54 protein-coding genes and 2 tRNA genes (1 of these 56 running past the window's edge) are annotated in these 55,457 nt (G+C 70.0%); 24 read left to right on the top strand and 32 right to left on the bottom strand.

The features are described 5' to 3' along the window. Positions 1-94, bottom strand: partial view of a sigma-70 family RNA polymerase sigma factor gene (locus HNR00_RS06355; protein WP_183566655.1) — the start only. 425 nt of this gene lie to the left of the window's left edge; the window shows 94 of its 519 coding nt (coding positions 1-94); it begins with the start codon at positions 92-94; its stop codon lies off the left edge, out of view. Between the two features lie 215 nt (positions 95-309). Between HNR00_RS06355 and HNR00_RS06350 the strand changes: the two genes are divergently transcribed. Further along, positions 310-1,101 (top strand): GNAT family N-acetyltransferase, encoded by a 792-nt coding sequence (locus HNR00_RS06350; protein ID WP_183566652.1) that lies wholly within the window; start codon positions 310-312, stop codon positions 1,099-1,101. A 182-nt stretch (positions 1,102-1,283) separates the two neighbouring features. Here HNR00_RS06350 and HNR00_RS06345 read toward each other — a convergent pair whose 3' ends face one another. Then, entirely contained in the window at positions 1,284-2,561 is a 1,278-nt protein-coding gene (locus HNR00_RS06345; protein WP_183566649.1) for an NAD(P)/FAD-dependent oxidoreductase, read from the bottom strand. Between the two features lie 666 nt (positions 2,562-3,227). Between HNR00_RS06345 and HNR00_RS06340 the strand changes: the two genes are divergently transcribed. From HNR00_RS06340 to HNR00_RS06330, 3 genes are all read left to right on the top strand, one after another. Beyond that, positions 3,228-5,036, top strand: coding sequence for an acyl-CoA thioesterase (locus HNR00_RS06340; protein WP_183566646.1), 1,809 nt, complete (start codon positions 3,228-3,230; stop codon positions 5,034-5,036). Between the two features lie 61 nt (positions 5,037-5,097). Further along, the gene (locus HNR00_RS06335; RefSeq protein WP_183566643.1) at positions 5,098-6,300 is read left to right on the top strand and encodes a GSCFA domain-containing protein; all 1,203 of its coding nucleotides are present in this window, start codon (positions 5,098-5,100) and stop codon (positions 6,298-6,300) included. Beyond that, positions 6,201-7,118 carry a WcbI family polysaccharide biosynthesis putative acetyltransferase gene (locus tag HNR00_RS06330; protein WP_183566640.1) on the top strand — a complete coding sequence of 306 codons (918 nt, stop codon included), beginning with the start codon at positions 6,201-6,203 and terminating at the stop codon, positions 7,116-7,118. The genes HNR00_RS06335 and HNR00_RS06330 overlap by 100 nt, the downstream gene beginning before the upstream one ends. A 16-nt stretch (positions 7,119-7,134) precedes the next feature. On the opposite strand, the gene moaA is transcribed toward HNR00_RS06330, so the two are convergent. Further along, positions 7,135-8,121, bottom strand: a complete 987-nt coding sequence (gene moaA, locus HNR00_RS06325; RefSeq protein WP_183567344.1) for a GTP 3',8-cyclase MoaA — start codon at positions 8,119-8,121, stop codon at positions 7,135-7,137. A 179-nt stretch (positions 8,122-8,300) separates the two neighbouring features. On the opposite strand from moaA, the gene HNR00_RS06320 reads away from it, so the two are divergent. After that, positions 8,301-8,729: a gamma-butyrobetaine hydroxylase family protein gene (locus tag HNR00_RS06320; RefSeq protein WP_183566636.1), complete on the top strand. Its 429-nt coding sequence runs from the start codon at positions 8,301-8,303 to the stop codon at positions 8,727-8,729. A 37-nt stretch (positions 8,730-8,766) separates the two neighbouring features. Here HNR00_RS06320 and HNR00_RS06315 read toward each other — a convergent pair whose 3' ends face one another. Next, positions 8,767-9,009: a DUF2171 domain-containing protein gene (locus tag HNR00_RS06315; RefSeq protein WP_183566633.1), complete on the bottom strand. Its 243-nt coding sequence runs from the start codon at positions 9,007-9,009 to the stop codon at positions 8,767-8,769. Positions 9,010-9,122: 113 nt separating this feature from the next. On the opposite strand from HNR00_RS06315, the gene HNR00_RS06310 reads away from it, so the two are divergent. Next, positions 9,123-9,731 (top strand): Uma2 family endonuclease, encoded by a 609-nt coding sequence (locus tag HNR00_RS06310; RefSeq protein ID WP_183566630.1) that lies wholly within the window; start codon positions 9,123-9,125, stop codon positions 9,729-9,731. 71 nt (positions 9,732-9,802) lie between these two features. On the opposite strand, the gene HNR00_RS06305 is transcribed toward HNR00_RS06310, so the two are convergent. The 4 genes from HNR00_RS06305 to nadA all read right to left on the bottom strand — a co-directional run bounded on the left by HNR00_RS06305 (position 9,803) and on the right by nadA (position 14,487). After that, positions 9,803-10,465, bottom strand: a complete 663-nt coding sequence (locus HNR00_RS06305) for a L,D-transpeptidase (RefSeq protein WP_183566627.1) — start codon at positions 10,463-10,465, stop codon at positions 9,803-9,805. A gap of 551 nt (positions 10,466-11,016) precedes the next feature. Next, positions 11,017-11,889 carry a carboxylating nicotinate-nucleotide diphosphorylase gene (nadC, locus tag HNR00_RS06300; protein ID WP_183566624.1) on the bottom strand — a complete coding sequence of 291 codons (873 nt, stop codon included), beginning with the start codon at positions 11,887-11,889 and terminating at the stop codon, positions 11,017-11,019. After that, positions 11,882-13,405, bottom strand: a complete 1,524-nt coding sequence (locus tag HNR00_RS06295; RefSeq protein WP_183566621.1) for an L-aspartate oxidase — start codon at positions 13,403-13,405, stop codon at positions 11,882-11,884. Before HNR00_RS06295 ends, nadC begins: the two co-directional genes overlap by 8 nt. Continuing rightward, the gene (gene nadA / locus HNR00_RS06290; RefSeq protein WP_183566618.1) at positions 13,405-14,487 is read right to left on the bottom strand and encodes a quinolinate synthase NadA; all 1,083 of its coding nucleotides are present in this window, start codon (positions 14,485-14,487) and stop codon (positions 13,405-13,407) included. Before nadA ends, HNR00_RS06295 begins: the two co-directional genes overlap by 1 nt. A 357-nt stretch (positions 14,488-14,844) precedes the next feature. On the opposite strand from nadA, the gene HNR00_RS06285 reads away from it, so the two are divergent. After that, positions 14,845-16,218, top strand: a complete 1,374-nt coding sequence (locus tag HNR00_RS06285) for a methyl-accepting chemotaxis protein (RefSeq protein WP_183566615.1) — start codon at positions 14,845-14,847, stop codon at positions 16,216-16,218. A gap of 21 nt (positions 16,219-16,239) precedes the next feature. Here HNR00_RS06285 and HNR00_RS06280 read toward each other — a convergent pair whose 3' ends face one another. The 8 genes from HNR00_RS06280 to HNR00_RS06245 all read right to left on the bottom strand — a co-directional run bounded on the left by HNR00_RS06280 (position 16,240) and on the right by HNR00_RS06245 (position 23,077). Further along, a complete protein-coding gene (locus tag HNR00_RS06280; protein WP_183566612.1) occupies positions 16,240-16,551 on the bottom strand; it encodes a hypothetical protein in 312 nt (103 codons plus the stop codon). Between the two features lie 59 nt (positions 16,552-16,610). Further along, positions 16,611-16,922 (bottom strand): EthD family reductase, encoded by a 312-nt coding sequence (locus HNR00_RS06275; RefSeq protein ID WP_183566609.1) that lies wholly within the window; start codon positions 16,920-16,922, stop codon positions 16,611-16,613. 263 nt (positions 16,923-17,185) lie between these two features. After that, entirely contained in the window at positions 17,186-18,517 is a 1,332-nt protein-coding gene (locus HNR00_RS06270) for an NAD(P)/FAD-dependent oxidoreductase (protein WP_183566606.1), read from the bottom strand. 123 nt (positions 18,518-18,640) lie between these two features. Then, positions 18,641-19,288 carry a maleylacetoacetate isomerase gene (gene maiA, locus HNR00_RS06265; protein WP_183566603.1) on the bottom strand — a complete coding sequence of 216 codons (648 nt, stop codon included), beginning with the start codon at positions 19,286-19,288 and terminating at the stop codon, positions 18,641-18,643. Positions 19,289-19,311: 23 nt separating this feature from the next. Further along, positions 19,312-19,611, bottom strand: coding sequence for an antibiotic biosynthesis monooxygenase family protein (locus HNR00_RS06260; RefSeq protein ID WP_183566600.1), 300 nt, complete (start codon positions 19,609-19,611; stop codon positions 19,312-19,314). A gap of 108 nt (positions 19,612-19,719) precedes the next feature. Beyond that, entirely contained in the window at positions 19,720-19,905 is a 186-nt protein-coding gene (locus HNR00_RS06255; RefSeq protein WP_183566597.1) for a hypothetical protein, read from the bottom strand. A gap of 15 nt (positions 19,906-19,920) precedes the next feature. Continuing rightward, positions 19,921-22,620: an aconitate hydratase AcnA gene (gene acnA, locus HNR00_RS06250; RefSeq protein WP_183566594.1), complete on the bottom strand. Its 2,700-nt coding sequence runs from the start codon at positions 22,618-22,620 to the stop codon at positions 19,921-19,923. Positions 22,621-22,900: 280 nt separating this feature from the next. Further along, positions 22,901-23,077, bottom strand: a complete 177-nt coding sequence (locus HNR00_RS06245; RefSeq protein ID WP_183566591.1) for a hypothetical protein — start codon at positions 23,075-23,077, stop codon at positions 22,901-22,903. Positions 23,078-23,387: 310 nt separating this feature from the next. On the opposite strand from HNR00_RS06245, the gene ccmA reads away from it, so the two are divergent. From ccmA to HNR00_RS06225, 4 genes are all read left to right on the top strand, one after another. Then, entirely contained in the window at positions 23,388-24,032 is a 645-nt protein-coding gene (ccmA, locus tag HNR00_RS06240; protein WP_183566588.1) for a heme ABC exporter ATP-binding protein CcmA, read from the top strand. Beyond that, positions 24,029-24,697: a heme exporter protein CcmB gene (gene ccmB, locus HNR00_RS06235; protein ID WP_183566585.1), complete on the top strand. Its 669-nt coding sequence runs from the start codon at positions 24,029-24,031 to the stop codon at positions 24,695-24,697. The genes ccmA and ccmB overlap by 4 nt, the downstream gene beginning before the upstream one ends. Positions 24,698-24,906: 209 nt before the next feature. Next, positions 24,907-25,893 (top strand): MotA/TolQ/ExbB proton channel family protein, encoded by a 987-nt coding sequence (locus HNR00_RS06230; protein ID WP_183566581.1) that lies wholly within the window; start codon positions 24,907-24,909, stop codon positions 25,891-25,893. Then, the gene (locus tag HNR00_RS06225) at positions 25,893-26,906 is read left to right on the top strand and encodes a peptidoglycan -binding protein (RefSeq protein WP_183566578.1); all 1,014 of its coding nucleotides are present in this window, start codon (positions 25,893-25,895) and stop codon (positions 26,904-26,906) included. Before HNR00_RS06230 ends, HNR00_RS06225 begins: the two co-directional genes overlap by 1 nt. A gap of 208 nt (positions 26,907-27,114) precedes the next feature. On the opposite strand, the gene HNR00_RS06220 is transcribed toward HNR00_RS06225, so the two are convergent. Continuing rightward, the gene (locus HNR00_RS06220) at positions 27,115-27,552 is read right to left on the bottom strand and encodes a DUF2147 domain-containing protein (protein ID WP_183566575.1); all 438 of its coding nucleotides are present in this window, start codon (positions 27,550-27,552) and stop codon (positions 27,115-27,117) included. A gap of 190 nt (positions 27,553-27,742) precedes the next feature. Between HNR00_RS06220 and rfbC the strand changes: the two genes are divergently transcribed. From rfbC to rfbA, 4 genes are read left to right on the top strand one after another with little or no spacing between them, the layout of a single operon-like run. Further along, positions 27,743-28,294: a dTDP-4-dehydrorhamnose 3,5-epimerase gene (rfbC, locus tag HNR00_RS06215; RefSeq protein ID WP_183566572.1), complete on the top strand. Its 552-nt coding sequence runs from the start codon at positions 27,743-27,745 to the stop codon at positions 28,292-28,294. A 42-nt stretch (positions 28,295-28,336) separates the two neighbouring features. Further along, positions 28,337-29,386, top strand: a complete 1,050-nt coding sequence (gene rfbB, locus HNR00_RS06210) for a dTDP-glucose 4,6-dehydratase (protein WP_183566569.1) — start codon at positions 28,337-28,339, stop codon at positions 29,384-29,386. An 8-nt stretch (positions 29,387-29,394) separates the two neighbouring features. After that, complete coding sequence (rfbD, locus tag HNR00_RS06205; RefSeq protein ID WP_183566566.1) at positions 29,395-30,279, top strand: dTDP-4-dehydrorhamnose reductase; 885 nt, start codon at positions 29,395-29,397, stop codon at positions 30,277-30,279. Positions 30,280-30,295: 16 nt separating this feature from the next. Then, a complete protein-coding gene (gene rfbA / locus HNR00_RS06200; protein WP_183566563.1) occupies positions 30,296-31,186 on the top strand; it encodes a glucose-1-phosphate thymidylyltransferase RfbA in 891 nt (296 codons plus the stop codon). 48 nt (positions 31,187-31,234) lie between these two features. Here the strand turns inward: rfbA and HNR00_RS06195 are convergent, their stop codons facing one another. Next, complete coding sequence (locus tag HNR00_RS06195; protein ID WP_183567341.1) at positions 31,235-31,858, bottom strand: hypothetical protein; 624 nt, start codon at positions 31,856-31,858, stop codon at positions 31,235-31,237. 277 nt (positions 31,859-32,135) lie between these two features. Between HNR00_RS06195 and HNR00_RS26025 the strand changes: the two genes are divergently transcribed. Then, complete coding sequence (locus HNR00_RS26025) at positions 32,136-32,321, top strand: DUF6538 domain-containing protein (protein ID WP_376770358.1); 186 nt, start codon at positions 32,136-32,138, stop codon at positions 32,319-32,321. A 531-nt stretch (positions 32,322-32,852) separates the two neighbouring features. Then, positions 32,853-35,108 (top strand): methyl-accepting chemotaxis protein, encoded by a 2,256-nt coding sequence (locus tag HNR00_RS06190; RefSeq protein ID WP_183566560.1) that lies wholly within the window; start codon positions 32,853-32,855, stop codon positions 35,106-35,108. Between the two features lie 445 nt (positions 35,109-35,553). Here the strand turns inward: HNR00_RS06190 and HNR00_RS06185 are convergent. From HNR00_RS06185 to HNR00_RS06160, 6 genes are all read right to left on the bottom strand, one after another. Then, a tRNA-Ala gene (locus tag HNR00_RS06185) sits at positions 35,554-35,629 on the bottom strand. Positions 35,630-35,786: 157 nt separating this feature from the next. Further along, positions 35,787-36,530 carry a molybdopterin-dependent oxidoreductase gene (locus HNR00_RS06180; RefSeq protein WP_183566557.1) on the bottom strand — a complete coding sequence of 248 codons (744 nt, stop codon included), beginning with the start codon at positions 36,528-36,530 and terminating at the stop codon, positions 35,787-35,789. Then, positions 36,530-37,216 carry a cytochrome b/b6 domain-containing protein gene (locus tag HNR00_RS06175; RefSeq protein ID WP_183566554.1) on the bottom strand — a complete coding sequence of 229 codons (687 nt, stop codon included), beginning with the start codon at positions 37,214-37,216 and terminating at the stop codon, positions 36,530-36,532. The genes HNR00_RS06180 and HNR00_RS06175 overlap by 1 nt, the downstream gene beginning before the upstream one ends. Further along, the gene (locus HNR00_RS06170) at positions 37,203-37,802 is read right to left on the bottom strand and encodes a class I SAM-dependent DNA methyltransferase (protein WP_183566551.1); all 600 of its coding nucleotides are present in this window, start codon (positions 37,800-37,802) and stop codon (positions 37,203-37,205) included. The genes HNR00_RS06175 and HNR00_RS06170 overlap by 14 nt, the downstream gene beginning before the upstream one ends. A 3-nt stretch (positions 37,803-37,805) precedes the next feature. Beyond that, complete coding sequence (locus tag HNR00_RS06165) at positions 37,806-38,888, bottom strand: acyl-CoA dehydrogenase family protein (protein WP_210306335.1); 1,083 nt, start codon at positions 38,886-38,888, stop codon at positions 37,806-37,808. Between the two features lie 110 nt (positions 38,889-38,998). Further along, positions 38,999-40,477 carry a protein adenylyltransferase SelO gene (locus tag HNR00_RS06160; protein WP_183566549.1) on the bottom strand — a complete coding sequence of 493 codons (1,479 nt, stop codon included), beginning with the start codon at positions 40,475-40,477 and terminating at the stop codon, positions 38,999-39,001. 215 nt (positions 40,478-40,692) lie between these two features. Between HNR00_RS06160 and HNR00_RS06155 the strand changes: the two genes are divergently transcribed. Together HNR00_RS06155 and HNR00_RS06150 are read left to right on the top strand one after the other, a co-directional pair. Beyond that, a complete protein-coding gene (locus tag HNR00_RS06155) occupies positions 40,693-42,477 on the top strand; it encodes an ABC transporter ATP-binding protein (RefSeq protein ID WP_183566547.1) in 1,785 nt (594 codons plus the stop codon). Positions 42,478-42,528: 51 nt separating this feature from the next. Next, entirely contained in the window at positions 42,529-43,407 is an 879-nt protein-coding gene (locus HNR00_RS06150; RefSeq protein WP_183566544.1) for an aldose 1-epimerase family protein, read from the top strand. Positions 43,408-43,410: 3 nt separating this feature from the next. Here HNR00_RS06150 and HNR00_RS06145 read toward each other — a convergent pair whose 3' ends face one another. The 4 genes from HNR00_RS06145 to rplM form a co-directional block, all read right to left on the bottom strand. Then, positions 43,411-43,620: a TOBE domain-containing protein gene (locus HNR00_RS06145; RefSeq protein ID WP_183566541.1), complete on the bottom strand. Its 210-nt coding sequence runs from the start codon at positions 43,618-43,620 to the stop codon at positions 43,411-43,413. Between the two features lie 84 nt (positions 43,621-43,704). After that, complete coding sequence (locus HNR00_RS06140) at positions 43,705-44,058, bottom strand: DUF2293 domain-containing protein (RefSeq protein ID WP_183566538.1); 354 nt, start codon at positions 44,056-44,058, stop codon at positions 43,705-43,707. A 93-nt stretch (positions 44,059-44,151) separates the two neighbouring features. After that, positions 44,152-44,637, bottom strand: coding sequence for a 30S ribosomal protein S9 (rpsI, locus tag HNR00_RS06135; RefSeq protein WP_056245912.1), 486 nt, complete (start codon positions 44,635-44,637; stop codon positions 44,152-44,154). Positions 44,638-44,639: 2 nt separating this feature from the next. Further along, positions 44,640-45,101 carry a 50S ribosomal protein L13 gene (gene rplM / locus HNR00_RS06130; protein ID WP_056245909.1) on the bottom strand — a complete coding sequence of 154 codons (462 nt, stop codon included), beginning with the start codon at positions 45,099-45,101 and terminating at the stop codon, positions 44,640-44,642. Between the two features lie 958 nt (positions 45,102-46,059). On the opposite strand from rplM, the gene oxlT reads away from it, so the two are divergent. Beyond that, entirely contained in the window at positions 46,060-47,361 is a 1,302-nt protein-coding gene (gene oxlT, locus HNR00_RS06125; protein WP_183566535.1) for an oxalate/formate MFS antiporter, read from the top strand. 69 nt (positions 47,362-47,430) lie between these two features. On the opposite strand, the gene HNR00_RS06120 is transcribed toward oxlT, so the two are convergent. Beyond that, a complete protein-coding gene (locus HNR00_RS06120) occupies positions 47,431-47,589 on the bottom strand; it encodes a hypothetical protein (RefSeq protein WP_183566532.1) in 159 nt (52 codons plus the stop codon). Positions 47,590-47,948: 359 nt separating this feature from the next. Between HNR00_RS06120 and ada the strand changes: the two genes are divergently transcribed. Further along, positions 47,949-49,052 (top strand): bifunctional DNA-binding transcriptional regulator/O6-methylguanine-DNA methyltransferase Ada, encoded by a 1,104-nt coding sequence (ada, locus tag HNR00_RS06115; protein ID WP_183566530.1) that lies wholly within the window; start codon positions 47,949-47,951, stop codon positions 49,050-49,052. On the opposite strand, the gene HNR00_RS06110 is transcribed toward ada, so the two are convergent. Beyond that, positions 49,036-50,340 carry an ammonium transporter gene (locus tag HNR00_RS06110; RefSeq protein WP_183566526.1) on the bottom strand — a complete coding sequence of 435 codons (1,305 nt, stop codon included), beginning with the start codon at positions 50,338-50,340 and terminating at the stop codon, positions 49,036-49,038. The two genes, ada and HNR00_RS06110, sit on opposite strands and share 17 nt — an antisense overlap. Before the next feature lie 254 nt (positions 50,341-50,594). Further along, positions 50,595-50,669: transfer RNA gene (locus HNR00_RS06105), tRNA-Val, on the bottom strand. A gap of 208 nt (positions 50,670-50,877) precedes the next feature. On the opposite strand from HNR00_RS06105, the gene HNR00_RS06100 reads away from it, so the two are divergent. Together HNR00_RS06100 and HNR00_RS06095 are read left to right on the top strand one after the other, a co-directional pair. Continuing rightward, complete coding sequence (locus HNR00_RS06100; RefSeq protein ID WP_183566523.1) at positions 50,878-51,924, top strand: hypothetical protein; 1,047 nt, start codon at positions 50,878-50,880, stop codon at positions 51,922-51,924. A 2-nt stretch (positions 51,925-51,926) separates the two neighbouring features. Then, positions 51,927-54,092, top strand: coding sequence for a glycosyltransferase family 2 protein (locus HNR00_RS06095; RefSeq protein WP_312886007.1), 2,166 nt, complete (start codon positions 51,927-51,929; stop codon positions 54,090-54,092). Between the two features lie 109 nt (positions 54,093-54,201). Here the strand turns inward: HNR00_RS06095 and HNR00_RS06090 are convergent, their stop codons facing one another. Then, complete coding sequence (locus HNR00_RS06090; protein WP_183566520.1) at positions 54,202-55,137, bottom strand: class I SAM-dependent methyltransferase; 936 nt, start codon at positions 55,135-55,137, stop codon at positions 54,202-54,204. A 228-nt stretch (positions 55,138-55,365) separates the two neighbouring features. Between HNR00_RS06090 and HNR00_RS06085 the strand changes: the two genes are divergently transcribed. After that, on the top strand, positions 55,366-55,457 hold a 92-nt coding region (locus HNR00_RS06085), incomplete at its 3' end, for a hypothetical protein (protein WP_183566517.1).

Raw genomic sequence — 55,457 nt, 5'->3', positions numbered from 1 at the left:
CCACGCGGCGCGCCGTGTCCACCAGCTCGGCGCGACGGCTCAGCAGCACCGTCAGCAGCGCGCCGGGGGGCGCCTCCTTCGTTCTCGTCGGCATCGCATCCCTGCCGTTTCCGGGCGGCGACGAATCGAGTTCCGCCGTCGTCACGATGAATTGAATACGGGCCTCAGCGTATCGCCGGCGCCTATACTCATGGTCCTTAGCATCGACCTTCAGGGCCGACAACGAAGACTCTTCTAAGAGGTTGCAATGTGGAACGATTCCAGATCAATCTCTTCATTGGAACAGATGTAAACTTGCCAATAGACGACATGCCCACCAACGACTTGACTCCTCTGCAGCCGGCGCAGCGAGCGCCCGATCTGCGAACGCTGCTCGACAGCCATGCGCGGCTACAGGCAGGATTCTATATCTCAGGTTGCGATACCGCGCCGGATGGCGGCCACTGGCTGTGGTCGCGCCACATCGCCGAATTCGGGCTCAATGTGGGCATCGGCGTCCGCGACGGCGCGTGGCTTCGGGCGCAGGCCGAGCGGCGGAGCCGCGCCGCGGTGGCGCTGGCCGCCGACATGGCGCAGGCCCGCGACCTCTGCGTGGCGCTGAACGCCGCCCCGGTCGCCGCCATGGCCTGGATGTGGCGGGCCCTGACGCCGGCCGACGCGGGTGCCGCCGAGGCCGACATCGCGGTCTCGGATCGCCCGGCCGCGGACGAGGACTTCCTCGGCGTGATGGCGCGGCAATCGGCCAACCCGGCGGTGAACGCGGCGACGATGGAGGGCTACGGCCCGGCCCTGCGCGAGGCGGAAGGCCGCCCCGGGATCCACGTCCGCCACCTGACCCTGTGGGCCGGGGGCGAGCCGGTCGCCTGCGCCTCGATCCACGCCGAGGCCGGCCTCGCGGGCCTCTACAACGTCGCCGTCGCGGCCCCGCACCAGCGCCGCGGCCTCGGCCGCCGGATCACGATGCGCGCCATCCACGAGGCCGCCGGCCTCGGCTGCACCGGTCTGCTGCTCCAATGCGTGCCGGGCGGGCATGTCGAGCGGCTCTACGCCGCCCTGGGCTTTTCGCGGGTCGCGCGCCCGCTACTGCTCGCCCTGCGCTGATCTCCCCGCGTTGCGCGTCGTCGATCGAGCGTCGCCGGCGTGACCGCAACATCGTTTCGAGGCGTGGCGATCGCGGCTCGGCATGACGCACGACCTCGCGGCGGCCACCGGCCCCGTCGCCGAGGCGGCGGACCTGTTCTTCCGAATGGATGCGGGCCGTCGCGCCGTCGGCGCAGGCCCCCTCAGACCGCCTCGATCCGCGGGCCGAGTCGCCGTCGCCGGCCTGCGAGGCGGGTGCGGAGCACGGTGGCCGCGGCCCGCGCGAGCGCCGTCGGCGCCATGAATTCGGTGAGGCCGATGTTGCGCGACGCGTAGGCGAAGAGCCGGCCGGCGTGGTGCGGATCGAGGGCGGCGGCCTCGAACATAATCCGTTCGGGCAGCCACCACCGGCGCCCGCGCGCGTAGCTGGCGATGTGCCACGCATGGCCGGCGAGGGTCCGGCGGTGGCGGCGGGCATAGCTGCGCAGCGCGCGGTCGACCGGTCCCCGGGCCAGGAGCGCGTCCGCGGTCGCCGCGACGAGCCACTCGGCCGATCGCAGGGCGAAGGCGCAGCCGGTGCCCCAGACCGGATCGACCGAGAGCGCCGCGTCGCCGACGAGGGCGAGGCCCGGCACGGCAGCGGCCCGGCCCTGGTTCGGCATGTCGACGAAGCCCATCACCGGGCCGACGCGCTCGGCCGCCGTCAGGTTCGGCCCGTCCGGCAGCGCCGCGAGGGTGCGGGCGAGCGCGGCCTCCGGGTCGGCCTTGAAGTCCGGCAGCAGCGCCTTCGGCAGGGTCGTGGCCGCGATCGTGAGGCCGTCCTCGTTCGGAAAGGTGTAGCTGATGCCCGCCTCGCCCATCCACATCCGCGAGCGCCCGCCGTTCGGGTCGAGCCCGCGATAGGCGGCGTAGTAGAAGAAGCGGGCGTTCTCCGTCTGCCGGGCCTCGATCCCGGCGAGCCGCGCGACCGGCGAGGCGCGCCCGTCGGCACCGACATGGAGGCGCCCGCGCAAGGTCCGCTCGCTCCCCTGCCGGTCCCGCACGGACAGCCACGCGACCCGGCCCCCCTCGCGCCCGAGGCCGGTCGCCGTGTGGCCGGCGAGAAGCTCGATCCCGGGCGTGGTCGCGGCGCGGGCGCGCAGGAGCGGGTCGAGCCGGCTGCGGCGCAGGTTGTAGCCGTGGCCCGGATGGCCGGGCGCGGCCTCGCCCTCGCGGATCCAGCCCCAGCGCGTGTGCAGGTCGAGCCGGTTGCGCACGCCGCCGCAGGCCTCGATCGCCCGGTCGAGCCCGAGCCGCTCCAGTACCGGCAGCGCGCTCGACTGGATGTAATGGGTGCACAGGCGCTTGTAGGCCGCCGGATCGGGATCGCGCTCGACGAGCGCCACGGTGAGGCCGGAGCGGGCGAACAGGATCGCGGCGGCGCAGCCCGCCACGCTCGCGCCGACGACGACCACGTCGTGCGTGAATCCCTGTATGACCATGACCCGCCGACAGCCCCCGAGACCGGCCGGGATGCTGACGGCCACGCTCGCTCGAGGCAAGCGCCGGGACACGCCGCGACGCGGTCGCCCCGCCGGATTTGCATGGCTCGCCGGGCCGTGCGCGGCGGCCCGTCGGGCCGCCCGCCGTCGCCGGACAGGTCGGGCCACGTGGCTATATTGTCGAGCCGCGCTACCGCGCCGATCCCTCGGGTGTCCGGACCGTCGAGGCGAGGACGGCGTCTCGGGACGACTATTGACACGGATGTCGGCGTCCGGATCGAGCTTGGCCTTTTCAGACTATCCGATGGCGTCGGCGCGCTCGGTACAACCTGTATTGCACAACCCTGGGTGGATAGACCCTCGATCCGTCCGCGACCGGGGAAGCCGCAAGATGACGGCCGTCGTCGCGCCGCCGGGCTTGTGCCGCCACTTTCCGCCGATACTGCCTGATCCGGCAATCGATCCGCCTGAAACGCCGCTCGACTTGTCGAACGACCGTCAAGGTCGGCAGATGATTTGTGGTTAATCGAAATCCAATTCATAACGATTGCTCCAGGAGAATTCGGCAGAACTGCAAAAAAAATCTTGGGCACCGTGCCTTGGAATGCATACCGGAAGCTTTCGCCGTCCGTTAACCTTGGCGCCTCCCGGTCGCGGACTCGAATCATGCGCTCGCCGTTCTCCGAATCGCTCTCCTGGGCGCCGACCGTGGCGCTCTCCTGGTTGTGGGGGCTCGGGTTCTTCTACGCGATCCACGTGGTGCTGGCGCATGGATGGGTCGGCTTCGCCGCCTTCGCCGGGCCGAACGCCCTCGGGCTGTTCCTGTTCGGCTGGGTGCTGGGGGATCGGCGCCGCGATCCGGCGGCGATCCTGCGCAAGGCGGAGGGCGCCTATGCGGGCCTGTTCCTGCTGGCCCAGCTCTTCGCGGTGGCGATCACGGTCTTCGCCCTGTTCCGCCATGTCGGCCAGCCGCTGTTCGGCGACCGGGCGGCGGCGGGGATCGTCGGCCTCGTGCTGGTGGCGGCGACGCTGGGACACGCGGTGAGCCTGCGGCACCTGCGCTGGATCCATGCCGGGCTGCTCGCCGTCGGCATCGGCGCCGGACTGTCCGCCTGGAGCGGGCTCGGCGCGGTGCCGCCGGCCGCGCCGACGCCGTGGTGGGTGGCCGACGAGCGCTTCTTCGGCCTCGTCGTGCCGAGCCTCGTCGGCTTCCTGCTCGGGCCCTGGACCGACCTGCAGCACTGGCAGCGCGCGGTCGAGATCCGCCGCGGCGGCGGCTCGGTGCGGCTCGCCTACGGGGTCGGCGCGGTGCTGTTCCTCGGCCTGCTCACGCTGAACGCACTGATCGCCTCCGCCGCGGGCCCGGCCGGGGCGGTGACGACCGCCGACGGCCTGGCCGGGTTCCAGCCCGCGGTGGCGGCGGCCGTGCTGCGCGGCGGCCTCGACCAGGCCGGCACCGCCTTCGCGCTCTGGGCGGTCATCGCCGCGGTCTCGACCATCGACAGCGCCTACGCGGCCCTGCGCTGGTCGATGACGTCGGTCACCGCGCGCAGCACCTCCGTCCTCCTGACCTTCGTGCCGCCGAGCCTCGTCGCCTCGCCGCTCTGGATCCTCGTCGGCGCGGGCGGCCTCGCCGCGGCCGTAGCGGCGGCCGACCTGTCGATGGTCTACCTGATGCTGCCCTTCGCCACGCTGCTCGCGGGTGCCGCCGCCTGCCTCGTGCTGGAGGTGCTGGGCGTGAAGCGGGCCTACGACCCGGTGCTGTGCGCGCTCCTCGGCGCCACCGCGGCGCTGCTGGCGGTGGCGGGCTACGTCACCCCCAACGCTGCGCTCCTGACCATCGCCGCCCTGGTGCCCCTCGTCGGCGCCCTGCCGATGCTCGCCGAGTTCTTTGGGATGTCCGCGCCCGCTCCGGCCGCCGCGGCAGCCGAGCCCGAGCCGGTCGCGACGGTGATCCGCGTCGTCAACGACAACAATGCCGGCGCCGAGGGCTTCGAGGGCCGCGACTTCGTCATCCGTCTGACGCCGACCTACGACGACACCAACTCGGTCGGGAACGTCTACTTCGCCAACTACGTCCGCTGGGTCGGCAAGGCGCGGGAATTGTTCTTCAACCACTGCGTCCCGGGCTTCGACATCGCCTCGACCGAGTTCTACATCCTCACCAAGTCGTTCCAGCACGATTTCCGCCGCGAGGCGCGGGAGTTCGAGCCGCTGACGGTGCGCATCCGGGTCAAGCATTCGAACCGCAAGTTCGTCACGCTGGAGCACGAGATCCACAGCGCGACCCAGGGGCTGCTCGGGCGCGGCGAGCAGAGCCTGATGTTTGTCGACACCCGCACCTACCGCCCGCTCGACATCCCCCGCAGCATCGTCGAGGGCTTCCTGCCCTACGCCCCCGCGGGCGCCCCGCCGGCCCGCTGGCGCGACGAGGCGGCGGTGCCGCTGCAGCCGCCGCAGCCGCTGGCCTCCTAGCGATCGCCGCGGGCGGCCCGCATTGCCCGCCCCCACCCGCTCGGTTACGGTCCGCCCGCCGATGCAGGACCGCGCCCCTCCCAAGAACCCCTATGCGGGTCTTCCCGACCACGCCTTCTGGGACCGGTCGGTCGGTGGCCTTCCGCTGTTCGCCCTCGATCCGATGGCCGGGCCACCCGTCCCGGCCGGTTTCCGCCTCAGCCGGCAGACCCGGATCGCCACGGCGGGCAGTTGCTTCGCCCAGCACATCGCCCACCGGCTCCAGGCGAGCGGCTACCGCTACCTCGTCACCGAGGACGCGCCGGAGGGGACGGCGCCGAGCGAGGCGCGGGCGCGGGGCTTCCGCCTGTTCTCGGCCCGCTACGGCAACGTCTACACCGCGCGCCAGCTGCGCCAGCTGATCGAGCGGGCCTATGGCCGGTTCGTGCCCGCCGACATCGCCTGGACGCGGCCGGACGGGCGCTTTGCCGATCCGTTCCGCCCGCGCATCGAGCCGGAGGGATTCGCTTCGCCTGAAGACGTCGAAGCCGAGCGGCAGGTGCATTTCACCCACGTCCGGCGGCTGTTCGAGGAACTCGACGTGTTCGTCTTCACCCTCGGCCTCACCGAGGGCTGGCAGGCTGCCGGTGATGGTGCTGCCTTCCCCTTGAGTCCCGGCGTCGCGGCGGGCACCTTCGACCCCCAAAGGTACGTCTTAGCCAACCAGCCGGTCGAGGCGGTGATCGCCGATCTCACCGCCTTCGCCGACGCGCTGAAGGCGGTGAACCCGAACGCGCGGATCATCCTCACGGTCTCGCCCGTCCCCTTGGTCGCGACCTACGCGCCGCGCCACGTGCTGCAATCGACGGTGCACAGCAAGGCGGTGCTGCGGGTGGCGGCCCAGCGCCTCACGGACACCCGCGACGACACGCTCTATTTCCCCTCCTACGAGATCGTCACCTCGCCCGAGGGCGGCTTCCGCTATCTCGAGAGCGATCTCAGATCCGTCAGCAAGGACGGTGTCGACCATGTCATGCGGGTCTTCTTCCGCCATCTCACCGAGGGCGGCGACGCGGTCGCCCTCCCCGCTTCCTCCCGCAGCCTGCACGAGGCGCGGTCCGAATTCGCCGCGCAGGCCGCCTTGGTCTGCGACGAGGAACTCCTGGCCGCTGGGGGCGCGCGGCCGTGGCTAGGCGCATCCTCGTCGTCGGCAACAACTGCCAAGTCGCGGTCCTGGGCGGGTGCCTTCAGTTCCTTGCGCCGGATGCTGAGATCGCCGCGGTAGAGCCCGCCAATTTCGCGCGCTTCGATTCGAGCCCCGAGCGGCTGCTCGCGATGGCGGCGGATTTCGACCTCACCGTCAGCCTGCCGTTCGAGAAGGGGCCGCTGGGTTCGCTCACGCCCGCCCGGCTGCGCGACGCCGCGCGGATCCTCGTGCCTGTGCCGACCATCGTCTTCCCGGCCTTCCATCCGGACATCGTCTACATCGCGCACAAGGGCCGGCAATACGGCTCGCCGATGGGCGACTACCACTCGGCGTTGATCGTCTACGGCGTCGCGCAGGGTTTTTCGGCGGATGAGATCGTCTCGCTGTTCCGGGCCGAGGTGTTCTCCAGGATCGGCTATCTCGACGACTGGTTCGGCGCCCGCGACTCGCTCCTGCGCTCGGCCCGCGCACATGGCTGCGACCTCGACCGCCTGTTCGCCGGCTGGATGCGCCGCGGCTGCTTCATGCACACGGTCAACCACCCGAAGCTGTTCGTGATGGAGGATCTGGCCCGCATGGCGCTGGCGCGGTCCGGCATCCCGGCCCGTTCGGCCCGCTGCGAGGACGTGCTGCCCGATCCGCTGAGCAACAGCGTCTGGCCGGTCTATCCCGAGATCGCCGCGCGCTACGGCGTTCCCGGCAGCACCACCTTCAAGCCGCCCCGCGGCGGGTTCGACTTCCTCGCCGACGCCGTCCGCTGCCTCGATCTGCGGGCGATGGTGGAGGGCTCGCTGGCGCATTACGCACAGACGCCGAGGATCGCCGAACATTGCGACCGCGTCCGCGGCTGGCTCGGCAAGCGGGAGGTGCGGGAGACGCTGCGGCCGAAGGCGTGACGCGGCCGCGCAGGCGCTATCCCCCCGTCACGCTCATATGCCGCGGCACGGCGGCCGGGCGGGCGCGCTCGATGACGAAGTCGTGGCCCTTGGGCTTGCGCGAGATCGCCTCGATCACGGCGCGCGTCACGAGCGCGTCGTCGGGCGAGGCGCGCAGCGCCGCGCGCAGGTCCGCGGCGTCCTCCTGGCCGAGGCACATGTAGAGCTTGCCGGTGCAGGTGAGGCGCACGCGGTTGCAGCTCTCGCAGAAATTATGCGTCAGCGGGGTGATGAAGCCGAGCCGCCCGCCGGTCTCCTCGACGCGGACGTAGCGGGCCGGGCCGCCGGTGCGGTCGGGCAGCGGCGTCAGGGTGTAACGCTCGGCCAGGCGCTGCCGGGCGACCGAGAGCGGCAGGAACTGGTCGGTGCGGTCGCCGTCGATCTCGCCGAGCGGCATCACCTCGATCAGCGTCATGTCCATGCCACGCGCGTGCGCCCAGACCAGCATCGGCGCGATCTCGTCCTCGTTGACGCCCTTCAGCGCCACGGCGTTGATCTTCACCTTGATGCCGGCCGTCCGCGCCGCCTCGATTCCGGCGAGCACCACGCCGAGATCGCCCCGCCGGGTGATCTCCCGGAATTTCGTCGGGTCGAGCGTGTCGAGCGAGACGTTGATGCGGCGCACGCCGAGGTCGGCGAGTTCGGGAGCGAAGCGGGCGAGCTGCGAGCCGTTCGTCGTCAGCGTCAGCTCGTCGAGCGCGCCGCTCCCGAGGTGGCGCGACAGGCGGCGGAAGAGCTGCATGATATCGCGCCTCACCAGCGGCTCGCCGCCGGTGATGCGGAGTTTCCGCACGCCGCGATCCACGAACACGCCGCACAGCCGGTCGAGTTCTTCCAGCGTCAGCAGGTCGCGCTTGGGCAGGAACTGCATGTCCTCGGCCATGCAATAGGCACAGCGGAAGTCGCAGCGGTCGGTGACCGAGAGGCGCAGGTAGGTGATCGCCCGCTGGAACGGGTCGATCAGGGGCGCCGGTCTTCCCCGCCCCACCCCCTCGTCGCGGGCGGGCTCGCGAATGGCCTCGCGAGGGGCCTCGGCAGTGTTCGGCTTGTCGGCTGACAGATCCAACATCTTCGGCCATATGAGGGTTTGCGCGCCGGCCCACAACCGACCCCGGCGCGGATCAGATACGCGAGACTGGCCGAATGAGCGAGCGCTGGCCCACAGAAATCCGCCTGACCGGCGACAAGCGGACGCTGCGCGTGGCGTTCGAGGATGGCGGGCGGTTCGAATTGCCGGCGGAATACCTGCGGGTGTCGAGCCCGTCGGCCGAGGTGCAGGGCCATTCCCCGGCCGAGCGCAAGGTGATCGGCGGCAAGCGCGAGGTGGCAATCCTGTCGGTCGAGCCGATCGGCAATTATGCAGTAAAACTCCGTTTCGACGACATGCACGACACCGGCATCTACGGCTGGGGCTACCTGTACGATCTCGGCCGCGAATACCGGAACCGCTGGCAGACCTACCTCAAGGAACTCGACGAGCGCGGCCTCACCCGCGACCGCACGGCGAGCGCACCGGCCAAGAGCGGGCATGGCGGCGGAGGATGCGGTAGCGGAAGCTGCGGCTGTCACTGAAGCGGGGCGGCATCGCACCGCCCGGCATACAGAAAAATCAGGCGGCGCCGGAGGTGCTCCACTCGCGCTTCACCTCGTCGGCGGGCTTGTTGAGGCGCACCCGGTCGCCGTCGGCCGAATCGACGAAGTCGAGCGGGATGTAGTGGTGCAGGCCGCCCGCGTCCGAATCGGTCTTGGTCAGCTTGATCTCGCCCTTGTCGACATGATCGACGGTGCCGACATGGCCGCCGTCGGACCCGACGACGGTGGCGTGTTCGCGGATGTGGCTGGCATCGACCATGTGTTTCTCCCTGGTTGTCGCTGGCGCAACCGGGGGCAGAGGGGCAGAACGGCGATGTTCCTGGCTCGTGCAGCGTCAAGCGGTCCGGTAAGCTCGGGCGACGGGAGTACTCCATGGCCGGCTCCGCCCAGCAGCCTCATGCCCTGACCATCGCCGACTACGACCGGTTCGTGGCGGTGCAGGCCGACGACCGCGAGTGGGAACTCGTGGAGGGCGAGCTCGTGATGATGAGCAACCCGACCGAAAACCACGAGCAGATCGCGGGCAATATCGGCGCACCGCTCAAGCTTGCGATGGATGCGGCCGGGTGCCGGAGCTATCAGGGGGGCCTACGCGTCCAGCGCTCCGACGACAGCCGCGGCCGGGACAAGACCCGGCCCGACATCGTCGTCCGCTGCGGCCCGCGGCAGAACCGGACCTCCATCATCGACCCGCTCGTCGTGGTCGAGGTGCTGTCGCCTTCGACGATGGACCACGACCGCGGCGGGAAGCTGAAGTTCTACAAGTCGCTCCCGACGCTCCGGCACATCGCCCTGGTCTATCAGGATCAGATGCGGGTGGAGCATTTCGAGCGCACCGAGGAGGGCTGGCGCCTCGATGTGCTCACCGCGCCGGATCAGACGCTTCGGTTCGACGCGGTCGGCTTCGAGATCGAGGTCGAGCGCGTCTATTTCGACGTGCCCGTACTGCGGCCGGTCACGGATCGCGGCGAGGCGCGCTGAGTCCGCCCTCTCGACAAAGAAAAACGCCAGCCCATCGGGCCGGCGCTTTCCGAACTCGCCCTCGTTTCAGCTCAGCGCTGGACGATGACGCGGGTGCCCACCTTCACGCGGGTGTAGAGGTCGGCCACGTCCTCGTTGGTCATGCGGATGCAGCCCGAGGAGACGGCGGTGCCGATCGTCTCCGGCTCGTTGGAGCCGTGGATGCGGTAGATCGTGTTGCCGAGATACATCGCGCGGGAGCCGAGCGGGTTCTCGATGCCGCCCTTCATGTAGCGCGGCAGATCGGGGCGGCGGCGCAGCATCTCGGCCGGCGGGCGCCAATCCGGCCATTCGCGCTTCATCGTGACGGTCTGGGTGCCGCCCCAGGTGAAGCCGGGACGGCCGACGCCGACGCCGTAGCGCATCGCCTCGCCGCCGGGCAGGACGAGGTAGAGGCGCCGCTCGGCGGTGGAGACCACGATGGTGCCGGGGGTGTGCGGGCCGGTATAGGCCACGGTCTCGCGGCCGATGGCGGTGGCCTGCGGCACGGCCGCGGCGGCGGGGCTCTGCTGCAGCGGGTCGGCGGCCGGCAGGGCGGCGTTGGCGGTGGGCACCGCCTGCGCGCGCACGCGGACGGTGAGCACCTCGGAGAGCGGCTGGCGGGTGAGCGGGTCGATCTCGTAGGCGGCGACGGGGCCGGCCAGCGCGATCGTCGCGCAGGCAAGCCCGCTCAGGGCGGTGACGAAACGGCGCATCAGGTCCTCTCGGGACAGGCGAATTGTGCGGGAACGCGGCGAACTGTCAGCGCACGATGCCGTGCGGATCATCGCCAAGGCGTAAACGCTCGCGGCCCAAAGCCAAGCTTGATTTGCGGTGCGGCACCGGTTCGAGCAACGTCGTGACCGTGTGGCCACACTGTGGCAGCTTGACCGTACGATGGGAAGGAATCCGTGCCCGGCGCGTGTCGTCGGCGAGTTTGGTCGCCCGCCTCTTCGTCGAGGCGGGCGGCTAGAGCGATGCAATTGTTTTCGGACACAACGCCACCGCCACATCCCTCCCCCCCTGCGGGGGAGGGTGGCCCCCGAAGGGGGTCGGGAGCGGGGAACCCCGTTTCCGGAGATGATTGGACAACGGCGGCCAGGCGGCACCGTCGCGCTGCCCCTCTCCCGTCCGCTCCGCGGACACCCTCCCCCGCAGAGGGGGGAGGGATTTGCGTCGCCTTTTACGATCGCCGCTCTGTCGGGTCCTGGCGGCGGAGGAGATCGTGGAGCGAGGCGGCCGGCGCTTCCGGCGCACCCGGACGGGCTTACGCCGCGTCCAGCCCCAGATCGATGATCGCCGCGCTGTGGGTGATCCAGCCGACCGAGATCAGGTCCACGCCCGATGCGGCGACGGCGCCGACGGTGTCGCGGTTGATCCGGCCCGAAGCCTCGGTCAGCGCCCGGCCGTCGACCATGCCGACCGCCCGACGCAGGGTCTCCGGGCTCATGTTGTCGAGAAGCACGGCGTCGACGCCGACCGACAACGCCTGTTCGAGCTGGGCCAGGGTGTCGACCTCGACCTCGATCTTGACGAGGTGGCCGGCCCGCGCGCGGGCGCGCTCGATCGCCGGGACGATGCCGCCGGCGACCGCGACGTGGTTGTCCTTGATCAGCACGGCGTCGTCGAGGCCGAAACGGTGGTTCGAGCCGCCGCCCGCCCGCACCGCGTGCTTCTCCAGCGCCCGCAGGCCCGGCGTGGTCTTGCGGGTGCAGACGATGCTGGCACGTCCGTGCGGCCTGGCCGCCTCGACCAGCGAGGCCGTCGCGGTGGCGACCCCGCTGAGGCGGCAGAGCAGGTTGAGGGCGACGCGCTCGGCCGTCAGCACCGCGCGGGCGGGGCCGGACAGGCGGATCACCCCATCGCCCGGCGCGACACGGGCGCCGTCCGGCCGATCGACCGTGACGTTGAGGCTCGGATCGATCAGCTCGAAGGCGATCACCGCCGCGTCGGTGCCGGCGATCACCCCGTCCTGCCGCGAAGCGATCACCGCCTCCATCCGCTCGGAGGGCGGGACGATGGCGTCGGTGGTGATGTCGCCGGCCCGGCCGAGGTCCTCCAGGAGCGCCGCCCGCACCACCGGTTCGACCAGGATGCGCGGCAAGGGGAGCAACGTGGGCAGCAGCACGGTCTCAGGCATCGGAGAGTTCCTGCTTCGCCCGCATGTCGGCCGCTTCGGCCGGTGTCGTGACCGAGTGATGAGCCGGGAGCTGGCCCGGATAATCGCTGCGCCAGTGGGCGCCGCGGCTCTCGCGGCGGGCCAGCGCCGCGCGGGCGATCATCAGCCCGGTCTCGGCCGCCGGGCAGCCGGCGCGCCGCTCCAGACGGTCGATGGCCTTTGTCAGGCCGGCCTCGTCGCGGACCACGCCGACATGGCGCTCCATGATCGCGCGCACCGCCTCCGGCGCGCCCTCGCCGGTCGGGAACGATGCCGGCAGGGGCGTGGGCCGGATCGGAGCGGTGGCCGGCGCCGCGTCCCCGATCGCCGCGGCGATGCGGGGAGCGAAGGCGAGGGCTTCCAGCAGCGAGTTGCTGGCGAGGCGGTTGGCGCCGTGGAGGCCCGTCGAGGCGACCTCGCCGCAGGCCCATAGGCCCGGCACGGTGCTGCGGCCGAAGGCGTCCACGAGCACGCCGCCCATGTGGTAGTGGGCCGCCGGCCGCACCGGGATCGGCTGCACCGCCGGATCGATGCCGGCTTCCGCGCAGAGGGCTGCGACGGTGGGGAAGCGCGTCGGCATGGAGCGGCCGAGGGCGCCGCGGGTGTCGAGATAGACGGTGCGGCCGCGGGCCAGCGCCTGGAAGATGCCGCGGGCCACCACGTCGCGCGGGGCGAGGTCGCCGCCGGCCACGCCCGCCATCACGCGCTCGCCGTTCTCGTCGATCAGGGCCGCGCCCTCGCCGCGCAGGGCCTCGGTGGCGAGCGGCATCGGATCGCGCCCGGAGGCGATTGCCGTGGGGTGGAACTGCACGAATTCGAGGTCGCGCAGCGCCGCCCCGGCCCGCGAAGCGGCGAGCAGGCCGCGGCCGGTGGCGCCGCGCGGGTTGGTGGTCGAGGCGTAGAGCCCGCCGAGGCCGCCGGTGGCGAGCACCACGGCGCGGGCGGGCAGGCGGAAGGCGGCCCCGTCGCGGGCGCAGACCACGCCGCGGACCGTGCCGTCGTCGTCGCGGATCAGGTCGTGCAGGGTCGCGACCACGACCTCGACGGTCGGGCAGGCCCGCACCGCCCGCACCAATCCTTCGAGCACGGTCGCCCCGGTCGAGTCGCCCCGCGCCCGCACGATGCGGCGACGGCAATGGGCGGCCTCCAGGCCGAGCGCGAGCGCGCCGTCGGCCTCGCGGTCGAAGCCGATGCCGAGGTCGACGAGCCAGTCGATCAGGCCGGGGCCGGCCTGCGCCACACCGAGCGCGGTATCCGGCTCGGTCAGCCCGGCGCCCGCGCCTTCGGTGTCCGCGGCGTGGAGCGACGGCGCGTCGTCAAGGCCGATGGCGGCGGCGATGCCGCCCTGCGCCCAGCCGGTGGCGGTGCCGAGCCCGAGCGGCGCGGCGGTGATGAGGGTGACGGGACACGGGGCGAGCCGGAGCGCGGTCGCGAGGCCGGCCACGCCGCCGCCGACCACGACGACGCGGTCGGCGGGGCTGCGGGGGACGATGCTCATCAGGCGGCGGCCGAAGTGGGTGCAGGGATCGGCGCGGGCGAGACGGTCTGGGTCGGCTTGACGGCGAGCATCCGCTCGACCGCCGTCCGGGCGCGATCCGCGAGCGCCGGCTCGACCGTGACCTCGTGGGTCATCGTCTCGAGCGCGTGGCGGATGTTGCCGAGCGTGATCCGCTTCATGTGCGGGCACAGGTTGCAGGGCTTGATGAACTCGATGTCGGGGTTGGCGACCGCGATGTTGTCGGCCATCGAGCATTCGGTCACGAGCACGACCTGGGCGGGCCGCTTCTCGGTGACATAATTCATCATCATCGCCGTGGAGCCGGAGAAATCGGAAGCCTCGACGACCTCCGGCGGGCATTCCGGGTGGGCGATCACGGTGATGCCGGGATAGCTGTCGCGCACCTCGGCGATGTCGGCGGGGGTGAAGCGCTCGTGCACCTCGCAATGCCCGGCCCAGGTCAGCATCTCGACCTCGGGCACCTGTTGCTGGACGTTGCGGGCCAGGAACTCGTCGGGGATCATCAGCACCCGCGGGACGCCGAGCGCCCGGACCACGTCCGCCGCGTTGCCGGAGGTGCAGCAGACGTCGGACTCGGCCTTCACGGCCGCGGAGGTGTTGACGTAGGTCACCACCGGCACGCCCGGATACTTCGCCTTCAGGGCGCGCACGTCGGCGGCGGTGATCGAATCGGCGAGCGAGCAGCCGGCGCCCAGGTCCGGGATCAGCACGGTCTTGTTCGGGTTCAGGAGCTTCGCCGTCTCCGCCATGAAGTGGACGCCGGCCAGCACGATCACATCGGCGTCGACACGCGCCGCCTCGCGGGCGAGCGCGAGGCTGTCGCCGACGATGTCCGCCACCGTGTGGAAGATCTCCGGCGCCTGATAATTGTGGGCGAGCACGACCGCGTTGCGCTCGCGCTTGAGCCGCAGGATCGCCTCCACGTCGGGGGCGAGCGCCGGCCATTCCACCGCCGGGACGTGGCGGCTCACCCGCTCGTACAGCTCGGGCAGCGGGAACGCGTCGGAACGGTGGGAGGCCTGGCGACCATCCGCACGGGGGGCGGTTCCAGCCTGCAACATCGTGCACTCCTTTATGCTCAAAGTGAGCATTGCGCCGCCTAACTTAGGGGCCGCCCGCCGCCTTGTCCAGATATGCTGAGACTGAGCATAAAAATTTTGCGACGCACAAAGCTTGTCGCGGCGCCCTTCCGCCTTAGGCCATCCAGTCTAGTTTTCGCGAGTCGTCGCTGCAGCGCGAGGCAAGTCCGGCAAGTTGTTCCCAGAACATCGAATGAAATCAATTTTTAACGGGGCGGTGACATGGTCCCCCGGACACAAAGCGTAAGCAATTCCGGACGTATGGCCGGAGCGGTTTCGAGGCGAAGGACGGCACATCCGTTCCGAGTGCTCGAAGGCGAGGAGGTACCCAGGATCATCATGCTGCCTCTCAAGTTCCGTCGCGATGCGGGACCTTCGGTCCTGCCGGCCTCCGACAGCCGGACCGAGGGTCCGTCGGACGAGGCGCGCCTCGTCGCGGCGATCGAACGCTTGAGCAAGGGCGCGGGCCTGTCCGACGCGCCCGGGCTCGCCGGCACGCCGGTGGGCACCGCGCTCGGCGATCTCGGGCGGGCGCACAGCGCCGGCCTGCGGGCGGAGCGCGCCAAGCTCGCCGCCGTCGCCAAGGAGGCCTCCGAGGGCGCGATCAACATCGGCTGGACCACCTACGACATCGGCGAGGTCGCGCAATCGACCCAGACGATCGCCAGCGCCATCGAGGAGATGGTCGCCTCGATCGCCGAGGTGTCGGAGACCTCCGATTCGGCCGGTGCCTCCGCGCTCGCCGCCCGCGAGGCGATGGCGAACTGCACCTCGGACGTCCGCAACGCCCGCTCGGCCATGGACGCGATCCGCGATCGCACCCACCAGATCGACGAGCGCCTGAAGCTCCTGCAGAACGCCATCGCCGAGATCGGCACCATGGCGGGCACGATCGCGACGATCTCCAGCCAGACCAACCTGCTCGCGCTGAACGCGACGATCGAGGCGGCGCGGGCCGGCGAGGCGGGCCGCGGCTTCTCGGTGGTCGCGGCGGAGGTGAAGTCGCTGTCGGGCCAGACCGCCCGCTCGACCGAGCAGATCCGCACGTGGCTCAACACGCTCCAGGGCGAGATGGGCCAGATCGCGAAAGCCGTGGAGGAGAGCCGCGGCGCGGTCGCGTCCGGCAGCACGGTGGTCGAGAATCTCGGGGGCCGGGTCGAGGACGCGGCCGAGCGCATCTCCCAGACCAGCGAGCTGAACGCGGCGCTCGCCGCCGCCCTCGGTCAGCAACGCAGCGCCACCGCGGAAATCTCGGGCAGCGTGCAGAGCATCGCCGAAAAGGCGGCCAAGACCCGTACCGAGATCGACAGCATCACCGGCCGCCTCGTGAAGGCCGAGACCCTGGCCCAGGCCGGGCTGGAGGACGCCGCCGGCATCGAGCATTACGAGCTGGTGCGGCTGCCCGCCGACATCGGCCAGTGGAAGCGGGCGCTGGCCACGATCCTCGTCGGCTTCTCGCCCGCGGACCAGGCCGCCGCAGTGCTGCGGGGCCGCGCCGCCAAGCGCACCGCGGAAGCCGGCCGGAGTGGAGCGAATCAGGCGGCGGTCGAGGCCTTCCTCACCGCCGACGCCAAGGCCCACGAGGAGGCCGCCCGTATGGTCACCGCCATCGCCCAGGGCAACTGGGACGTCGGCACCCCGGCCTACAAGGCCGCGACCGCGGCGATGAAGGAGATGATCCAGGCCGCCGAGCGGATCGTCGGGGGACGCTGAGACAAAGACGGGGCGCCGCCGTCAGGCGGCGTCCTCGTCCTCGTCCTCGATCGGGTCCGCGGTCCAGACCGTCGCGAAGGCGGCGAGGTGGCGGGCGTCCGAGAAGGCCAGCACCGTCACCGTCCGCTCCGCGGGCGCCGCGCCTGGATAGGGCGCGAGCAGGATCTTTTCCTGCGACAGGCGCGCATCGGGCGTGTTCTGCGCGATCCAGGCCTGCGCCTCCGGCGTCAGCGTCGCGGGATCGCTCAAGGCGCGCGAATCGGCGCGCAGCACGATGATCGTGGTGCCGAGCGCAGGATTGGCCTCCTGCAGTTGCTTGATGATGTCGATCATCGGCGTTCCGTCCTATCCATCCGCGTCGTCCGGGCCGGCGCACCGGCCCGGAGAGACGCCTACTCCGCGAAATCGCTGATCTGCACCACGGGCTGGGAATCCGTAAAGTTCGGGATGTCGCCGAAGATTTCCTCCCCGTCCTCGCCCGCGGCCTTCTTGAAGGCGTCGGCGGAGTCGAAGCGCAGGTTGGCGATCACCTGATACGGGGCGGTGCCGCCGTCCGGCGTGCCGGCTCCCTTGAGCACCGTGTAGTCGTGAAGCCCCTTCGACGACCAGCGCTGGCTCACCAGCGGCATGTGGGTCTTGAGGTAGTAATCCATATCGAAGCGGGTGCCGCTGTCGCTCGGATACATCACGCTGATCAGGACCATGGCGTCTCCTCCCGGCCGCGCTCGCGCGAGCCGACCGGAAGCGAAGATGAGGCGCGGGGCCGGCGGTTCAAGCACCGGAGGCCTCGGACCCCACCGCCGTCGTTCCGGGGCCGCGCAGCGGAACCCGGAATTCATCCGTGATGCGACGCATCGTGACCCGTCGCGGCAGGTCGTGGATTCCGGGTTCGCCTGCGGCGCCCCGGAATGACGGCGGTGGATGGAGGCGCGGCTCGGGGGCCCGCGTCGCGCGAGCCCCAAAGGCTTCAGTGCAGCTTCACCCGCGCCACCGTCCGCCGCGTGATCGCGCGCGCCAGCGCGTCGAGAGCGGTCTTCCAGAAGCCGTTCACCGCGGTCTCGTGCATCTTGTAAAGCGAGCGGTACATCAGCCGGGCGAAGAGGCCGGCGATGAACATGTTCTTTCCCTGGATGAAGCCCATCAGGTTGCCGACCGTGGTGTACTCGCCGAGCGAGACCAGCGAGCCGAAGTCGCGGTACTTGAACGGCTTCAACGGCTTGCCGGCCATCTTGTTGGGGATCTGCTTAAGCAGATGCGCGGCCTGCTGGTGGGCGGCCTGGGCGCGCGGCGGGATCGGCGTGTCCGAGCCCTGCTCGACGAGGTAGGCGCAATCGCCCATGGCGAACACGTCCGGGTCGCGGGTGGTCTGCAGAGTCGGCGTCACGACGAGCTGGTTGTTGCGCGTCGTCTCCAGGCCGCCGAGATCCTTCAAAAAATTCGCGCCCTTCACGCCCGCGGCCCACACGACCAGCTCGGACGGGATGAAGCCGCCGTCGGCGAGCTGCACGCCGTCGGCCCGCACCTCGGTGACGCGCGCCTTCACCCGCACCTCGACGCCGATCTTGGAAAGCAGGGCCATCACGTCCGAGGAGAGGCGGGCCGGGACGGCCGGCAGGATGCGGTCGGCGGCCTCGACCAGGGTGATCTTGAGGTCTTTGGCCGGATCGATCTTGTCGAGGCCGGTCTTGGCGACCTCGCGGGTGGTGCGGTGGAGTTCGGCCGCGAGTTCGGTGCCGGTGGCGCCCGCGCCGATCACGGTGACGTGGAGCTGCCCCGGACGGACCGGACCCTCCTGGGTGTGGGCGCGCAGCATGCCGTTGACGAGGCGCTGATGGAAGCGCACCGCCTGCTCCTGCGTGTCCAGCGCGATGGCGTGCTCCTTCACGCCGGGCGTGCCGAAATCGTTGGTGGTCGAGCCCACCGCCATCACCAGCGTGTCGTAGGGGATGGCGCGCACGGGCGTGACCTCGCGGCCCTCGCTGTCGGTGCTGGCGGCGAGTTGGACGATCCGGCGCTCGCGGTCGAGCCCGGTCATCTCGCCGATGCGGTAGCGGAAGTGGTTGGCGTGGGCGTGGTGCAGGTAATCGACCGCGTGGTGGCCGACATCGAGCGAACCGGCGGCGACCTCGTGCAGCAACGGCTTCCAGATATGGGTGCGGGCGCGATCCACCAGCGTGACGTGGGCCTTGCCGCGCTTGCCGTACTTGTTGCCGAGCGCGGTCACCAGTTCCAGCCCGGCCGCGCCTCCTCCCACCACGACGATCTTGTGCAGATCGGTGACCGACTCGCTCGGAACCATCCTTGCCCCACTCCACGATCCGGCCGCCTCACGGGCGGCCTTGCCAGTTTGGAATGACCTTACATCACCAAACGTGCAGAGGCCCACACTTCCGTGCGCGGGTGGGTCGCGGGGCGGGCGGTGCTACGATACCGGGGCGCCGGGCTGGCGCAGGGGATGGGCGTGGGCGACCGCGTCGAGGGCCAGAAGCTCTTCGGCGATACGCTTCACCGTGGGATAGGGCGCGGTGTCGATGCCGAAGATGCCGGTGCCGACCCACAGGCTGATCAGGCAGAGGTCGGCATGGCTCACCGCGTCGCCCTGGCAGTAGCGGCCGGTGCCGGGCTCGGTCGCGAGGCGCTGCTCTAGCACCTTGAGGCCGGTGGTGAAGGCGTGGCGCAGGAAGTCGAGCATCCGCTCCCGCGGCAGACCGTAATGCTCCATCAGGAAATTGCGGACGCGGGGGACGTAGAGGGGATGGGTGTCGCAGGCCACGACCTGGGCCAGCGAACGGGCCCGCGCCCGCGCCCGCGGGTCGGCCGGCAGCAGCTTCACACCGGGTTGCGTCTCCTCAAGATAGTCGAGGATCGCCAGCGATTGGGTCAGGGGCGGTCCGTCACCGTCGAACAGCGCCGGCACCGCGCCCTGCGGGTTGATCGCGAGGAAGTCGGGCTTGAACTGGTCGCCCGCGTCGAGGTCGAGGAAGATTTCCTCGTAGGCGATGCCCTTCAGGTTCATCGCGATGCGCACGCGGAAGGCGGCCGCCGAGCGCCAGTTGCCGTACATCTTCATGGGCGCGTCTTCCCTGTCTTCGCTCAGAACGCCTTGAGGGTCAGTTCGGTGTGCTCGACCTGGGGCGGGCTCTCGAACGTGTCGGAGACGAGCGCGCGATAGTCCTTCCAGGCCTGCGAGCCGGTGAAGTCCTTGGTATGGGCTTCCAGCGTGTCCCACTCGATCAGCAGACGATAGCGCTGCGGCTTCTCGACGGAACGGCGCACCGCGAAGCTGCGGCAGCCCGCGGCCGCGCGGAAGATTTCGGCGGCCTGCGTGATGCCGGTCTCGAACGCGGACTCGGAGCCCGCCTTCACATCGATCTGCGCGATTTCCAGGATCATGCGTAACGCGTCCTTCCTTGTGCGGCGCAGGACATAGCGCGTGGATGCGAAAAAGGCCCCTCCCTTTCGGAAGAGGCCCCTTCTACCGGATCATCGGCGTCGCTTCAGTCAGACGTCCGGCGTGATGCCGTTCGTGTAGTTGGTCGTGATGTCGTGGTCGGATCGCCCCGATGGCGGTGCCAAGCGGGACGGTTTTTCCCTCCGCGAGCGCGGGAAACAGGCGACCGCGAACACGGCCGCCAGAACCGCGAGGCCGCCGAGGAGGCCGAGCGTGACGTGCAGCCACTCCGGCATCCCCACGCCCTTCGCTTACGCCGCGAGCGAGCGCAGCACGTAGGGCAGGATGCCGCCATTACGAAAGTATTCCAGCTCGTCGAGCGTATCGATCCGGCAGGTCAGCGGCACCTCGCGCTTCGTGCCGTCGGCCGAGGTGATCTCGGCCGTCAGCGTCTGGCGCGGCTTCAGCTCGCCGGCCAGCCCCTTGATCGTCACGGTCTCGTCGCCCTTGAGGCCGAGCGACTGCCACGACTCCTCGCCCTGGAAGACCAGCGGCACCACGCCCATACCGACGAGGTTCGAGCGGTGGATGCGCTCGAAGCTCTCGGCGATCACGGCGCGCACGCCGAGCAGCTTGGTGCCCTTGGCCGCCCAGTCGCGCGACGAGCCGGTGCCGTATTCCTTGCCGGCGAAGACCACGAGCGGGGTCCCCTGCTCCGCGTATTTCTGGGCCGCGTCGTAGATGTAGAGCTGTTCGCCCGAGGGTTGGAACAGCGTCCAGCCGCCCTCGACCACGTTGCCGGCCTCGTCCCGCACCATCTGGTTCTTGATGCGGATGTTGGCGAAGGTGCCCCGCATCATGACTTCGTGGTTGCCGCGGCGGGTGCCGTACTGGTTGAAGTCCTGCACCCGCACCTGATGCTCCTGCAGGTACGCGCCGGCGGGCGAGGCCGCGCGGATGTTGCCCGCGGGCGAGATGTGGTCGGTGGTGATCGAGTCGAGGAAGAGACCCAGGATGCGCGCACCCTCGATGTCGGTGACCGGATCGGGGGTCTTGGTCATGCCCTCGAAGTAAGGCGGATTCTGCACGTAGGTCGAGCCGCCGTCCCAACTGAACGTCTCGGCCTCGGTCACCTCGACGCCCTTCCAGTTGTCGTCGCCGCCGAACACGTCGGCATAGCGGCTCTTGAACAGGGACGAGGTGATGTTCTCCTCGATGAAGCGGTTCACCTCTTCCGAGGACGGCCAGATGTCCTTGAGGTAGACCGGCTGGCCGTCCGAGCCCTGGCCCAGCGGCTCGGTCGTGATGTCGATCTGGAGCGAGCCGGCGAGCGCGTAGGCCACCACCAGCGGCGGCGAGGCGAGGTAGTTGGCACGCACGTCGGGGTTCACGCGGCCCTCGAAGTTGCGGTTGCCCGAGAGGACGGCGGCGGCGACCACGTCGTTGTCGTTGATCGCCTTGGAGATCGCGGGCGGGAGCGGGCCCGAATTGCCGATGCAGGTGGTGCAGCCGAAGCCGACGAGGTTGAAGCCCAGCGCGTCGAGGCTCTCCTGCAGGCCCGACTTGTCGAGATACTCGCCCACGACCTGTGAGCCGGGAGCGAGCGAGGTCTTCACCCACGGCTTCGAGCGCAGGCCCTTGGCGACCGCGTTGCGGGCGAGCAGGCCGGCGCCGATCATCACGCTCGGGTTCGAGGTGTTGGTGCAGGAGGTGATCGCCGCGATCACCACGTCGCCGTGGCCGATGTCGAAGTTGGTGCCCTCGACCGCGTAGCGGCTCGAAATGTCGGCGGCGCGCTTGAACTCCTTCTCCATCGAGTCGGCGAAGCCCGGCTTGGCGGCGTCGAGCAGCACCCGGTCCTGCGGGCGCTTCGGGCCGGCGAGCGAGGGGCGCACGGTGCCCATGTCGAGTTCGAGGGCATCGGTGAAGACCGGGTCGGGCGTCTGCGCGTCGCGCCACATGCCCTGCGCCTTGGCATAGGCCTCGACCAGCTCGATCCGGGCGTCGTCGCGGCCGGTGACCTTGAGGAAGTCGATGGTCTTGCGGTCGATGGGGAAGAAGCCGCAGGTGGCGCCGTATTCCGGGGCCATGTTGGAGATCGTGGCGCGGTCGGCCACCGCCATGTCGTCGAGGCCGGGGCCGTAGAACTCCACGAACTTGCCGACCACGCCCTTCTTGCGCAGCATCTGCGTGACGGTGAGCACGAGATCGGTCGCGGTGGTGCCCTCGGGCAGCTTGCCCGACAGCTTGAAGCCGACGACCTCGGGGATCAGCATCGACAGCGGCTGGCCGAGCATCGCCGCCTCGGCCTCTATGCCGCCGACGCCCCAGCCGAGCACGGCCAGACCGTTGACCATGGTGGTGTGCGAATCGGTGCCGACGAGCGAATCCGGATAGGCGACCTCGGCGCCGTCCTCTGATCGCGTCCACACCGTCTGCGACAGGTATTCGAGGTTGACCTGATGGCAGATGCCGGTGCCGGGCGGCACGACGGAAAAGTTGTCGAAGGCCGACTGGCCCCACTTGAGGAAGGTGTAGCGCTCGCCGTTGCGGGCGTATTCGAGGGAGACGTTGTCGCCGAGCGCCTTCGGGGTGCCGAACTCATCGACGATCACCGAGTGGTCGATGACGAGATCCACCGGCACCAGCGGGTTGATCTTCTGGGGGTCGCCGCCGAGCGAGACCATGGCGTCGCGCATCGCGGCCAGATCGACCACCGCGGGCACGCCCGTGAAGTCCTGCATCAGCACGCGGGAGGGGCGGAAGGCGATCTCGGTCTCGGCCTTGCCCTTGGTGTCGAGCCACGCGACGGCGGCCTCGATGTCGCTCTTGCGGACCGAGCGGTCGTCCTCGAACCGCAGCAGGTTCTCGAGGATCACCTTCATCGAGAACGGCAGGGCGGTCGAATCGGCCAGGCCGTTCTGCTGCGCCTGCGGGATCGAGTAGTAGGTGTAGGTCTTGCCCCCGGCTTGAAGCGTCTGGCGGGCCTTGAAGCTGTCGAGCGATGCCACGGCTAGTCGGATCCTGAAGCTGGCGTTGTCGAACACGGCGTAGGCATAACCTGCGCCACGAGAGGTGTTCGGCCGTATGCGCCCGTGAACGAGCGCGCGCCGCCCCGGGGGCGCCCGGGAAGAGTGCCGGAACCGGCACTCAGGATGGTGCGCGAGGGGCGATTTGGACGCCCTGAGAGGATCGCGCGGCGCAGCCTGCGCGGTCTATAGAACGTTTCGAATCTGGCCGCTACTGCCGGCCGCGTGGGCAGTGACGGTCTGCCCTTCCTGAAACGGCGGCCTACGGCGCCTCGGGCGGCGGCGCGCCGAAGCAGCGGCCGACCGCCTCCCAGAACGCGGAGAGTTGATCGGGCGTGAGGCGCGCCAGCCGCTCTTCCAGCAGCGCCCGGCCCGCGATGGCCGCCGGGTCCTGTTCGAACTCGGCCTCGGTGGGGTGTGCGCTCGCGCCCGAATCCACGGCCGCCTCCTGTCGGGTCCGTCGTGGACCGTCAGGCTCAATGCGCTGCGCGACGGCCGGTTCGCCTCAGACCTCGGTTTAGGCTACGCGGTCGGTAGAATAGGGCGCCGCTCCTCCTCCTAGCGGGGAGGAGGTAGGAGGTGGGGGTCGGGCAGAAGGCACCCCTGCGGTTCCTCCTGAACCACCCCCACCCCTGGCCCCTCCCCGCAAGGGGGAGGGAAAGGCGCCTTCCCATCGCCGCCGGTCCGACGGTGATGGGCAACTCCAATCGCGGGCCGGAGAACGGGCGCGTGGCGTCACAGGCAAACTCGTGCGGCTGATCGTCCAAAGCCTCGCCTGCCGCCGCTCGGGGCGGCGGATCTTTTCCGGTCTCTCCTTCGCCCTCGCGCCGGGCGAGGCCTTGATGGTCACGGGCCGCAACGGCGCCGGCAAGTCGAGCCTGCTCGCGATGCTGGCCGGGCGGCTCAAGCCCGATGCCGGCACCATCCGCGGCGAAGACATCGGCGAGGCGACGCTGTTCGAGCGCCTGCACGTCGTCGGCCATCGCGACGGCCTCAAATCCGCGCTGACCGCCCAGGAGAATCTCGATTTCGCCCGCGATCTTCTGGGAGACGCCGCGCTGAGCGCACCCGATGCGCTCGCCGAACTCGGCCTGCCGCACGTGGCGCGGCTGCCGGTGGGCTATCTCTCGGCCGGGCAGCGGCGGCGGGTGGCGCTGGCCCGCCTGCTCGTCTGCCGCCGCCCGCTCTGGCTCCTCGACGAGCCGACCGCGGCCCTCGACCTCGCCTCGCAGGAGGTGCTCGCCGCGATGATGGCCCGGCACCGGGCGGACGGCGGCCTCGTCGTCGCCGCAACCCATCAGGCGCTCGGCCTGGAGGATGCCCGCGAATTGCGCATCGGCCCGCCCTCCGCGGAGCAGGCCCTGGACGAGCCGATCGAGGAGAGCTGGGCATGATGCGGGCGTTCACGGCGCTGCTGGCCCGCGACCTGAAGCTCGCCGCCCGCGTCGGCGGTTCGGGGGCGCTGTCGCTGGTCTTCTTCCTGATGATCGTGGTGCTGGTGCCGTTCGCGCTCGGCCCCGATCTCAACCTGCTGTCGCGGATCGGCCCGGCGATCCTCTGGCTCGCCGCGGTCCTGGCGACGCTGATCGGCCTCGACCGCCTGTTCCAGTCGGACGAGGAGGACGGCTCGCTCGACCTGATGACGGGCGCCGCCGTGCCGCTCGAACTCGTGGTGCTGGCCAAAGTGGCGGCCTACTGGCTCACCACCGGCCTGCCGCTGGCGCTCTCGGCGCCCCTGTTCGGGCTGCTGGTGGCGCTCACGCCGACCGCGATGGGGGCCACCGCGCTGACGCTGCTGGTCGGCACCCCCGCGCTCGCCTTCATCGGCGCGGTCGGCGCGGCGCTCACCGCCACGATCCGCCGCGGCGGCCTGATCCTGGCGATCGTGGTGCTGCCGCTGATGATCCCGACCCTGATCTTCGGCGTCTCGGCCACGGAAGCCGCGCTCGGCGGCACCGTGCCGTTTACGACGCCGCTGGCCGTGCTCGCCGCGCTCAGCCTCATCGCGGGCGTCATCGGGACGCTTGCGGCGGCCGCCTCGCTGCGCTGGTCGGAGTGAGCGCGAAGGGAGCGCGAAAGGATGGCGAAGGGAGCGAACGCCACCGGAATCGCGAGCGGGTTCGCCGCACCGGCGATCCTCCGCCAATACCGCCACCGCAAGCGGCGCAGTGACTTGATCGCGTAAGGTCAAGCCGCCAGAGTGCCGCCGCCCTCCTCCCGCGCGGTGCCCTCCTCCCGGCGTCGGCCCAAACACGAGCATGGACCCCGATGGCGGCCCGTCCCGCGTCTTCCTCCGACAGCCCGCCGCTGGCCAAGCCCGGCATGACCATCGTGCGGATGCTGGTCTTCCTCGTGCTGGTCGGCTTCCTCGCCTTCGTCCTCTATCGGCAGATCACTCCGGCGTTCCTCGCCAATCCCGGCCTCAACGGGCTGATCCTCGGCGTGCTGCTCATCGCGGTGCTGCTCGCCTTCGGGCAGGTGACCCGGCTCTTTCGCGAGACGCGCTACCTCAACGCGGTCGCCGCCGGCGAGAAGCCGAAGGACAAGCCGGTCCTGCTGGCGCCCCTGGTGCCGGCGATCGAGGCCCGGCGCGCGGGCGTGACGCTCACGGGCACCCGGGCTCTGCTCGACACCACCGCCGCGCGCCTCGACGAGGGCCGCGAGATCCTGCGCTACAGCGCCGGCATCCTGATCCTGCTCGGCCTGCTCGGCACGTTCTGGGGCCTGATCGAGACGCTCTCGGCCGTCGGCTCGGTGATCGGCGGGATGCGCGGCGGGGGGGACGCCGCCGTCATGTTCGACGAGCTGAAGAGCGGGCTCGCGGTGCCGCTGTCCGGCATCGGTCTCGCCTTCTCGGCCTCCCTGTTCGGCCTCGCCTCCTCGCTGGTGATCGGCTTCCTCGACCTCCAGACGGGGCAGGCCCATGCCCGCTTCCACAACGAGTTGGAGGATTGGCTGGTCTCGGGCGAGGAGCAGGCGGTGGTCTCCGCGGCCCGGCCCGCGCCCGAGCACGACCCGGCGGTCGCCCGCGAGCTTCAGGCGGCGGTCGATCGCCTGAGCGGCGTCATCGCCGAGGGCGGCGGCGGGCGGGCCGCGACCCAGGCGATGACCAACCTCGCCGAAGGCATCCAGGGCCTCGTCCAGCACATGCGCGCCGAGCAGCAGATGATCCGCGACTGGGTCGAGGCCCAGGCCGCCCGTGAGCGCGAGCTGAAGCAGGTGCTGGACCGCATCGCCCGCGAAAAGGCCGAGTGATGGCCTCCCGGCGCGCGCGCGCCCATCGCGGCATCGACGTCTGGCCCGGCTACGTCGATGCGCTGGCCACCCTCCTGCTGTCGGTGGTGTTCCTGCTCACCGTCTTCGTGGTCGGGCAGTTCTTCCTGTCGCAGGAATTGACCGGGCGCGACGCGGTGCTGACCCGCCTCAACCGCCAGATCGCCGACCTCACCGACCTGCTGGCGCTGGAGCGCTCCAACCGCCGCGCCCAGGAAGAGGCGGTGGCGGGCATGCGCAACACGCTGACGGCGACGGAAGCCGAGCGCGACCGGCTCCAGGCGCTGGCGGATGCCGCGACCGCGACGCAGGGCAAGAGCGCCGATGGGGACGCGCAGCTCGCGGCCGAGCGCGGGGCCACGGCGCGCGCGCAGAATCAGGTCGAGCTGCTGAACGAGCAGATCCGGGCCCTTCGCCGCCAGCTCGCCGCGCTGGAGGACGCGCTCTCGGCCTCCGAATCCCGCGACCGCGAGAGCCAGGCCCGCATCGCCGAGCTCGGCAGCCGCCTCAACGTGGCGCTGGCGCAGCGGGTGCAGGAACTCGCCCGCTACCGCTCGGACTTCTTCGGCCGCCTGCGCCAGATCATCGGCGCGCGCTCGGACATCCGCATCGTCGGCGACCGCTTCGTGCTGCAATCCGAGGTGCTGTTCGCCGCGGGCTCCGCCGCGCTCAAGCCCGAGGCCGGGCCGGAGATCGACCGGATCGCGGGCGCCATCCTCGACATCTCGAAGGAGATTCCCGCCGACATCCCCTGGGTGCTGCGGGTCGACGGCCACACCGATGCGCGGCCGATCCAGTCGACCCAATTCCCCTCGAACTGGGCGCTGTCGGCGGCCCGCGCCATCGCGGTGGTGCAGTACCTGCGCAGCAAGGGCATCCCGCCGCAGCGGCTCTTGGCGGGCGCCTTCGGCGAGTTCCAGCCGCTCGATTCGGGCACCAGCGAGGAGGCCTATTCCCGCAACCGCCGCATCGAGATGAAGCTGACGGAGCGGTAGTCTTTTCGGGGTCGGTCCGCTCGATTTTCTCCCCCGCGCCGTCATCGCGAGGCGGAGCCGAAGCGATCCAGGGCGCGACCTTCACAGCGAGGGCGCGACCGCGCCGACGAAAGCGGCAGCGTGCGCGACCACCCCGGACGATGCGGAGCGCTGGATTGCTGACGCCTCCGCCTCGCAACGACGGGGAGGAGGCGAAGTCCCAAAAAACTTATCGCAGCCGCCGCCAGGTCTGGCGCTTGCAGATGACGCTGAGCACGCAGCCCGCGACCTCGACGGTGTCCGGCCCCTTCGGCGTCAGGCTGCCCGAATAGGTCTTGCCGTCCTTCGGGTTGTAGAGGCTGCCCTCGAACCCCTCCCCGCTCGCCGTGCCGGCCTGCATGATCTGCACGCCCACGAGCTTGCGCGTGCGCAAGCCCGGATCGGGATTCTGCGCGTCGAGGCCGGCGCCGGCGGTCGCCGCGATGACCCCGCAATAGCCGGCGCCGCAGCGGGCGATGCGCACGGTCGAGCCCGCCGTCTCGGTCTGCCACAGGCCGGAGAGGTCGCCCCCCTTCTGCGCGAGGGCGGGGCCGCTCAGGGCGCCGAGCAGCGTCGCGGCGAGCGCGATGCGGAAGGCGCGGCGGCGGGAAGAGGCGTGCGCGACCATGCGGATCGGAACTCCTGATGGGCCGCGAACGGCGGCCGGGGCGGCAGCGGTATGGCCGCCATCGCCTGGGCGCAAGCCCGGGGCCCGATGCGATTTTCGATCACATCGCCTTGACTTCGCCGCCTTGGACCGTCTCAAGCGGCCACGATCGCCCGCTCCGCGGGCCGACCCGCGAGAGGGGACGGGACGGATGCAGGTCATCGACACGGAGATTCCGGCGGTCAAGCGGGTGATCCCGAAGCGCCACGGGGACGACCGCGGCTGGTTCTCGGAAGTTTTTCGGGCCGACGTGCTCGCCAAGGCCGGCATCGCCAACGGGTTCATCCAGGACAACCAGTCCTTCTCGGCGCCCGCCGGCACCGTGCGCGGCCTGCACTTCCAGACCGCGCCCGCGGCGCAGGCCAAGCTGATCCGGGTGCTCGCCGGCGCGATCCTGGATGTGGCCGTCGACATCCGCTCCGATTCGCCGAGCTACGGACGGTTCGTGTCCGTGCGGCTCGATGCGGAGGGCGGCGAGCAGCTCTTCGTGCCGGCCGGCTTCGCCCACGGCTTCTGCACCCTGGAGCCGAACACGATGGTGGCCTACAAGGTCGACGCCTATTACAGCCCCGAGAACGACCGCAACCTGCGCTGGAACGATCCCGCCATCGGCATCGACTGGCCGGTGACCGAGGCCGAGGCGATCCTTTCCGGCAAGGACAAGACGGCGCCGCTGCTGGCCGATCTCGGCCGCGTGTTCTGAACGCACCCGCCCGCTGAACGAAATCGACGGAGAACCCTCGCGATGCGCATTCTGGTGACCGGCGGCTGCGGCTTCATCGGCTCCGCGCTGGTGCTGCACCTCGTGCAGGATCTCGGCCACGAGGTGCTGACCCTCGATGCGCTGACCTATGCGGCCAACCCGATCTCGCTGGAGCCCCTGAAGGACGATCCGCGCCATCGCCTGGAGCAGGCCGACATCTGCGACCCGGCCCGCGTCCACGCCCTCTACGCGGACTTCAGGCCCGACGCGGTGATGCATCTGGCCGCCGAGAGCCACGTCGATCGCTCGATCACCGATCCGGGCGCCTTCGTGCGCACCAACGTCATCGGCACCCAGGTGATGCTCGACGGGGCGCGGACCCACTGGGAGAGCCTGGAGGACGAGGCGAAGCAGAAATTTCGGTTCCTCCACGTCTCGACCGACGAGGTCTACGGCTCGCTTCCCCCCGACGGGTTCTTCACCGAGGAGAGCCGCTACGATCCGCGCTCGCCCTACTCGGCCTCGAAGGCCGCCTCGGACCACCTCGCGCGGGCGTGGCACGAGACCTACGGCCTGCCGGTGCTGGTGACGAACTGCTCGAACAATTACGGGCCGCGCCACTTCCCGGAAAAGCTGATCCCGCTGATGATCCTGGCCGCGCTCGACGGCAAGAACCTGCCGGTCTACGGCGACGGTATGAACGAGCGCGACTGGATCCATGTCGAGGATCACGCCCGCGGCCTCGTCGCGGTGCTGGAGCGGGGTCGCCTCGGCGAGACCTACCTGCTCGGCGGGCGCTCGGTGCGCAACAACCTCGCCGTGGTCAAGGCGCTCTGCGCCGCCTTCGACCGGGTGCGGCCCGAGCACGGCCCGCACGAACGGCTCATCACCTTCGTCGCCGACCGTCCCGGCCACGACCGGCGCTACGCCATCGACCCGACCAAGGCCGAACGCGAGGTCGGCTGGACGCCGACCAAGGTGTTCGAGGAGGCCCTGGTCGAGACTGTGCAATGGTATCTCGACAACGAATCGTGGTGGCGCCCGATCCGCGAGGGCCGCTATTCCGGCGAGCGCCTCGGCCTCGCGAAGTAGGCCGCCACATGGACATCCTCATCCTTGGCGGCGCCGGGCAGGTCGGCACCGAGCTGCAGGCCTATCCCTGGCCGGACGACGTGCGGGTCCACGCCCCCGACCGCCAGAGCCTCGACATCACCGACGAGGGCGCGGTCGCCGCCGCATTCGATGCCCGCGCCTACGCGGCGGTGATCGTGCCGGCCGCCTACACGGCGGTGGACAAGGCCGAAAGCGAGGCGGCGGCCGCGTGGCGCCTCAACGCGCTGGCCCCCGCGATCCTCGCGGCGGAGACCAAGCGGCGGGGCATCCCGCTCGTCCACGTCTCGACGGACTACGTGTTCGAGGGCACGGGCGAGGGCTTCTATGCGCCCGACGCCCCCGTGAACCCGACCAGCGTCTACGGCGCCAGCAAGGCCGCGGGCGAGATGGCGGTGCGCACCGGCAACCCGCGCCACGCGATTCTTCGCACCGCCTGGGTGGTCAGCCCGCACCGGGGCAACTTCGTCAAGACGATGCTGCGGCTCGCCGCCGAGCGCGACAAGCTCACCGTGGTCGACGACCAGCACGGCTGCCCGACCTCGGCCGCCGATCTCGCGGCGGCGCTCGCCACGATCGCCCTGCGGCTCGCGCAGGACCCTTCGGCGCCGACCGGCACCTTCCACTTCGTCAACGATGGCGCCACCACGTGGTGCGGCTTCGCCCGCGCCATCGTCGAGGGCTCGGCCAAGCGCGGCGGGCGCAGCGTCCCGGTCGAGGGCATCCCGACCTCCGCCTACCCGACCCCGGCCCGGCGCCCGGCCAATTCACGGCTCTCGACGCGGAGCCTGACCGACGCCTACGGAATCGCGCCGCGTCCCTGGAATGCGGCGCTCGACGACATCCTCGACCGTCTGGTCGGACCGGCGCAGTGAACGATAGGGGTTTTCGATGAAGGGCATCGTGCTCGCCGGCGGCTCCGGCACAAGGCTCCATCCGGCCACGCTCGCGATCAACAAGCAGCTCCTGCCGGTCTACGACAAGCCGATGATCTACTATCCGATCTCGGTGCTGATGCTCGCCGGCATCCGCGAGATCCTGATCATCTCCTCGCCCGAACACCTGGGCAACTACCAGCGCCTGCTCGGCACCGGGGAGCAGTTCGGCGTCACCTTCACCTACGCGGTGCAGCCGCGGCCGGAGGGACTGGCCCAGGCCTTCATCATCGGCCGCGACTTCGTCGGCACCGACGACGTGGCGCTGGTGCTGGGCGACAACCTGTTCTTCGGCAACGGCATGAGCGCCCTGCTCGGCCGGGCTCGCGCCCGCAAGTCGGGGGCGACGGTGTTCGCCTACCACGTCGACCATCCGGAGGCCTACGGCGTCGTCACCCTCGACGACGAGGGCCGCCCGGTGCGCCTCGTCGAGAAGCCCACGCAGCCCGAGAGCCCCTGGGCGGTGACAGGCCTGTACTTCTACGACAATCAGGTGCTCGACATCGCCGCCGACGTGACGCCGTCCGACCGGGGCGAGCTGGAGATCACGAGCGTCAACCAGGCCTATCTCGAGCGCGGCCAGCTCCATGTCGAGCGGATGAGCCGCGGCTACGCGTGGCTCGACACCGGCACCCACGACAGCCTGCTGGAGGCGGCGGAGTTCGTGCGCGTGCTCCAGCACCGCCAGGGCCTGCAGGTCGCCTGCCTGGAAGAGATCGCCTACCTGCAGGGCTTCATCGGCCGGGAGCAGCTCCAGGCCCGCGGCGAGCTGTTCGCCAAGACCCAGTACGGCCAGAACCTGTTGCGGCTCGCCCGCGAGGGGCGCCGGGTCGATCAGGCGTTCTGATTTCCTGGAATTGGGGGTTTCTGCCTCGCAACGCCGGGTGAGCGCCCTTCAGCGTTCGCCCCGCGCCAACACCGCGCCGGTATAGGTCTCGGCCACCTCGCAGAACGGCACGCCGCCGGTGGAGAGCACCGCCTCCACCGAGAAGAGCGGCGCGTCGGGGCCCGGAACGGTCCCCTCCCCCGGCCGCCACAGCATGCGCAGCGAGAGGTTGCGGCGGCTCGGGTTCAGCGGGCGGACGACGCGGCCGAACGGCGCCTGCGTGCCGTCGAGGGCCGCGTTCATCTCAGGGGTCAGCCGCCCGGGGACGTACCAGTTGTCGGCCTCCGACAGCACGTGCGGGCCGCAAGCGAGGCGGACCCGGCGGTAGCGCACGACCTCGTCCGGCCCGACCGCCAGCCGCTCGCGCTGGAGCGGGCTCGGCGCCTTGTCGATGCCGGGGACCCGCACGGCGACGATGCGGGGATCGACCGCGAGGCCGCGCTCGGCGCACCACGCTTCCAGCACGGCGGTGGCGCTCGGCGCGGCGAGAAGGCGGGCGCTGAGGGTCTCGATCACCGCGCGCGCCCCGGCCTCGTCTGGCGTCTCGCGCGGCGTCTCCTGCGGAGCCGCCTGGGCCTGCGCGCCGGCAGGCGACGCCATCGCCCCGGCCATCGCGAGCCCCACCGTCAGCATCCGAGTCGCCGCATCCATCGAGGAGCGCCATACGTCGCCGGACCGCAAAGGTCCATCGTACCGGGTGCAATGCGGAGATGCGGCAGAGTGCCGTCGCAAACGAAGAAGCCGCCCGGAGGCGGCTTTCTCCGGATCGGAGATGTGTCGGAGGATGGGGGGGCCCAACGGGATCGAACCGATGACCCGTTCAGCCATCGATGAGAAAAAACGAGCGACACATCAGTGACATGGCCGTGCGCACTCGAGGTACGAAGTTCGGTACGCAGAGGCCATTTCGATGCCCCGCCCGTCATCCTCCGACATACGCTGCCTTGAGCAGAACGGCGGGACGTGGCGGGTGACGTTGGCCCTTCCTCGCGACCTCCGAGCCAAGCTCGGCACCCGCCTGAAGCGCTCCCTTCACACGGACAGCCTCACGGTCGTCAACCGATTGGCCTGCTGCCGGTTCGACCGTCACACCTGAACCGAGTGTCCGTGAAACCGGCAGCAGGCCATCATTCAGCACCATCTGAGCTCATCCGCTTCGAACCCACGGTGAATGTAGAGAGCACGCTGTCGATCCAGTTACTCGGCAAGAGTGCGACGTGGTTGCGGGAAATTCGATACGAATTAGCCTGAAGACCGGCGCAAGGCGGGCGTGCAGAGATATGCTGTCAACTAGAGCGCTCTCTGCTCAAGAAATAATCGGTCCAGAGAAAGAAATTCCAACAATACGGAAATTTAGAGCCTTACGTCCGTTTCAATTCGATTGATCACGGGTCTAAAGACGTGATCACGAAAGACTTTTCTCTAGGGAGTCGATAAAATAGCCGAAAATGGCACAAAAGCAATCAGAAATACGTCTTTGGCCAGTTTCTAGGGCGAATTTTAAGAAACGTTTTCGATCATTGCATTCATTATAGGCAATTCGATCAGCGGCACTTTAACAGCGAGTCAGCAAATTCATGCAAAGATAATCCTCGCAGACGAGTATTGGACAGGCTGGAGACCATCGTTGAAGACGATCTTGACGATCCGTCGCAAACTCATTGCCACGGTGAGCCTGTTCTTCCTGCCCATCGGCCTCTTCGCCGCGCTCTATGTGCAGCAGGCGATGACCAGTGTGCATTTCGCCGACGCCGAAAGGCTCGGGATCGCGCAAATCCGCGCCGTCTGGCCTGTCATGCTCGACGCTGCGACCGTCGCCTCTGATGCGGCTCTCGATCCTCGGAAACTCCAAGCCGAACGTGCTACCGGCCTTGCCCTGGCCGAGGCGAACAAGTCTGCCGCGGCGAGGGATGATCTCGGCAAGGCCCTATCCGGTTCCGACCGCTCGTCTCAGGTCGCAGCCGCTCATGCTCTCATCGATGCGATCGGGGACGGCTCGAATCTGCTGCTCGATCCCGATCTCGATTCCTTCTACGTCATGGACGCGGCGGTGGTACGGCTGCCGGAGATGCTCGAACTGAGCTGGAAACTTCTGGAACGTGCCCGTAGTCAGGAGGAGAAGACAGGTCTCTCGAAGGCGGAGTATGCCGCGACCCTCATCGATCTGGGCAAGGTGCGTGCGAGCTTCGAAGTCGTTGAGCGTTCGCTTGTCAAAGCCTTCGCGGCCAATGCGGGCGAGACGAGGCAGGCCTTGGCTCAACCGCTTGCAGACTTTCAGGATGCCTACAAGCCCCTGTTCTCGGCAGCCGATGCCTTGATGCAGGCGCAGGAGGGCGGCCGCCGCACACCGAGAGAGATGGTGGCCTTCCGGGACACCATGGCAGCGGCGATCAAGGCAAGCGATCGCCTCCAGACGGCGAGCACCGACGAACTCGATCGGCTCCTCAAGGTTCGCATCGAGAGTTTCTACAGCGCCATGCTTGTTGCGGGTGCGGTCGGCTTCAGCGTAACGGCCATGGCCTTCCTGATCGCATGGCTCCTGAGCCGGTCGGTCGTGCGAGCGCTCAAGAATCTCGGCCTTCGTATTCAAGTTCTGGCCGACCAAGATGTCACCGCCGCTGTGCCGGAAGCCGAGGGCGGCGATGAAATTGCCGAGCTTGCCCGCGCCGTCGTGCATTATCGCGACCGCACCGCGGCCCAAATCGCGGCAGTCGCTGACGCTGATCGCGCCGTCGAGCGGGACGCCTGGGTCGCCTACATGACGGAGATCTCGGACCGGATCACCTCGGCGACAAAGCACGCCATGACGCGCTTCCAAGAGCTTGCCGGCTTGATGGGCACGTCGACGAACCAAGTGCGCGGCCATGCCGGGTCGACCCGCAGGCACCTCGACCAGTCCGTCGAAGGTCTGCAGGGATCGGTTGCGGACATCGCGGGCGTGGCTGCCGCCGTGACGGAACTGTCGGCGTCGATCGCGGAGATTGCGACCCAGGCTACGCAGTCCAACACGGTCGTGCGGCAGGCCCAGCAACAGGTCCACGCTGCTCGCTCGCTCGCGCTGCTCCTCGATCAGGCGAGTGCGCGGATCGGCAGCGTCACGGACCTGATCAGCCAGATCGCGGCGCAGACGAACCTGCTGGCACTCAATGCGACGATTGAGGCCGCACGGGCGGGCAATGCAGGTCGAGGTTTTGCGGTCGTGGCAAGCGAAGTGAAGGGGCTGGCCGAGCAGACCGGGAGAGCCACGGCCGAGATCGGCCAGCAGGTCGAGGCCTTGCGCGCGGCCTCAAGCGATGTGCTCGCAGCCATGGGCGGCATCGATGAGACGATCACCGCCATCAATGAAGCGGCCTCGGCGATCGCCAGCGCCGTCGAGGAACAGAGCGCCACGACCGCGGAGATCGACCGGACCGTGCAGGCTTCCGCCGATCGCACGCAGGCTGCGATCGTTGACCTGAGTTCTCTGCCCGCGGCAGCCAGCGAAACGGATCGCCTCGCGGCCGAGCTGTCTCAATTCGCCGAGAACCTGCTCGGAGAAGCCGGGGCGTTCAGTACGCGCCTCGAAGAGGTGGTCCGTGCGATCTCCGAGCGTCGCTCCAGTGCCCGGCTCCAATCGCGTGCCACGATCCGCGTCACCATCGCAGGCAAGCGACTCGAGGCTCGGCTCGAAGACGTGAGTTCACGCGGCGCCAAGGTGTCCCTGCCCGGAGAGGAGTTGCAGCCAGAGAGCAAGATGACAATCGACTTCGGAGACGGCCGCGCACGCCGCGGCTCGGTGGTCCATGCAGGTTCGGATGGCTTCGGTGTGAAACTGGCCGAAGCGGACCAGCTCGATGATGCGCTCATCATGCTGCTGACGGGGAAAGCCTGCGCTGCCGCATGATCGGAGCACCGAGCGTGGACGCGGGTAAAGGAAGCTCGCTCCGTCCGTCGAAGGCCGGGAGCGTTCCCGTTGCCCGCCTCGTGCCGGAGGGCGACGGCCTCGGCTTCGTCCACTTCGCGAATGGTGACCGGCTCAACCGAAGCTGCAAAAACCTGTCCGTTCAGCCGTACCGGGTCTTGAAGGCTCGGCCCAACGGGGCAGGTGAAGGCGGCCGAAGAAGAAGCCTTTGGGCGTGCCCAGGCCGTTCTCCGAGGCTCCAGCATCGTTGCCAGCGGAGACGGCGTTCAATCTACCGGACAGGCCGCCCATCCCGGCCGTGAAGCGACGCGATAGGTCTGAAGGAAAGTCGAGGTCCGCAGGATCGGTACGCGGCTCGGTGCTCAGCACCAAGCTGCATGCCCTAGGGCACTCAGATCGTTGAATGATTTTTCCAACGAGAGGAGGATGGTGGAGCCTAACGGGATCGAACCGATGACCTCTTCCATGCCATGGAAGCGCTCTCCCAGCTGAGCTAAGGCCCCAACATATCTCGCCGCGACCGCTGGAGGTCTCGGCGGCGTCTGCGCTGCGGGCGATGCCCGTTGCCGACGGGCGGTTCTATAAGCGGACGGCGGACCGGACTCAACCCCCTTCGTGATCCAGCCGTCCGGTTTTTTGCCGCCTCGCGAACCGGCCTCGTCAGATCCCCGCGTACCACGAGAAGCCGAGTTCGGAGACCATGCTGCCGCGGCCCTGGCTGAGGCCCGAGACCCGGTCGGTCGCCTCGATGCTCGCGAGGTACTTGAGCGATTTGTAGCCGAGTTGCCGCTCGACCCGCAGGCGCACCGGCGCGCCGTGCGCGACCGGCAGGTCGCCGCCGTTCATGCCGTAGGCCAGGATCGTCTGCGGGTGGAGCGCGTCGAACAGGTCGTAGGTGTCCCACCAGCCGTCGACCGAGCGGATCACGACGAAGCGCGCCTCGCGCTTCAGGCCGCAACTCGCCAGCACGTGGGCGAGCGGCACGCCGGTCCAGCCGCCGATGGCCGACCAGCCCTGCTCGCAGGAATGCAGCGTCACCTGGGTGCGCGCGGGCATCGCCTTCAGTTCGGCGAGCGAGAACGAGCCGGGCCGCTCGACGAGCCCGCTCACCGGCAGGCGCCAGTCGGCGAAGCCTTGCGCCTTGGAGCGGCGGTAATCGGGATTGTCCGGATCGGTCGTGTTGATCGTCGGGAAGATCTTCGAGATCGCCTCGGGCGGGAATTCGCGGGCGAGCGGCTGATCGCGCAGCAGGAAGCGTTGCGTCGCGAGCGTCAGCGTGTCGCTCAGGCCGTAGAGGCCGGGCCGGCTCGGGCCGCCCTCGATCAGTTCGCATCCGCCGAGCCAGGGCGCGAGGCCGAGCGCCGAGGAGCCGAGAAGAAGCCCGCGCCGGGAGATGTCGGCCATCACGCCTTCTCCGTCTTGCCGCCGGAGCGGCCGGTGATCATGCCCCGCAGCAGCCGCAGGGGCCGGTTGGCCACGACCTGCCACAGATGCACGACGAGGAAGGCCACGAGCAGGCTCGCGGCGAGGAAATGGATCGTCCGGGCCGATTGCCGGCCGCCGAACAGCGTGAACAGCTCCGGATAGGCCGCGGTGACGCCGGGCGACATGGTCAGCCCCGACAACAACATCACCGGCGCCAGCACCAGCAGCACGGCGAGATAGGCGAATTTCTGCAGCGCATTGTAGCGCTCGCCGCCCGAGACCGGTGTCGGGGGGCGGATGTGGAGATGGTCGCGCAGCTCGCGGGCGAGGTTGTCGGGGCGCAACTGGTCCCGGTCGGGCGCGAGGCGGCGGAACAGGTGGCCCGAGAGGATCGCCGCGAGCGCGTAGACGGCCCCGCTCAGCACGAAGATCCAGGCGGCGAGGAAGTGGAGGTTGCGGCCCCAGCCGGTCTGTTCGAGGTTCACCGGCAGCGGCAGGACGATCCAGGCCGGGGCGTCGTTGGCACCGGTCTCGCCCCAGAACAGGCGCGGCAGCGCCAGCAGGATCGCGAAGCCGCTGACCGCGAGCGCGAGGAAGGCGCTGGCCCCGATCCAGTGGGTCAGGCGCACCCAGAGCGGATGGCGGAACCCGTCAACCCGCCTCATGGCCCAACCGGAGCACGTCGAGGCGGTACTGTTCGGTGCGCCACTGCGCCAGCGGGCGGCAGAACGGCGAGGCTTCCTCGATGAAGCGCTCCACCGCCTCGTCGCCGGAGAGCGGGTAATCGGTCTCGCCGGTCCAATGCACCAGCACGCACTCGCCCCCCGAAGTCAGGCTGCGCCCGACCTTCGCCGCGAGGCGGGCGAGGTCGTCGCGGTCGAGGAAGTAGAGCACTTCCGACAGCACGATCAGGTCGAACCGCCCCTCCGGCCACACTTCGGGCACGGCGCCGACGAGGAAATCGATCCGGGGCAGATCCGCGCAGCGTTCGCGCGCGGCCTCGATCGCCGAGGGCGCGACGTCGAGCGCGACGAGGCCGGAGCAACGCTGCCCGAGTTCGCGGGTGAAGACGCCGATGGAGCAGCCGACCTCCAGCGCCCGGGCGTAGCGCGCCCGAGGCAGGGCTTGCAGCGTCGCGGCGTACTTCTCCCGCTCGTAGTCGCTCGACGTGAAACGCCAGGGATCGGGATTCGAGGCGTAGAGTTCGACGAAGTAGCGCGCCGGCAGGGTGTGGACGTGGCGACCGGTCATCCCTCAAGCCTCCGGCCAGAGTTCGTGCAGCGGCGTGTCCCCGTCCAGCACGTGGGCGGCCATGCCGGTGAGGGCGAAATCGGGAGCGGGCTGGCGCAGATAGGTCGCGAGATCCCGCATCTGCGCTTCCAGCGGATGGTCGTCGAGGAAGCCCGCAAGGCCGACCGAGCGCTGGGCCAGGGTCAGCACGTCGAGCCCGGCCTGATCGATCGCGGCGCGGGCGAGGTTGACGCAGGCCACGACCCGCTCCGGCGCCAGCGCCTCGGCGGCGGCGACCTCGGCCGCCCGCGCGACGAGCAGGCGGCAGGATTCGAGCGCGATCAGGCTGCGGCCGAACCGGGCCTGCTGATGCGGATCGCCGCCCCGGCCGGTGTCGCGCATATGGGTGCGAAAGATCTCGACCACCGCCTCCATCCCGCCGAGCTGTACCGCGAGGAAGCGCCACGCGCCGGCGAAGAAGAAGGGCTGGCGGGAATAGTCGTCGGGTGCGCCGATCACCGCACCGTCGCTGAGCGACAGGCCGGAGAAATCGACCGTGCCGGTGGCGGTCGCGCGCATGCCGTGGACGCGCCATTCGCCGAGATCGGCGCGCTCGCCCGCCTTGAGGCGCATCACCAGCATCAGGCTGCGGCCGTCGGGCATCCGCGCGGTGACGAGGGGACGGGTGACGAAGCCCGCTCCGGAGGCGAAGCTCTTGGCGCCGTGAAGCCGTCCGACGGCGTCCAGCGTCAGCCCGTTCTCCTTCGGCTCGGTGTTCCACACGCCGAACAGGTGACCGTCGCGCGCGTCGCGGGCCAGGGCCTCGCGCGTGCCGGGGTCGGCGTAGCGCAGCACCAGGGCCAGCGCGTTGACGTGGCCCTCGAAGAGCCGCCCGACGGGGAGGCTGTCGCGGCCGGTCTCGGTGAGGAGCCGGCGCAGGGCGCCGACCTGCTCGGGCTCGCTCAGGCCCTCGCCGCCGAGCGCGACCGGCAGGGGCGCGGACAGCCGGCCTTCCCGGCGAAGCCGGTTGATCGCGACATGGGGAAAGGCGTCGTCGCTCGCGGCCTCGACGGGAGAGGGGACCAGATGAAGCGGGGTGGAGGACAAGGCGGCAACTCGCGCGGAACCGGAGCGGCCCGAGTGTCGTGCCGTCGCGGACTGAAGAAACGCGACGCCGGGCCCCTCCGTTCAACAGAACAATTGTTGTCCCCAAACTACTACGTGCCGCAGAAGGTCCGGTAGCCGACGCCGCCGTTCTCCGGCGCCTCGGTGTAGCGGGCGTGCTCGGGCTGGTCGTCGTAGGGGCGCGACAGCACGGCGAGCATCGTCTCGAACGGCGAAAAATCGTCCCGCTCGATCGCCGCCTCGATCATCTCCTCGACCCGGTGGTTGCGCGGGATGAAGGCCGGATTGACGCTGCGCATCGCCGCCGCGCGCTCGGCCGCGCTCCGGGGGTCGTCGGCGAGGCGGGTGCGCCAGCGCGCCGCCCAGGCGTCGTAGGCGGTGGGATCGACGAAGCCGTCCCGCACGGGGCCGTCGCCGTCCGAGTTCTCGGCCGCCGCGCAGAGGCGGCGGAAGGTGAGCGTATGGTCGGCCTGGTTCTCGGCCATCACGCGCAGGAGGTCGCCGGCCAGCTCCGCATCGCCCTCGCGCAACTCCGACAGCCCAAGCTTGCGCGCGAGCCCGCCGCGATAGGCGGCGTCGAAGCGGGGGCCGAAGCCAGCGAGCGCGGCCTCGGCCTGCTTCACCGCCGCATCCTCGTCGTCGTCCAATAGCGGCAGCAGGGTCTCGGCGAAGCGGGTGAGGTTCCAGAGCGCGATGCGCGGCTGCTGGCCGTAGGCGTAGCGCCCGTTGCGGTCGATCGAGCTGAAGACCGTGCGGGCGTCGTAGGCGTCGAGAAAGGCGCAAGGCCCGTAATCGATCGTCTCGCCCGCCACCGACATGTTGTCGGTGTTCATCACCCCGTGGACGAAGCCGACGAGGAGCCAGCGCGCCACCAGCTCCGCTTGGCGTACGGTGACCGCCTCGATCAGGGCGCGGGCGCGGTCCTCGCGCCCCTCCAGCTCGGGATAGTGGCGGGCGACGACGTGGTCGGCGAGCGTGATCAGGCCGTCCGTGTCGCCGCGGGCGGCGAAGAACTGGAAGCTGCCGACCCGGATATGGCTCGATGCCACGCGGGTGACGATGGCGCCGGGCAGCACCGTCTCGCGGATCACCGGCTCGCCGGTCGCGACCGCGGCGAGCGCCCGCGTCGTCGGGATTCCGAGCGCGGCCATCGCCTCGCTGACGAGGTATTCGCGCAGGACCGGCCCCATCGCGGCCCGGCCGTCGCCCATGCGCGAGAACGGCGTCGGCCCGGAGCCCTTGAGTTGGATGTCGCGGCGGCGCCCGTGGCGGTCGATCACCTCGCCGAGCAGGATCGCCCGGCCGTCGCCGAGCTGCGGCACGAAGTTGCCGAACTGATGCCCGGCATAGGCCGCCGCCAGCGGCTCCGAGCCCTCCGCCACGGCGTTGCCCGCGAGCACCGCCACGCCGTCCGGCCCGGCGAGCCAGTCGGGATCGATGCGCAGTTCTTCGGCCAGCGCCCGGTTGACCCGGATCAGCCGTGGCCCCGCCACCGGCGTCGGCGCGAGGCGCGCATGGAAGCCGGCGGGCAGCCGGGCGTAGCTGTTGTCGAAGGGGATCGGGGCCGGCATGGATGTCTTCGGGCGCTCGTGCGGAGGGGCGGGTCGTCCCTGTCGAACAGGCGGGAGGGCCTCGGGTTCATCCGTGACGCGCGGGGCGGCGGCCCGGAAAGCGGTCGACAGGGTTTCGGACGGATGCTACAAGCCCCGCTTCGAAATGCCTAACCGTTTGTTTTAAAACGGTTTTGATCGGGCGTCGGCCCGCCCGCCCCTCGCTCGGTGCCCTTTTGCGGACCCTCCTCGATCTCCTGCGGGTGATGCGTCCGCGCGACCGCAGCCGCCTCGCGTGGCTCGGGCTCGGCCTCGGGATCGCCGCGCTCCTCGAAGTCGTCGGCATCGCCTCGGTCATCCCGTTCCTGACGCTGGTCGGCGATCCGGCGGCGGCGACTAGGGTGCCGATGCTGGCGGGGGTACGGGAGGCGCTGGGGCTCGCCGACGAGCGCGCCTTCCTCCTCGTCACCGGCTTCGCGGCGCTCGGTGCCATCCTGCTCACCAGCGCGGTCAATGCCGGGCTCGCCTTCGCGCAGCTTCTGTTCGCCCACTTGGTCGGCTATGATTTCGCCCGGCGGCTGCTCGCCCGCTACGTCGATCGCGAGCGGCTGTTCTTCGCCCGCGCCAACAGCGCGGAACTGGCCAAGAACGTCCTGTCCGAGACCGACCGCCTCGTCCTCGGCGTGCTGACGCCGGCCCTGGTGATCGCCTCGCGCGGCACCTCTGCGCTCGCCGTCATCGCCTTCCTGATCGCCTACCAGCCGCGGGTGGCGCTGATCCTCGGCGGCGGCTTCGGCAGCCTCTACGTCCTGAGCTACCTCGTGGTGCGGGCGCGCCTCACCCGGCTCGGGGCGCGGGCCGTCTCGGGCAACGAGGGGCGCTACCGGGTGGTGCACGAGACGTTCGGGGCGCTGACCGAACTCAAGCTCTACGGCCGGGCCGAGCATTTCTCGGCGGGCTTCGACGCGCCGGCCCGCAGCCACGCGCGCGCCCTCGCCGAGAGCCTGCTCACCGGCCAGCTTCCGCGCTTCGTCATCGAGGCCCTGGCCTTCGGCGGCGTGATCGCGGTGGTGCTGTTCGCGCTGACGCAGGGGATCGCCACGGCGGGCATGCTTCCGCTGCTGGGCCTTTTCGCGTTTGCCGGCTACCGCATGCTGCCGGCCTTCCAGAACATCTTCAACTCGGTCGCGCTGCTGCGCTTCTCGCTGGCCGGCGTGCGCCTGATCGTCGATGCCCTCGACGGCGAGCGGCCGCCCAGACCCCGCACGGCGGAGCGCCTTCCCTTCGCCGAGGCAATCCGGCTGGAGGGCGTCGCCTTCGATTACGAGCCCGGTCGCCCGACGCTCCACGGCATCGACCTGACGATTCCGGCCCACGCCACGGTCGGCCTCGTCGGCCGCACCGGCTCGGGCAAGTCGACCCTCGTCGGCCTGATCCTCGGCATCCTGACGCCGACGCGAGGGCACATCCTGATCGACGGCGTGCCGCTCGGGCCCGACACCCTGCCGGCCTGGCAGAACCGGATCGGCTACGTGCCGCAGGACGTGTTCCTGATCGACGGCACGGTGGCCGAGAACATCGCGCTCGGCCTGACCCCGGAGCGGATCGACCCGGCGGCGGTCGAGCGCGCGGCGCGGCTCGCCGGCATCCACGAGGTCGTGGCGGCCCTGCCCGAGGGTTACGCCACCGGCGTCGGCGAGCGGGGCGCCCGGCTCAGCGGCGGTCAGCGCCAGCGCATCGGCATCGCCCGCGCGCTCTACCACGATCCCGACGTGATCGTGTTCGACGAGGCCACCAGCGCGCTCGACGGCGAGACCGAGGCGGCGGTGATGGGGGCGCTCGGCGCGCTGGCCGGCACCCGCACCATCATCATGATCGCCCACCGCCTTTCGTCGCTGCGCCGGGCCGACACCGTCCACGTGCTGGAGGCCGGCCGCATCGTCGCGTCAGGGCCGCCGGAACGGGTGATCCCGGAGCTGGCGGAGCGGAGCGCTGCGCCGTCCCCAGGCTCGGACGGGTAGTCGATCCGTTCCCACCCCGCTATCGATCGTCCATCGACGCAAGGGGCGGACATGGGCGAGACGATCGAGATCCGGGCCGAGGACGGCACGACGGCGCGGATCGCGCCGACCGGGGCCGAGCCGGTCTCCTGGCAGGTCGAGGGCTGCGACTACATCTGGAACGGCGATCCGGAGCACTGGAACCGGCACGCGCCCTGGCTCTTCCCGGTGGTCGGCGCCTCGGCGGGCGGCAAGGTCCGGGTCGGCGGCCAATCCTACCCCATGGCCCAGCACGGCTTCGCCCGCGATCTGCCCTTCACGGTCGTCGCGCGGACGGACGACGCGGTGACGCTGAGGCTCGAGGACGATGCCGGCACGCGGGCGCATTACCCGTTCGGTTTCCGGCTCGACGTGACCGCGCGGGTCGCGCCCCGCCGCCTCGCCTTCGATCTCGTCGTAACCAACCCGGGCGAGATGCCCCTGCCCTACGCGCTCGGCTTCCATCCGGCCTTTCCCTGGCCCTTCGCCGGGGGCGAGCGGCGGGCCGGCGGCGGCTATGCCGTGGCGTTCGAGGCGCCGGAGCGGCCGTTCGTGCCGGAGGTCGGCGAGGGCGGGCTGCTGGTGCGCTCGCAGCGGGAACTGCCGCTCGACGGAGCGCGGCTCGATCTCGACCCGGCCCTGTTCACCGAGGCGCTGGTGTTCTTGAACGCCAGGAGCCGGGCGCTCCGCTTCGTCGCGCCGGGCGGCCGGACAATCGCGATGCGGGTGGAGGATTTTCCGCATCTCGCCGTGTGGACGCGACCGACCGCGCCGTTCCTGTCCCTCGAAGCCTGGACCGGCCATGCCGATTGGGCGGGCTTCAACGGAGAGCTGGCGGAGCGCGATTCGCAGCGTCGGCTCGCGCCCGGCGCCAGCGCCGGGCACGGCATCGTGCTGAGCCTGAAGGGGTGAGCCTCAGTCGACGGCGATGATGACGTCGGAGCTCTTGATCACCGCGTAGGCCTCGGAGCCGACCTTCAGGCCGAGGGCATCGACCGATTCGTTGGTGATGGCCGAGGTGACGGTCTGGCCGCTGGCGATCTCGATCTTCACGTGGGCGGTGGTCGCGCCCTTCTCGACCGAGACGACCTTGCCCTTGAGGACGTTGCGCGCGCTGAGCTTCATCGGAATCCGCTTCTCCTGGGTGGGATGCGGCCTCCCTGCCCCAGCGGGCGCGTCCGGGCAAGCGCGCCGGGGCACGCCCTCCCCTCACGATTCGGCAACGCCGTCCTCCGCCTCGTCCTCTTCCGAGACGAGGCGGCGGCTGCCCCACTCGGTGAGCGTCGCGTTCATCTGGTCGAGGACGAAGTGGCGGGCGCTGTCGCGGTCGTAGCCCTCGGCGAGCAGGTCGTCGTAATCGGTGAAGGCGTGGCGGGCGAAGGCGGTGAGCGCGAGCCACGCCGCGTTCTCCGGCAGGGCGAGGCGCAGGCCGGGACTGCGCATCGCCCGGTCGAGCACGGTTTCCGCCTCGAAGTCCGGCATGCGCGGGGCGAGCCGCTCCAGTGCGGCGGCGACCATGGCGCGGCGGTCGCCCGGGGGCGCGGCGGTCGGGCGCTTGCTCATGCTCTGCTCCTTCGCGCCGCTTACTGGCACGAAACGAGAAAGGGCGGAGCCTCGCGGCCCCGCCCTCTCCAAAAACAGCGATCCGAACCGCTCTCAGCGCTTCGAGAACTGGAAGCTGCGGCGGGCCTTCTTGCGGCCGTACTTCTTGCGCTCGACCACGCGCGGGTCGCGGGTGAGGAAGCCCTCGCGCTTGAGCGGCGAGCGCAGCTCCGGCTCATAGTAGGTCAGCGCCTTGGACAGGCCGTGGCGCACCGCGCCGGCCTGACCGGAGAGGCCGCCGCCCTTCACCGTGACGGTGATGTCGTACTGATCGACGCGGCCGGCGATCTCCAGCGGCTGGCGCAGGATCATGCGCAGCACCGGACGGGCGAAGTACGTCTCGACCGCGCGGCCGTTGACCACGACGGTGCCGTTGCCGGGCTTGATCCAGACGCGGGCGACCGCGTCCTTGCGCTTGCCGGTGGCGTAGGCACGGCCCTGGGCGTCCAGCTTCTGGACGTGGACGGGCGCCTCGTTCTCGGGGTTGCTCGTCTGGGTGTTCGCCCGATTGAGGTCGGCGAGGGACTGAAGGGTCGCCATGATCAAGCGCTCACGTTCTTGCGGTTGAGGGAGCCGACGTCGAGCGCCTGCGGCTGCTGGGCCTCGTGCGGGTGCGCGCCGCCCTTGTAGACGCGCAGATTGCCGAGGATCTGGCGGAAGAGCGGGCCGCGCGGGAGCATGCGCTCCACGGCCTTTTCGACGACGCGCTCGGGGAAGCGGCCTTCGAGGATGAACTTCGCCGAGCGCTCCTTGATGCCGCCCGGATAGCCGGTGTGGTGGTAGTAGACCTTCTGGTCGTACTTGCGGCCGGTGAACTTCACCTTGTCCGCGTTGATGACGATGACGTTGTCGCCGCAATCGACGTGGGGCGTGTAGGCGGCCTTGTGCTTGCCGCGCAGGCGCATCGCCACGATCGAAGCGAGACGGCCCACAACCAGGCCCTCGGCGTCGATCACGACCCACTTCTTGTCGACGTCGGCGGGCTTCAGCGAAGTGGTCTTCATGGCCGATTCCCGTGCCGGTGACGTTGGAAACAAGGCGCCGCCGCGTCGTGGACGACGCAGCGGCGTACGGGACCGGCATTACGGAGGTTTCGCCGCCGCGTCAAGGCACTTCCACGCGGTGAAATCGTGAAAAACCGCAGCAAATCGAGGGATTTGCGTATCAAGGTATCATGATACCGTAATACTCGAGGATGATCCGCCGTTCATCCGTCGCGCCGAAGCCCGAAGCGGGCCCGCACGGAAAGCTGTGCCGAGGCGGCCCAACGAGAAAAGCCCGCCACGGCTTGCACCGGAGCGGGCTGAGTTTGGAGATTCGTCCCGTCCGAGACGGAACAATAGGATCAACGGACCACCCCGCCGTCTAATCCCGATGATTTCGGTCGATCGGCGGGGAGGCATCATCGCGTCGCCGCGGGATCGCACGGACTTCGCGCCCAGCGACGATCCTGCGACCCGAGCCTTTGCGGCTCGATTCGCAATCGGCGGAGGCAGGACGCCGGATCGGATCGAGACCCACGCTACGCGTACAGGATGCGGATCCGGATGATCGCTCGCGAAACAGTGGCGCTCCGCACGGCGGAATCAGCAGGAAAATTCTTGATACAGCACTCAATTAAATTTGCCGTCTCCTCGGCCGTCACAGATTATTTTGCATCATCCATCCAGACGACCCCGCGGTCCGCTCCCGACATTTACCTAGGGGAAAGGAGGGATCGAGCCGGATCGGACACCGATTCACACGAACGAGCACATCATTTAATCCGCACAAATTCGTGTGTCGCTCGGAATTATTTCGCTTGCCCCCTCCTCTGGTATACCAAATAATGCATGCCACGGCGGCCATGGGGGCATCCCTCGCTGGACCTGGACCTTGGCAGCCGAACCAAGTGCGGCGAAAGTTCATCACGTCAAACGAGTCAGGCCGGAAGTGTCGAAGCCTGATCGAGGGAGAGCGCCTATGGCTACGTCCTCTATCGCCCCAGATAGACCCGTCACATCATCGAATCGCTGGTTGCAGATCGTCCTCGGCGTCGCCTGCATGGTGGCTGCGGCCAACATCCAATACGCCTGGACGCTCTTCGTTCCTGAGATCCAGAAGACCTTCGGCTGGGATCGCGCGGCGATCCAGGTCGCGTTCACGATCTTCGTCATCGTCCAGACCTGGCTGACGCCGATCGAAGGATATTTCATCGACAAGTACGGCCCGAGCAAGGTCGTGATGTTCGGCGGCCTCATGACCGGGCTGGCCTGGGTGGTGAACTCCTACGCGACCTCGCTGTCGGGCTTCTACCTCGGCTCCGTCATCGGCGGCATCGGCGTCGGCTGCGTCTACGCCACCTGCATCAACAACGCCCTCAAGTGGTTCCCGGACAAGCGCGGTCTCGCGGTCGGCCTCACGGCGGGCGGCTACGGCGCCGGCTCGGCCCTGACCATCCTGCCGATCGCCAAGATGATCGACGCGGGCAACTACTCCCAGGCGTTCTTCGTCTTCGGCCTGATCCAGGGCGCCGTCATCATCGCCGCGTCGATCTTCATGCGCGGTCCGAAGAACGAAGAGGTGAAGTTCTCCAGCAAGGTGCTGCAGAGCCGCCGCGACTACACGCTCGGCGAGGCGCTCTCGACGCCGGTGTTCTGGGTCATGCTGCTCATGTTCACCTGCACGGTGACCGGCGGCCTGATGGCGGTGGCGCAGCTCGGCGTGATCGCGCAGGACCTGGGCGTGAAGAACTTCCAGGTGAACCTGTACTTCTTCGCCATGGCCGCCCTGCCCTTCGCCCTGATGCTCGACCGCATCATGAACGGCATCTCGCGTCCGCTGTTCGGCTTCATCTCCGACCGCATCGGCCGCGAGAAGACGATGTTCATCGCCTTCTCGATGGAAGGCATCGGCATCGTCGCCCTGGGTTACTTCGGCTCGAACCCCTGGGCCTTCGTGATCCTCTCGGGCATCGTGTTCCTGGCCTGGGGTGAGGTGTACTCGCTCTTCTCGGCCACCGCCGCGGACACCTTCGGCTCGAAGCACATCGGCAAGATTTACGGCGTGCTGTACTGCGCCAAGGGCCTGGCCGCCCTGTTCGTCCCGGTCGGCAACATCCTGATGCAGGCGACCGGCACCTGGGCGACCGTGCTCTACACCGTGGCGATCATGGACCTCATCGCGGCCTTCCTCGCCATCGCCGTCCTGCGGCCGATGCTGAAGCAGCACCACGCCGCCAACGAGGCCCGCATGGCCCGCGCTCCGACGCTCGCCACCGCCTGATCCTCACGATCCGAACCCTGAGGAGGCCCCGCCGGAAACGGCGGGGCCTTTTCGTTTGTCCGAACCGTCTCAGGCGGCGAGCTTGGCCGCGAAGCTGGCGCCGCTCTCGGCCGGATCGAAGCGACCGCCCGCGACGGTCGCGTCGTTCGCCGGGGTCAGCCGGTCGGCCATGGCGATGACCAGCGCGATGTTGGCGGCGGCGGCGGTGACGACGAGGAGGGCGATCATCGGTGGCTTCCCGTTCGATGCATGTTGCGTTGCGAGATCAATGCCACCGTCGACCTGTATCTGGTATGCCACACGCCACATTCTGGATATGCGTTCTGCGCATGAAGGAGGGATTTTGAGGAGAGTAACTGCATTTTTATGCAGGTCTCCTCGCTGCTGTCCGCGTCGTCGGCGACAGAGTGGAGGTGACTTGCATCGTCCTGGCGACGCCGCCCGTGGTGGATGACGACCGATCGCCGGGTCGACTTCGGAGAATTGCCGGGCAAGAAGCGGGGTGCGGGTGCGGCCCGGACGGCGCAAGGGAGATCCGGGCAGGGACGCCGCCGCGCGCCCCGCCACCGGAACCGGGAGACGCCGCCATGCGGAGCACCGCGATCGACATTCTTCCCCGTCCAGGCGACGACGCCCGCTGGACGGCCCTCGCCGCGCGCGATCCTCTGGCGGACGGCCGCTTCGTCTACGCCGTGCGCACCACCGGCGTGTATTGCCGCCCGAGCTGCGCGGCGCGCCGGCCGAAGCCGGAGAACGTCACCTTCCACGCCACCTGCGCCGAGGCCGAGGCGGCGGGCTTCCGCCCGTGCCTGCGCTGCCGACCGAACGCGCCGTCGCGAACCGAGCGGCACGCCGAAGCGGTCGCCCGCGCCTGCCGCCTGATCGAGGCGGCCGAGACCCCGCCGTCGCTCTATGCGCTGGCGCAGGCGGTCGGCCTCAGCCCGTTCCACTTCCACCGCGTCTTCCGCGAAGCGACCGGGATCACCCCCAAGGCCTACGCCACGGCCCGGCGGGCGGACCGGGCCGCGGCGGGTCTGCAGGAGGCCGCGAGCGTGACGGAGGCGATCTACGCGGCGGGCTACGCGGCGCCGAGCCGGTTCTATGCCGGAGCCGCCGAGCGGCTCGGCATGAGCCCGTCGGCCTATCGCAAGGGCGGGATCGGCGCCCGCATCCGCTTCGCGGTGGCCCCTTGCGCGCTTGGCACGGTCCTCGTCGCGGCGACCGAGCGCGGCGTCTGCGCGATCCTGCTCGGCGACAATCCCGAGGCGCTGGCCCGCGACCTCCGGGACCGTTTTCCCAGGGCCGAGCTGATCGGCGGCGACGCGGGCTTCGAGGCCTGGGTCGCGCGGGTCGTCAGCTTCGTCGAGGCGCCGGGCCGCGGCCTCGACCTCCCGCTCGACATCGGCGGCACCGCCTTCCAGCAGCGGGTCTGGACGGCCCTGCGGGCGATTCCGCCGGGCCGGACGGCGACCTATGCCGAGATCGCCCGCGCCATCGGCGAGCCCGCCGCCGTACGCGCCGTCGCCATGGCGTGCGGCGCCAATCGGCTGGCAGTGGCGATCCCCTGCCACCGGGTTGTGCGCTCGGACGGGTCGCTGTCGGGCTATCGCTGGGGCGTCGAGCGCAAGCGCGACCTGCTCGCCCGGGAGGGCGCGCTGCCTCCCGGGCGGAGCCTCACCGCATCGGATTGAACTCGTAGGCGCGCTCGCCGTGGCTCGCGAGATCGAGCCCGTCATGCTCGGCCTCCACGTCGACGCGAAGCGGGGTGGCGCGGCCAAGGCCGCGCACGAGCCCGAAGGTCAGCAGGCCTGACCAGAGTGCCGTGACGGCGACGGCCAGGGCCTGGACCGCGAGCTGTCCGGCGACCGTCCTCCCCTCGGCGAGCCCGATGCCGCCGAAGCCCGGCAGCAGGAAGACCGCGAGCAGCAGCGAGCCCAGGATGCCGCCGACGCCGTGGACGGCGAAGACGTCGAGCGAATCGTCGATGACGAGGCGGTGCTTCACGAACAGCGTCGCGTAGAAGCAGACGAGGCCGCCGGCGGTGCCGATCAGGAGGCCCGCGGCGGGCGAGACGTAGCCCGCGGCCGGGGTGATCGTGGCGAGGCCGGCGACGCAGCCGGTGACGATGCCGATCGAGGTGGGCTTGCGGATCTTCACCCACTCGGCGGCGGTCCAGGCCATGGCGCCCGCCGCCGCCGACAGGTGCGTGACCAGGATAGCGTTGCCGGCGCTCGCATCGGCGGCGAGCGCGCTGCCGCCGTTGAAGCCGAACCAGCCGACCCAGAGCATGCCGGCGCCGGTCATGGTCATGCCGGGGTTGTGGGGCGGCGTGAGGGTGCCGGGGAAGCCGCGGCGGCGGCCGATCAGGATCGCCAGGACGAGCGCGGAGACGCCCGCCGTGGTGTGGACGACGATGCCGCCGGCGAAATCGAGGGCGCCGAGCCCCGCGAGCCAGCCGCCGCCCCAGATCCAGTGCGCCACCGGCACGTAGACGAGGAGCAGCCACAGGGCGGAGAACAGCGCGACGAAGGGGAAGGCGACGCGCTCCGGGATCGCCCCGATGATGAGCGCCGGGGTGATGACCGCAAACGTCATCTGGAACAGGACGAAAACGGTCTCGGGCAGCACCGTGCCGGCGCGCAAAGGTTCGAGCCCGGCCAGGAACGCCTTGTTCAGCGTGCCGATCAGCGCGCCGTCGCCGTCGAAGACGAGGCTGTAGCCGCAGACCGCCCACAGCACCGAGGCGATGCAGCAGATGGCGAAGCACTGCATCAGCACGGAGAGCACGTTCCGCGCATGCACGAGGCCGCCGTAGAACAGGGCCAGCCCCGGCAGGGTCATGAACAGGACCAGCGCGGAGGCCGTCAGGATCCAGGCCGTGCTGCCGGTCTCGGGCGCGCCCGCCGCCGCGAGGCTCGGCGAGGCGGCGAGAAGTGGGAGCACGAGGCACGGCAGGCCTCGGGCGAAGAGCGACACCATGGCGGATCTCCGGACGAACTGCCGCGCTCTGAAGCAGAATGCCTCATGGTGAGGCAAGCCTGCGAAGGCGGCATCGGCCCGGGCGATGCACAAGATGTCGTGTGCGCCGGGATCGGCCTCGCGCGGGTCCGATCGGATCGACCCGCGGGAGGCCGGAGCCAGGCCTTCCGGAGGGATTCCGCTGCAGCCTTCGAAACGAAAAAAGGCCCCGTTTCCGGAGCCTCGCATTCGTCATGCATCCTGGAAAATCAGGATGGTGGGCGCGACAGGGATCGAACCTGTGACCCCTACCATGTCAAGGTAGTGCTCTCCCGCTGAGCTACGCGCCCGGGCAGAAGCGCTTGGCTCCTGCGAGGCCGCGGCTATAGCCTGGACCCGATGGCTCCGCAAGCGGGCCGTCGCGCTTTCTCGCGGCAAACGATCGGGCCTGCGGCGGCGCTGCACGCCGGAGAAAAAATCGGGTAAGCCGGCCGGCGGCGTGTCCGGGAGCCGCGCGGCTCCCTCGGCCGGTGTGCTCCGAAGGGACGACGATCGAGGATGCGGTTTCTGCTTTCGGCCGACGAGGGGACGATCATCCGCGGCTGGGTGGTCCCGGACGATCCCGTCGCGATCAGCCGCGTCTACGTCACCGTCGAGGGACGGCGCGTGGCCGAGGTCTCGGCGATCCATACCGATCCGCAATTCGTCGAGTTCGGCTGGCACGCCACCGGGCAGTGCCATTTCGAGGTCCGCGACGATCACATCCCCGGCCTCGCCCAAATCGAGCGGCTGGAGATCTATGACGTCGACACCAACGTCCTGATCCATCGGCGCGTGCCGAAGGGCAACCTCGTCAAGCCCAAGGTGGTGCTGATCGAGGCGCATATCCGCCCGGAAACGGTGATCCAGACGGCGCTCTTCCCGCATTTCCAGCAGAGCTATTTCGGGATCGGCCGGTTCCCGGAAGAGATCCTGCAGGCGATGTTCGACACCGAGACGCTGACCTCGTGCCTGATGGCGGGGTCGCTGATCCTGCCGCGCTACGAGGGCCATTTCGTCCAGGGCAACGCCGTGACGATGATGCTCCTGCACGATCCCTACGTGGAAATGGCGAGCCGCCTCGCGTGGCTGCGCGAGCGGGCCGGCATCGCCGCCGATCCGAACCAGAGCTGGCGCCTGGGCAAGCTCGCCGAGGCCGCGGCCTTCACGGTCGATTACGACTACGGCGACGTGAAGAGCCTCAAGCGCCTGTTCCGGATGCTGCCGGAGCCGGCCTACCACCTGCTCTTCAACCCGCTGACCCGCCAGCTCAGCACCCGCATGCCGGACGACCGCATCCTTCCGGCGAGTTCCATCATCGCGGTCGAGATCCTGGCACGCATCGGCATCGTCGGCCATCGCGACTATTTCGAAGCCTTCATGGCCACGGTCTTCGATCACCTCAAGATCGATGCGCCGATCCCGCTGCCGCTGCCGATCGCCAACGGGACGCTGGAACTCGCCGAGCGCCTGCGCGGCCTGCGCTTCCTCCGGGAGTGGATCGAGTTCGACATGGTGCTCAGCGACGCGGTGCGCGCCTCCGTCGCGAAGAGCTGGCAGAGCTGAGGGTGGGCGCACGGCGTGTCGGCCCGTCGCTTCCGATCGCGGAAACCGATGAGCGGGACCTGCGGGTCGACCTGACCGCCCGCCGCCTCGGCGGGGCCTGGGTCACGCTGGCGTGGCGCGATGTCGGCAGCGGCGGCATTCCCCGCGCCCTCGTCAGCGTCGTGACGCAGGAGGTCACGGCGGACGGCAAGGCGGAGGGCGCGGCCGCCGCGACGACGCTCGCGGAGGAACCGACGGCCGGCGACGGCTTCGCCTGGACCGGGCGGCTGCCCGAGGGCACGGTCGCCCTGCGCTTCACCGCGCTCTCGCGCCACGCGCCGTTCGCCCTCGAAGGCCTGACCCTGCGGCGCCGCTCGCGCCTCCGGCTGATCGCCGACGCGGCCCGGCGCCGGCCCGAATTGACGCTGCGGGCCGTCACCTGGCGCCTGCTCGGCCTGAAGGTGCGCGCCCGCGGCCTCCTCGCCCAGGCCCTCGCCCATCGGGCCGAGACCGGCTACGCGGGCTGGATCGCCCGCTTCGACCGCCTCGAACCCGCCGAGCGCGCCCGCATCGACGCCGAGATCGCGGGTTGGCAGGCGCCGCCCCTCGTCTCGGTGCTGATGCCGGTGCACGATCCCGACCCCCGGGTGCTCGACGCGGCGATCCGCTCGGTGCGCGGACAGATCTATCCGGCCTGGGAACTGTGCATCGCCGACGACGCCTCGACCGATCCGGCGATCCCCCGGCTGATCGCCCGCCATGCCGGGGAGGAGCCGCGCATCCGCATGATGCGGCGCGTCGAGAACGGCCACATCGCGCGGGCGACCAACGATGCGCTCGCGCTCGCCTCCGGCGCATTCTGCGCCTTCCTCGACCACGACGACCTGCTCGCCGAGACCGCGCTCTACGAGGTCGCCGGGGCAGTACGCGCCGATCCCGGCCTCGTGCTGGTCTACAGCGACGAGGACAAGGTCGATGTCCGCGGACGCCGCTTCGAGCCGCATTTCAAGTCGGATTTCGACCGCGAGTTGCTCTACGGCCAGAACTACGTGAACCATCTCTGTGCGGTCCGCACCGACCGGCTGCGCGCGCTCGGAGGGCTGAGGCCGGGCTTCGAGGGCAGCCAGGACCACGACCTGCTGCTGCGCCTGACCGAGACCATCGCGCCCGGGGAAGTCCGCCACGTCCCGAAGGTGCTCTACCATTGGCGCGCGGCTTCGGGCTCCGGCACGTTCTCGGACCGGGCGCTGGCGCGGGCGGAGGAGGCGCGCCTGCGGGCGCTCGCGGAAGTCGCGGCCCGGCGCGGGGCGCGGGCGGAGCGCGGACCGCAGGGCTTCAACCGGCTGGTGCGGCCCTTGCCCGAGCCGGCTCCCCTCGTCTCGGTGGTGATCCCGACCCGCGACCGGGCCGAGCTGCTCGCGGTCGCCCTCGACGGGCTTTTCTCCGGCACGGACTACCCGGCCCTCGAGGCGATCGTCGTCGACAACGACAGCCGCGAGGAGGCGACCGCCGCCTTGTTCGCCCGATACGCCGCCGAGCCGCGCCTGCGGGTCCTGCCGGTGCCCGGCCCGTTCAACTTCTCCGATCTGTCGAACAGGGGCGCGGCGGCGGCGCGCGGCGGCGTGCTGCTGTTCCTCAACAACGACATCGCGGTGATGGAGCCGGGCTGGCTCGCCGAACTCGTCTCGATCGCGTGCGAGCCCGATGTCGGCGCGGTCGGGGCCAAGCTGCTCTATCCCGACGGCACGCTCCAGCACGGCGGCATCGTGCTCGGCATCGGCGGCGTCGCCGGGCACAGCCATCTCGGGATCGCGGGCGCCGCGCCGGGCTACTTCGCCCGGATGCAGCTGACGCAGGAGGTCTCCGCCGTCACCGGCGCCTGCCTCGCGATCCGCGCCGAGGTGTTCTCGCAGGTCGGCGGCTTCGACGCGGCGGCGCTCGCCGTCGCCTTCAACGACGTCGACCTGTGCCTGCGCCTGCGGGCGGCGGGCTACCGCAACGTCTGGACGCCCTTCGCCCGGCTGGTCCACCACGAATCGAAGAGCCGGGGCCCCGAGGACACGCCCGAGAAGCGCGCCCGGTTCGAGGCGGAATCGCGGGTGATGCGCGAGCGCTGGGGGGCGGAACTCCGCTCCGACCCCTATTACAATCCGAACCTGTCCCGAGCCTCGGCGCATTTCCGGCTTTAGGGCATCGTTCCGAAAGGTGGTTTCCCGCTTTGGGAAAGAGCCGATGCGGCACGACGACCGACACCCTCGTCCCGGATCCGATTTCCAGGACGAGGGTCCGGGACGGCGCTCAGCCGCTCGCGGGCTTGCGCGCGATCGCCACGGCGAAATGCGGGATGAAGTCGGTGAGGTCGTCGAGCCGCAGCAGGCGCGCCAGCAGCGGGCTGCCGTCGGGGATGTTGGTCAGGATGTCGTTGAGGGCGAGGTGGTAGACCGTGCCGCCGACGGACTTGATCCAGGCATCGGGGAAGGTCTCGCGCAGCGCCGGGATGATCGCCTCGCTGTCGGCGGCCTCGCTCGGGTCGTACTCCATCTCGGCGAGCGTCGGGCGCGGCACGTAGGGGCGGTAGGGGTTGGCCGGATCGGCCGGATTGCGGCGGTAGCGCGCGGGCAGGAGCGTGCGCACCGCCCGCACCAGCGCGAGCGCGGTCCAGGGAAACTGAAAGCGGTCGGCGCCGACGAAGTCGTTCATCACGAACCAGCCGCCGGGACGCAGCGCGTCGAAGCTCCAGCGCAAGGCGGCGCGGGCATCGAACATGTGGTGGAGCGCGTTGTCCCAGAACACGAGATCGTAGCGGCCGTCCGCCGGGTGCGCGAAGGCGTCGCCGTGGATGAAGGTCGTGCGCTGGACGAGCTTCCGCTGCGCGGCGAGCTCGGCCCCGAAATCGAGCGAGGCCTTCGAGACGTCGTAGAGGTCGAAATGGCCGACGAGGCCCTGCTGCAGCAGCGTCATCTCCTTGCCGCCGTTGCCGCAGCCGACGGAGACGGCCCGCGCGAGCGGAAGGTTCGGCCCCGCCATCTCCCTGAAGCGCTCGATCAGGCCCTGGTTGAAGCCGTCGACGGGCCGGCCGCAGACGCGCCGGTTGACGTGGCGCACGATCTCCGCCGACTCGTTCCAGCGGATGCGCGGCGGCTGCGCCGCCTTCCACGTCTCCCACTTGTCCCAGAACGCACCCGCCCGCTCGGATTTCTCGTCCCGCTCGGACTTCGCCGCCTCGTTCCCCATCGTCCCGAACTCTCCCGCACGTCGACGGCCGATGCATGCCGTCCCGGAACGGAACCGAGCTAGCACGTCCCGTCCGGGAATGCGCCCGCGGCCGGCCGCGGGCCATGCGCCGGGAGCATTCGACCGCGGCCGGTCCCTCCCCGGCGATTGCATCACGGTCGCAAACGGCACTAGGACGGTGCGGCGCAGCATGGGCCTGCGGCAACGAACCGGGCTGCGGAGGCGTCGATGCGGATAGCGATGATTGGGTCGGGCTATGTCGGCCTGGTGTCGGGGGCCTGCTTCGCCGATTTCGGCCACGAGGTGATCTGCGTCGACGT

Source organism: Methylorubrum rhodinum (assembly GCF_014199935.1).
GTDB lineage: Bacteria > Pseudomonadota > Alphaproteobacteria > Rhizobiales > Beijerinckiaceae > Methylobacterium > Methylobacterium rhodinum.
Note: the sequence above shows the minus strand (reverse complement) of the source record. Positions and strands in the feature narration are given on the sequence as shown.

Bases quoted from the DNA above. Each gene is read 5' to 3' on its own strand.
- HNR00_RS06145 (WP_183566541.1), bottom strand. From the start codon at position 43,620: ATGAAGCTCAGCGCGCGCAACGTCCTCAAGGGCAAGGTCGTCTCGGTC.
- nadA (WP_183566618.1), bottom strand. From the start codon at position 14,487: ATGTTGCAGGCTGGAACCGCCCCCCGTGCGGATGGTCGCCAGGCCTCC.
- HNR00_RS06320 (WP_183566636.1), top strand. From the start codon at position 8,301: ATGAGCGAGCGCTGGCCCACAGAAATCCGCCTGACCGGCGACAAGCGG.
- HNR00_RS06225 (WP_183566578.1), top strand. From the start codon at position 25,893: ATGGCCTCCCGGCGCGCGCGCGCCCATCGCGGCATCGACGTCTGGCCC.
- HNR00_RS06120 (WP_183566532.1), bottom strand. From the start codon at position 47,589: ATGATCGCCCTCCTCGTCGTCACCGCCGCCGCCGCCAACATCGCGCTG.
- ada (WP_183566530.1), top strand. From the start codon at position 47,949: ATGCGGAGCACCGCGATCGACATTCTTCCCCGTCCAGGCGACGACGCC.
- rfbB (WP_183566569.1), top strand. From the start codon at position 28,337: ATGCGCATTCTGGTGACCGGCGGCTGCGGCTTCATCGGCTCCGCGCTG.
- HNR00_RS06180 (WP_183566557.1), bottom strand. From the start codon at position 36,530: ATGGCCGACATCTCCCGGCGCGGGCTTCTTCTCGGCTCCTCGGCGCTC.
- HNR00_RS26025 (WP_376770358.1), top strand. From the start codon at position 32,136: ATGCCCCGCCCGTCATCCTCCGACATACGCTGCCTTGAGCAGAACGGC.
- HNR00_RS06090 (WP_183566520.1), bottom strand. From the start codon at position 55,137: ATGGGGAACGAGGCGGCGAAGTCCGAGCGGGACGAGAAATCCGAGCGG.
- HNR00_RS06195 (WP_183567341.1), bottom strand. From the start codon at position 31,858: ATGCTGACGGTGGGGCTCGCGATGGCCGGGGCGATGGCGTCGCCTGCC.
- HNR00_RS06110 (WP_183566526.1), bottom strand. From the start codon at position 50,340: ATGGTGTCGCTCTTCGCCCGAGGCCTGCCGTGCCTCGTGCTCCCACTT.
- rfbA (WP_183566563.1), top strand. From the start codon at position 30,296: ATGAAGGGCATCGTGCTCGCCGGCGGCTCCGGCACAAGGCTCCATCCG.
- HNR00_RS06310 (WP_183566630.1), top strand. From the start codon at position 9,123: ATGGCCGGCTCCGCCCAGCAGCCTCATGCCCTGACCATCGCCGACTAC.
- HNR00_RS06170 (WP_183566551.1), bottom strand. From the start codon at position 37,802: ATGACCGGTCGCCACGTCCACACCCTGCCGGCGCGCTACTTCGTCGAA.
- rfbD (WP_183566566.1), top strand. From the start codon at position 29,395: ATGGACATCCTCATCCTTGGCGGCGCCGGGCAGGTCGGCACCGAGCTG.
- HNR00_RS06315 (WP_183566633.1), bottom strand. From the start codon at position 9,009: ATGGTCGATGCCAGCCACATCCGCGAACACGCCACCGTCGTCGGGTCC.
- HNR00_RS06160 (WP_183566549.1), bottom strand. From the start codon at position 40,477: ATGCCGGCCCCGATCCCCTTCGACAACAGCTACGCCCGGCTGCCCGCC.
- maiA (WP_183566603.1), bottom strand. From the start codon at position 19,288: ATGAAGATGTACGGCAACTGGCGCTCGGCGGCCGCCTTCCGCGTGCGC.
- HNR00_RS06270 (WP_183566606.1), bottom strand. From the start codon at position 18,517: ATGGTTCCGAGCGAGTCGGTCACCGATCTGCACAAGATCGTCGTGGTG.
- HNR00_RS06220 (WP_183566575.1), bottom strand. From the start codon at position 27,552: ATGGTCGCGCACGCCTCTTCCCGCCGCCGCGCCTTCCGCATCGCGCTC.
- HNR00_RS06175 (WP_183566554.1), bottom strand. From the start codon at position 37,216: ATGAGGCGGGTTGACGGGTTCCGCCATCCGCTCTGGGTGCGCCTGACC.
- rplM (WP_056245909.1), bottom strand. From the start codon at position 45,101: ATGAAGACCACTTCGCTGAAGCCCGCCGACGTCGACAAGAAGTGGGTC.
- HNR00_RS06295 (WP_183566621.1), bottom strand. From the start codon at position 13,405: ATGAGCATCGTCCCCCGCAGCCCCGCCGACCGCGTCGTCGTGGTCGGC.
- HNR00_RS06150 (WP_183566544.1), top strand. From the start codon at position 42,529: ATGGGCGAGACGATCGAGATCCGGGCCGAGGACGGCACGACGGCGCGG.
- ccmB (WP_183566585.1), top strand. From the start codon at position 24,029: ATGATGCGGGCGTTCACGGCGCTGCTGGCCCGCGACCTGAAGCTCGCC.
- HNR00_RS06280 (WP_183566612.1), bottom strand. From the start codon at position 16,551: ATGATCGACATCATCAAGCAACTGCAGGAGGCCAATCCTGCGCTCGGC.
- HNR00_RS06340 (WP_183566646.1), top strand. From the start codon at position 3,228: ATGCGCTCGCCGTTCTCCGAATCGCTCTCCTGGGCGCCGACCGTGGCG.
- HNR00_RS06230 (WP_183566581.1), top strand. From the start codon at position 24,907: ATGGCGGCCCGTCCCGCGTCTTCCTCCGACAGCCCGCCGCTGGCCAAG.
- HNR00_RS06335 (WP_183566643.1), top strand. From the start codon at position 5,098: ATGCAGGACCGCGCCCCTCCCAAGAACCCCTATGCGGGTCTTCCCGAC.
- HNR00_RS06350 (WP_183566652.1), top strand. From the start codon at position 310: ATGCCCACCAACGACTTGACTCCTCTGCAGCCGGCGCAGCGAGCGCCC.
- nadC (WP_183566624.1), bottom strand. From the start codon at position 11,889: ATGCCTGAGACCGTGCTGCTGCCCACGTTGCTCCCCTTGCCGCGCATC.
- HNR00_RS06275 (WP_183566609.1), bottom strand. From the start codon at position 16,922: ATGGTCCTGATCAGCGTGATGTATCCGAGCGACAGCGGCACCCGCTTC.
- HNR00_RS06140 (WP_183566538.1), bottom strand. From the start codon at position 44,058: ATGAGCAAGCGCCCGACCGCCGCGCCCCCGGGCGACCGCCGCGCCATG.
- rpsI (WP_056245912.1), bottom strand. From the start codon at position 44,637: ATGGCGACCCTTCAGTCCCTCGCCGACCTCAATCGGGCGAACACCCAG.
- rfbC (WP_183566572.1), top strand. From the start codon at position 27,743: ATGCAGGTCATCGACACGGAGATTCCGGCGGTCAAGCGGGTGATCCCG.
- HNR00_RS06260 (WP_183566600.1), bottom strand. From the start codon at position 19,611: ATGATCCTGGAAATCGCGCAGATCGATGTGAAGGCGGGCTCCGAGTCC.
- HNR00_RS06305 (WP_183566627.1), bottom strand. From the start codon at position 10,465: ATGCGCCGTTTCGTCACCGCCCTGAGCGGGCTTGCCTGCGCGACGATC.
- oxlT (WP_183566535.1), top strand. From the start codon at position 46,060: ATGGCTACGTCCTCTATCGCCCCAGATAGACCCGTCACATCATCGAAT.
- HNR00_RS06255 (WP_183566597.1), bottom strand. From the start codon at position 19,905: ATGCCGGAGTGGCTGCACGTCACGCTCGGCCTCCTCGGCGGCCTCGCG.
- HNR00_RS06345 (WP_183566649.1), bottom strand. From the start codon at position 2,561: ATGGTCATACAGGGATTCACGCACGACGTGGTCGTCGTCGGCGCGAGC.
- HNR00_RS06285 (WP_183566615.1), top strand. From the start codon at position 14,845: ATGCTGCCTCTCAAGTTCCGTCGCGATGCGGGACCTTCGGTCCTGCCG.
- HNR00_RS06100 (WP_183566523.1), top strand. From the start codon at position 50,878: ATGCGGTTTCTGCTTTCGGCCGACGAGGGGACGATCATCCGCGGCTGG.